The sequence below is a fragment of the Novosphingobium sp. BL-S-21 genome (genome assembly GCF_055521655.1).
The window spans coordinates 398,251-453,577 of record NZ_CM145496.1 but is presented as its reverse complement, the minus strand read 5'-3'; the positions used below and the strand labels follow the sequence as shown (position 1 = coordinate 453,577).

Below are 55,327 nucleotides of genomic sequence, written 5' to 3'. Positions count from 1 at the left end.
GAGAAAGGCCGCGGCTTCGACCGAACCCTTCCAGTCCTTGCGCACACTCAGCCGCCTGCCATCCGCCAGCACGAACCCCGAAATGTCGATGGCATTGCCGGTGGCATGTTCGCTCCAGTTACCCTTGGTGCCGTTGCCTATGCGGCGGCAGTTATACGTGCCGAGTTGCTCGATCCTGACCACCCTGCTGCCAAAAATCGCCTCCGCCTGCGGCTGGACGCCGTGTCGCAGCCACCAGGCCAGACCGGCATCGACGGCACAAGTGGCCTCTGGGCGGGACGGAGAGAGCCGGATCTCGGCCGCTGCGGGGGCGGCCAGCACCTTGCGATCGTCGCGCCGGCAACTGTCGCTGCCAGTGGGCGCCAAGGCCGTCTTGTCGATACCACTGCGATCGAGAAACGCACGGCACAAGCCCCGGTCCGCGCGCAGGGCTGAGAGTTTTCGCGGGGTGGCCCAACCCGGTTGTTCCTCCAGGCTCAGGGGCGTCCAGGGGTCGTAGCCGGGATGTTCGCGCAGCCACGCCCGCCCGGCGAGCACCAGGCAGGCCAACAGAAGTGCAGCGACGATGAAACGGTCGAATGGGAAGGACATTCCTCGCCCAACGCATGGGAGGGGCGCTTGCTCCGGCCGGGCCTCAGTCCATCAGTGCGAAGAGCGCCCAGGCCAGCGCCGTTGCACCGCAGAAGAGCGGCCAGGACCAGTAGAGTTCGTGGCCCTGGTAGAAGGTATGGGTGATCGCAAGCATGCCGCCGCGCGATCCCTGGGATCCGATGACGAGAGAAACGACCCAGGTGAGCAGGAACCCTGGAATCAACGCCTTGATGGCCGACATGGATGGTGTCCGGTTTTTGAATAAGCCTGTCGGGATTTTGGCAGCGACAGGTAAATTTCCTCCTACTGGGCGGCATGGAGGCGCTGTGGACAATTCCGGCAAAACCGGTGCATGGCCGGTGGATAATGGGCGGAAAACCTGTGTGATGCGCACAAAAAAGGGGAGCCGGTCTGGCTCCCCTTTTTCTTTTTCAGTTGCCGCGGCCTCCGCTCAGACCGGCGGCACCGGCTGGGGCGGCGCGTCGCTGTCGACCTCGTGGGTTTCGATCAGCCCGCGTCCGACATGGCTGCGCGAACGGCTATAGCCGTAATAGACCAGAAGTCCGAGCATGGCCCAACCGACGAACAGCGCGATGGTCTGCACCGAGAGGCTGAAGAACAGGTAGATGCAGCCGATGATGGCCAGCGGCGCCGTCACCATGATGGCCGGGGTCCGGAACGGGCGCTTGCGTGCGCCGTCGGTCTTGCGCAGCACCATGACCGCGATCGAAACCGCTGCGAAGGCGAAGAGCGTGCCGGAGTTCGACACGTCTGCCAGCAGGCCGACCGGGAAGAAGGCTGCAAACAGCGTCACGAACAGGCCGGTCAGCAGCGTGATGACGTGCGGCGTGTGGAAGCGCGGGTGCACCTTCGAGAAGAACTCGGGGAGCAGGCCGTCGCGGCTCATCACGAAGAAGATGCGGGTCTGGCCGAACATCATCATCAGGATGACCGAGGGCAACGCGATGATCGCGGCGGCGCCCACCAGCCAGCCCACGAAGGGATAGCCGACCTGGCGCAGGGTCCAGGCCAGCGCTTCCTTGGAGCAGACCACGGCATTTTCATGGATTGCCGCACAGGCTTGCGAAAGCTCGGGCGTTCCCGGCGACAGCGCCTGGCCATTGGCGCCGAACACCGGCTGCGCGCCGACGGTACCGATCACGCCCGACGCCACCAGCATGTAGAAGATGGTGCAGATCGCAAGGCTGCCGATCAGGCCGATCGGCATGTTGCGTTGCGGGTTGGTGGTTTCCTCCGCGGCCGTCGAGACGGCGTCGAAGCCGACATAGGCGAAGAAGATCGAGGCTGCGGCGCTGGAAATGCCGGTGAAGCCAAGCGGCGCGAAAGGCGTGAAGTGACCCGAGCGGATGATCGGGATCGTCAGGGCCACGAACAGGGTAAGCGCCAGGATCTTGATGCCCACGAGCACCGCATTGACCGTGGCGCTTTCCTTGGTGCCCTTGATGAGCAGCGCCGTCACCGCCGCCGCGATCAGCATCGCCGGCACGTTGATGATGCCGCCGTCGAACGGCCCCCGCACGAAATCGTACGGAATATGCATGCCGAAGCTGCTGTTGAGCCACCCGATGAAATAGCCCGACCAACCGACCGAAACGGCGCCGGCGGCAATGGCATATTCCAGAATGAGTGCCCAACCGACCATCCAGGCGACCAGCTCGCCCATCACGGCATAGCTATAGGTATAGGCGGAGCCGGATACCGGCACCATGGCTGCCATCTCGGCGTAACAAAGCGCGGCCACACCGCAGACGAAGCCCGCGATGACGAACGAGAACATCATGCCCGGGCCAGCCTTCTGCGCGGCTTCCGCCGTCAGAACGAAAATGCCCGTGCCGATGACGGCGCCGATGCCAAGCATCGTCAGCTGGAACGCGCCCAGCGTCCTGTGAAGTGATTTCTTTTCCGCTGTCGCCAGAATGGCGTCGAGCGGCTTTACGCGTCCGAACATTGCGGTCGACCCCCGAATTTCTATATGCGCCGACGCTAGCGGGCTGCGGCGGCATGGCAAGCCTTAACGCTATCGGCTCCCCAGCTTTACCGAGATTGTTCCGCTTTGGCCGCAGTCTGGCCATGACCATCGCCTTGTTCCGATGCGCCGCAACGAAAATGCGCTTTTGCGCATCATCCAACCCGCGCTAGAAGCGAATCCATGTCTACGACCTTCCAGCTCGACACCGCGACCAGTCGCGCCAACCCCACGCCCGCGCCCATGAAGCGCCTGACCGTACCTGCCATCCAGCGCCGCAAGGTGGAAGGCAAGACCGTGGAGCCGCTGGTGATGCTCACCGCCTATACGGCGCGCCAGGCCCAGCTTCTCGACGAACATTGCGACGTGCTGCTGGTGGGCGATTCCCTGGCCCAGGTGATCTACGGGCTTCCCTCCACCCTTCCCGTCACTCTCGACATGATGATCGCTCACGGCGCCGCCGTCGTGCGCGGCAGCTACCATTCGCTCGTCGTCGTCGACATGCCCTTCGGCTCCTATGAGGAAAGCCCGCAGCAGGCCTTCGCTTCCGCGGCAAGGATCATGGCCGAAACCGGCTGTGCGGCCGTCAAGCTGGAGGGCGGCGTCGCCATGGCCGAAACCATCGCGTTCCTCACGCAGCGTGGCATCCCGGTGATGGCGCATATCGGGCTGACTCCGCAGGCGGTCAACGCACTGGGCGGTTACGGCGCGCGTGGACGCAGCCAGGAAGAGCACGCCAAGATCATCACGGACGGCAAGGCCGTAGCGGACGCCGGCGCCTTCTCGGTCGTGGTGGAGGGCGTTCTCGAGCCGATCGCCATCTCGCTCACCCATAGCCTCGACATTCCGGTCATCGGCATCGGCGCTTCGGCCCAGTGCGACGGACAGGTCCTGGTGGCCGAAGACATGCTGGGCATGTTCGACCGCGTGCCCCGTTTCGTGAAGCGCTATGCCGACATGGCCGGGCTCGTTTCCGAGGCTGCCGCGAAATATGCCGAGGAAGTGCGCGCACGCAGCTTCCCCGGTCCGGAACAGACCTATCAACCGAAGTAAGCCGGCCCCCAGAACGGAACCGGCCTGACCCCGGCCGGCACTGACGCCGGCGATCAGTTCTGCAGGTCGTACTGCTTGAGCAGATCGTAGAGCGTCGGCCGGCTGATCCCCAGCATCTTGGCCGTGCTGGAAATATTGCCTTCGCTGCGCGCGAGTGCATGGCGGATGACCTTGCGGTCTGCCTGCTCGCGCGCGGTCTTGAGGTTGAGCGCGTTGATCACTTGCTCGTCGGGAGCGGCCAGGTCGAGATCGGCGGCGCCCACCAGCTTTTCGTCCGCCATGATGACGGCGCGCTTCACCCGATTCTCCAGTTCGCGTACGTTGCCCGGCCAGTGCCAGGCGTCGATCGCCGCCAGCGCATCGGCAGCGAAACCGCGCACGCTGGGGTTCATTTCCTTGGCGTATCGGTGGAGGAAAGCCTTGGCGAGCAGCGTGGCATCGCCGGGCCGCTCCGCTAGGCCGGGAATGCGCACCACGATCTCGGCCAGGCGGTAGAACAGGTCCTCTCGGAAGCGCCCTTCCCCGATCATGGCTTCGAGGTCCTGATGCGTGGCGCAGACGATGCGCGTGTCGACCGGGATCGATTCGCGCGAGCCGACCCGCTCGATCACGCGCTCCTGCAGGAAGCGCAGCAGCTTCACCTGCAACTGGAGCGGGATATCGCCCACTTCGTCCAGGAACAATGTCCCCCCCGCCGCCTGCTCGATCTTGCCCGGCGTGGTCTTGACCGCCCCGGTGAAAGCGCCTTTCTCGTGGCCGAACAATTCGCTTTCGAGCAGGTTCTCCGGGATCGCGGCGCAGTTGATGGCCACGAACTCGCGCTTGGCACGTCCGCTGGCCTCATGGAGCCCGCGCGCCAGCAGTTCCTTGCCGGTGCCGCTCGCGCCGAGCAGCATGACCGAGACATTGGTGTTCGCCACCCGCTCGATGGTCCGCCCCACGCGGACCATTTCGGGCGCTGCGGTGATCAGCCTCCCGAGCACTTTCTCGTCCTTCTCGACCCGCGAGGCGAGGCGGCGGTTTTCCTCCTCGAGCCGGTGAAGCTGAAGGGCGCGGCGCACGATCAGGCCAAGGGCGTCGATGTCGACCGGCTTCTGATAGAAGTCGTATGCGCCGCGCGCGATCGCCTGAAGCGCGGATTCGCGCGCGCCATGGCCGGATGCGACGATCACCTTGGTGTCGGGCTTCAGCGCCATGATCTCGTCGAGCACGGCAAAGCCTTCGGTCGTGCCGTCGGGATCTGGAGGCAGGCCGAGGTCCAGCGTCACCACGTCGGGCGTCTCGGCGCGCAGGAGCGCCAGCGCCGAGGGCCGGTCGCCGGCAACGACCACGTCGAAATCCTCATAGGCCCACTTGAGCTGCGCCTGAAGACCGGCATCGTCCTCGACGACGAGGAGCTTGGGTCGGGTCTCGGTCATTCTCAGGCTACCTTCTGGTCCTTGTCAGTGCGGTTGAGATACATGTCGGTGGCTGCGGCCAGCGGTATGCGAACAATGAAGCGCGATCCCAGCCCTTCCCGCGATTCCACGTCGAGCCGGCCCTTCATCGCCTTCACCAGCTCGCGCGCCTCGAAGGCGCCGATGCCGAAGCCGCCACTCTTGGTGGAAACGAAGGGCTTGAACAGCCGGTTGCGGACGAATTCGGCCGACATTCCGGTGCCGGAATCGGCCACTTCGAAGCGGGCGCTGAGGCCGTCCGCGCGGATGGACAGGATGACCGGGCTCTCGGGCCGGCTGGCGTCCAGTCCATTCTGCACCAGATGGACCAGAACCTGTTCGAGCGAATGGGCGTTGGCCGTGGCGACAAGGTCCTGGACTTCGCCCAGCACGACTTGCCGGTGGCCGTTGAAGCGGGCGACCACGCTGCGGGCGACATCCGCGGCGCCCACATCGTGCAGCCGGTCCACGCCGCCGGCCCCATAGCGCGAGAGGCGGGCCAGCAGGGCATTGAGCTTGTCCGAGGAATTGCGCAGCGTGACAAGCATGTCGGCGCGAAACTCGGGCTTGTCGGCATGAAGTTCGGCATTGCGCGCGAGCAGGCTGAACTGGCTGGCCAGGTTCTTGATGTCGTGCATGACGAAGGCGATGCGGCGGTGGAAATCCTCGAACCGGCTCGATTCCGCCAGGGCTTCCTGGCTGGCGTGCTCGGCCAGATAGCTGGCGAGCTGCTGGCCGATCACCCGCAGCAGATCGAAATCCTCCCAGTCGAACTTGCGCGCCATCGCCGGGCGCGCCAGCACGACCATGCCGACGAGCCTTTCGTAATGCACCAGCGGAACCAACGCCCAGGCACGGCGCTCGGCAAGCAGCCAGTCGGGGGCGGCTATCTCAAAACCTTCGGCGACGACGCCTGCGCGCACCTCGTCGAGATCGGCGATATAGCAGGTCTGCTCGAACGGTCCGAGGGCGGCGAGCGGGTAGGCCAGGGCCGGCACATCCACTTCGGGCCAGTTCCAGCGGGCAGCGAGCATGAGATCGCCCTGCTCGTCCGGGCACAGCAGCAGGCCGGCAGGGCTGTAGGTGATATCCGCCAGGGACTGCACCACGCGCTCGCTGAGCGGAAGGGTCTCGTCGTCGTTCTTGCCGATGGTCCGGGTGAAGCGCAGCCATTCCTCGCGGTAGTCGTAGCGATGCTGGAAGAAATGCTTGGCGAGAATGACTTTGAGCCAGCTGCGCACGCGCCGCGAAGGCAGCACCACGAGGGCTATCGCGCTGGCGAACGTGAGGAAAGCCATCTCGATCAGCCGCGCAAAATCGCCGCCCGCATAGGACAGCCACTGCGCGACCGACACCATGGCGACCAGATAGACGCCGATGACGAGCAGCGAGAAAGTCTGGAACGTGACCGCGCGCGAGGGTTTGAGCCGCAATTCGTCGCGGTTGCGCGATGCGGTCAGGGCAAAGCAGCCCGCCAGCACGATTGCCGCGATGCCGCGCAGCGCCGCGATCTCGCTCGGCCAGCTTCGCGCGAGATAGGCCACGGTGTAGAGGTTGAGGTCGAAGGACCAGAGGACCGCCAGCCCGATTGCGGGCCAGCGCAAGGCCGGTCGCACTTCACGCGGTGCGCCCGCGTAGAGGTTGTGTACCAGCACCAGCCCGCCCACGGTGACGAGCAGGCGCAGCATGACCTCGATCTCGAACCCCAGATTGGCGAGACCGCCCTTCACCGAGAGGTAAGTCAGGGCCAGCGTCATGCTGAGGTGCAACGTCTCGACGAAAGCCAGTGCGAAGATCACCGGCCGAATCGGCGCAAGGCTGGAATGACGCCCATCGCCCGCGAAAAGCCGGTAGATCGCCACCAGCCATGCGAGATTGCGGATGCTCTCCGCAAAGGAGGCAAACATGGGAACTTCGGCAGTGAGGCCCACGGCCGCCGCGATGCACCAGCCCGCCGTCACCAAAAGCGCTGCGACGACCGCGCCTCCGGCTCCCGCCAGGCGCCCGCGACGAGGCCAGAGCCAGAGCGCCAGGCTGGCGACGGCAATGGCGCCGGTCAGGTCGAATGCGATCCCTGCGGTCGTCCAAAAATCCAGGCTGCGGGCCGCGCTCATCGCGCGCCTTCGCTCCACAGGACCACGCGCAGCGTCTGGAGAATGATCAGCAGGTCCAGAAAGGGTGTGTAGTTCTTGGCGTAATAGAGATCGTATTCCAGCTTGTGCCGGGAATCCTCTATGGAAGCGCCGTAAGGATAGTTGATCTGCGCCCAGCCCGTGATGCCCGGCTTCACCATGTGCCGCTCCGCATAATAGCGCAGCGCATCCTCGAGTTCCGCGACGAACTGCGGGCGTTCGGGACGCGGGCCGACGAAACTCATCTCGCCCTTGAGTACGGTCCAGGCCTGGGGCAGCTCATCGATGCGGACCTTGCGAATGAAACGCCCGACGCGGGTAACGCGCGGGTCGTCCTTGGAAGCCCACTGGGCCCCGGCCACTTCGGCATCGGTTCGCATCGAACGCAGTTTGATGACGTCGAAATTCTCACCGAACAGACCCACCCGCTGCTGGCGGTAGAATGCCGGACCGCGGCTGTCGATCTTCACCAACAGCGCGAACAGCAGGATGATCGGCGCCGTCACGCATAGCGCCACGGCGCTGGCGACGATGTCGAACAGACGCTTGGCGACGCTGGAGATCATCCGTCCCGAAGAGAAGCCGTCGGAAAAGATCAGCCAGCTCGGATTGACGGTGTCCAGATCGACGCGCCCGGTTTCGCGTTCGAGGAAGCTGGAGAACTCGTTGACATGCACCCCCGTGGTCTTGATCCGCAGCAGGTCCTTCAGCGGCAGCGCGTTGCGGCGCTCCTCCAGCGCGAGGACAACTTCGGTAACGCCCAGATTGTCCACGAATCGGGTGAGATTGTGGATGGCGCCGCGCGAGATGGCTTCCTCCACCACCGGCGCGCCATCGCTCATGGCCACATAGCCGACGATGACGAAGCCGCTTTCAGGCCGCTCCGCCAGGTCGCGCAGACGCTGTGCGCGATCGCCCGCCCCCAGGACGAGCACGCGGCGGCGGAAGGCCGAAGTGCCGAGAAATCCGCCCAGAACGAGGCGATTGGCTGTCAGCAGCACGATGGCGAACGCCATCGAATAGGCGAGCGTGGAGCGCCAGAAGTTCTGCGCGGCGAACAGGAAATCGACGAAGGAAAGCGCGATCACGCCCAGCGAAATCGCCACGAGCAGTCGCGCGGCCGCGAAGCGCATGGAACGCAGGGCCTCCGCGCCGTAGACGCCCACGGCCACCATGGACAGCGAGATGACGACCGCGAAGCCGGCGTGAAGCCCGATCCGGTCGACGAGACTGCCCAGCGCCATCCCGATCTGCCCGGCGCGCAGCCGCCAGGAAAGCTCGTTCGCCCCCAGCAGCAGGAACATGTCTGCCAGCCACAGCAGGGCCACGGCATGCGGGATGTAGTGTTTGAACAGACGAATCATCGTCGTGGGGCGCCATTTTCCGAGCCGAATCCGGCAATGAGGCCAGACTTATCCGAAAGGGGTAAACTGTCGGTGAATCTGACAGCCGTGAAACCGGCGGAAGCCGCCCTCTTTCGAGAAAGCCCACGAATTCCGGCCGGCGCTGTCGGTGCTCCTTACACGCATTGCACCGGGCACGAGCGCAATCAGCGCTTGGGCATGAGGCGCAGCGCCGTCAGCGTCAGGGCTTCGCTGCCCGAAGCAATGACCTTGTCGGCCTGGGGCGCCCAGAACGGGCTGTGCAGCGAAGGCAGGGCCGGCCCGCCCGCCTTGGCCGCGGCGATCTTCTGCGGATCGGCGCCGCCTACCCAAAAGATCACGGACTTGATGTGGTCCTCGTCCGCGCGCCGGAATTCGCCGAAATCTTCTCCGCCCATGACCGAGGGCGTGATCACCACATTGCCGTCACCCATCCTGGTCTTGAGATCGGCGACGGCCTCCTGCGTGAACTCGGGTGAGTTCCAGGTGGCGCGTGTATAGGGATCCTTGACCGAGACTTCCGGCATCAGGTTGTCCGGCAGGCCGGAAGCGATCGCCTCGCCCCGCGCGATGCGCTTGATGCCTTCGAGCAGGTGAGCGCGGGTCTCGTCCGAGTAACTGCGAACGGTCAATTCCAGCTTTGCCTGGTCGGAAATGATGTTGTGCTTGGCGCCCGCGTGGAATGAACCCACCGTCACCACTGCCGGGTCCAGCGGGCTCATCTCCCGGCTGACAAGGGTCTGCAGCTTCATGACGATCGCGCTGGCCAGCACGATCGGGTCCTTGGTCGCCTGCGGGTAGGCGCCGTGGCCGCCCAGTCCCTTCACGAGAATGTCCACGCTATCGACATTGGCGAGCGCCCAACCCACGGCCGCGCCGACCTGGCCGGCCGGAAGGTCAGCCGAATCGTGGAAAGCCAGCGTGTAGTCCGGCTTGGGGAAGCGGCTATAGAGCCCGTCCTGCAACATGCTGACCGCACCCGTGCCCACTTCCTCGGCCGGCTGGCCGATCATGACGAGCGTTCCGGCCCACTCCGCCTTGCGCTTCGCCATGAGCCGCGCCGTCTCGATCCAGGCGGTCATGTGCGTGTCGTGCCCGCAGGCATGCATGATGCCGCTCTCTACCCCGGCCGTCGAAACGCCGCGCTTCTTCGAGGCGAAGGCAAGGCCCGTCTGCTCGACCACGGGCAGACCGTCCATGTCGGCACGGATCAGCACGGTCGGCCCCTCGCCGTTCCTGAGCACCGCGACCACGCCGGTCTGGCCGACTTTCTCGGTCACGGTGAAGCCTGCCTCCCGCGCCGCCTTGGCCATCACGCCAGCACTGCGCACTTCCTGGTAGCTCAGCTCCGGATTGGCGTGCAGATCGCGGTAGATCGTCATCAGGCCCGGCAGGTCGCGCGCGATGCTATCGGGAACCGGCTCGGCGCGTACCGCCGTTGCGGAAGCGATCAGACCAAGGGCGACAAGGCCGAGTGCGGAGCGGGTGCGAAGGGCGTTCATGCCGGAAAGAGTATGAAGATGCGTGGCTTGCGGCAATAGGGATCCTCGTCCGGCCTGCGCGCATCAGCGCCCTAGCGCGTCAGCAGGCCCTGCGCCTCCAGCGGCTCGGCAGCGAAGTCCGGAATGCGCAGCTGGCGAACGACCTCCCGCCGGTCCTTGGATACGCCGGGATAGGCCCGCGCCGCTTCTTCCAGCACCCGGCGCGCCTCGGCGCCCTTGCCCGCCTGCGCGTAAGCGGAAGCCAGCAGATAGCGCGACATCAACCCACCATCCGCGGCGCCGAGCCGGGCATAGCGAAGGGCCTCGTCCGCCTCATCGCGATAGAGCGCGTCCAGCGCCAATCCCGACCAGTACCAGGGTGGATGCCCCGGATTGAGTTGGATCGCCTTGCGCGCCAGGGTGGGTGCAATCTCGTGTTCGCCGAGCGCGCCGAGCACCCGGCCCGCATTGGCCAGGACTTCGGAATGGTTAGGGCTGATCTCCAGCGCCTTTCCGATCGCCTCGCGCGCGGCGTCGTCCTCTCCGTGCCGGTAGAGCGCGAGCGCCAGATATTCGTAACCGATCGCATTGGTGGCATTGGCGGCCACCGCACGCTTCGCCGCCTCGAGCGCCTCAGGCGAATCGCCGACACCGTGCGCCTGCGCCTCGTAGAGGTGCATCCACGACAGCAGCGCCCAGGCGTCCGAATAATTGGGCTTGTCGTAGACGGCCCGCTCCAGGCATTCCTTTACGCGTCCGAGCTGCCCCTCGCGGCGCGAACGCATGAACTCGTAGGCTTCCAACTCGCAAAAATAGCGCTCCATGCCGAGATCGCGGTGGTTTTCCAGATCCTGCCGCATGGTCTCGTGGATCACGCCATAAGGCTGGCCGAGGCGCGAGGCGACGCCGAGCGCGATCTTCGACTGCACCTTGAGTATCTGGGCAGGGTCATAGTCGATGGAAGCGCTGCGCCCGGACCAGACGACCACCCCGCCCGGCATGCGCACGAGGCTGGAGTTGATGCGCAGCGTGGACCCCGCGCCGTCTATCGACCCCTGAAGCACGAAGGCCGGGCGCAACCCCTTGCGGCTCGGCTGCGTCCCCAATGCGCCTCCAGCGCCGAGCTGCCGCTCGCCCTTCGCGGTCCGTTCGTCGAGCGAAAGAACCGCCAGGTTCGGCAATTGGGCGAGATAGTTGATCAGGTCGAACTGCAACCCATCGCGCACCCGCGCGATGGCGGGATCCGATCCGGTGATCGCATAAGGCGCGACATAGACCACCGGCCCGTCCGGCATTTCGCCCGCGCGCACCAGCACGGCATCGCGCTCCCCGCCGGGCCAGTAGATGATCAGGAGCGAGGCGGCCAAGGCCAGCGCCGCCAGCAGCCCCCAGGAACGACGGCGTAAATTCAGGGCGCTCGACGACCGGACGATGTCCTCCCCCTGCTGCGCACGCGGCGAGGTGGAGGTATCAACCGGCGCTTCGGGTGACGGCTCCTGACGAGCCTCCTGGCCCCGTTCCGCGGCCGGTTCGAGCATGGGCGCATAAGACCCGCGGGGGACGACGAGACGGAAGGGATCGCCTGCTCCCTCCCCCGCATAGTACTCGCCCAGTGCCCGGCGCAGCCGGGTCATCTGCACGCGGACGATCGAATCCGACGAGGCATCGAAATCCTCGTCTCGCCCGAAGACATCGAGCGCGATGGGATAGCCCTTCAGCCGATCGCCATGACCGGCCAGCTTTTGCTCGACAAGATAGGACAGAAGTTCCGCCAGCTTCGGCGAAGACCGGAAAGTAGCGGCGGCGACGACGCGCGAGAGGGCGTCGCGATATTCGTCGGCACTGGGTTCCATGTCGTCCCCCTCCGGCGCAAAGTAGTCCGGAGGGGGCGATTTGGCAAACGCGCTTCTTGATGCGACCCGAAGCGGCTCTCCAAAAACTCTGTTATCGGCGCCTGCTCATGCCCGGCACCTGTTCCTCGTCATCCGTTCATCGCCAGGCCTTTGGCCGGCGCCCGGGCCGGGAACTGCTGGAAGCGCCGGCGATACAATGCCGCCGGTGTCCCGGAACCTCGTTTCCTCGACTCGGAACAGGCTTCCAGCAGACCTCGATATCGATCGCGGCCCGAGGGACGAAAGACATGCCACTGCGGCTGGGCAGTGGGATTTCAAGGTTATTACCAATGTAGAAAAATTGCCGCGCGAAACATGCGTGTTTCACCGTTAAATCGCGTCCATTCCCGAGGATAAAGGCCGGCGTCCCGTGCATTAGCGATTGTCCCGGTGAAGCCGTGGACGACATGCGCGCTCCCCGCACCCCGGCCATGAATACGAAAAAGCCGCGAGACCCTGGCTGGGTTCGCGGCTTTTCGTGTGGTGCCCCTGGCCCGACTCGAACGGGCACGCCTTTCGACAAACGATTTTGAGTCGTTCGCGTCTACCATTCCGCCACAGGGGCACGATCACGTGCTGCCGGTTGTCTTCGAACAGGAGTCGTCAGACGAACCGGCATCGGCGCGGGTGACTTAGCCGCGCCTTGGCTTCGGCTCAAGTCACTTGAGCGCGTTTGCCAGAATCTTGTGGAGACGCGAGTGCAATGCGTCGTTGCCCGCAAGGATTTCCTTGTCGTGGAACGGCTGCGAACGGCCCTTCCAGTCGGAAACGAAGCCGCCGGCCTCGCGAACGAGCAGACAGCCTGCCGCCGTGTCCCACGGCTTGAGGTCGGCTTCCCAGAAACCTTCGTAACGGCCCGCGGCAACCCATGCGAGGTCGAGCGCCGCCGAACCGAACCGGCGGATACCGGCAACCTGCGGGGCCAGGGCGTGATAGATTCGGGTCCATTCGCCCGCATCGCCGTGCCCGGCAAAGGGAATGCCGGTCGCGATCACGCTCTCGTCGAGATGGCGGCGCGACGACACGCGCAGGCGCTTGTCCTGCAGCCAGGCGCCACGGGCCTTCTCGGCCCAGTAGCTCTCGTCGGTCACGGGGTTGTAGATCAGGCCGGCGGTGACTTCACCCCAGCCCTTCCCGTCCAGGCGCGGTTCCTGCACGGCGATGGAAATCGCGAAGTGCGGAATGCCGTGGAGGAAGTTGGTCGTGCCGTCGAGCGGATCGACGATGAAGCGCGGCTTGTCGGGATCGCCTTCGATCTCGCCCGCTTCCTCGAACAGGTAGCCCCATTCGGGACGCGCTGCGCGCAGTTCGTCCCAGATGGTGCGCTCCGAGGCCTGATCCGCCTTGGAGACGAAATCCGCCGGTCCCTTGCGCGAGACCTGGAGGTGCTCGATTTCGCCGAAGTCGCGGCGCAGACGGCTACCCGCCTTGCGGGCGGCCTTTTCCATGACGCGAATGAGACCGGAGATGGCCATAAAACTTACCTTGTCCTTCGAGTACCGGCACGACGGCCAGTATGATTATCGGCCCTGCGGCGCGGGTTGTTGCGGGGCGGCGCCGGCAGCGGCCGTGGGCTTGTAGCCGCAGATCGCCACCATGGCGCTCAGCAGCTCGCTGGGGTTGTCGCGGTGGATCTTGCCGGCATTCTCGGCAATCACCTTGTCCATCGATTCGCTGATCTTCTGCAGCGAATTGTTGTAGATGCAGCCGACGAGCGCGCCCTTTACCGGGGGCTCGACCTTGTCGGACTGGAGGCCGCTGATCAGCACCTTCAGGTAGAGCATCGCGCTCTCCACTTCGGGCGACGGAGCATGCGCTCCGGCAGCCGGTGCCGGAGCGGCAGCCTTGGCCGGCGCCTTCTTCGGCGCGGCAGCCTGAGCGGGAGCGGAAAGCCCTGCGACCAGAGCAGCCGCGGCGACGAGCGAGGCCAGGGTCCGCATCAGTCGGCCTTCCTGACGTAGGCCTTCTCGTACACGTCGACGACGATGCGCGTGCCGCTTTCGATGTGCGGCGGCACCATCACGCGCACGCCGTTGTCGAGCACGGCAGGCTTGTAGCTGGACGAGGCGGTCTGCCCCTTCACCACGGCGTCGGCCTCGACGATGTTGGCTTCGACCTGTTCGGGAAGCTGAACCGAGATCGGACGTTCTTCCCAAAGCTCCAGGAGAACCTGCATGCCGTCCTGGAGGAAGGCAGCGGCATCGCCCAGGAGATCGGCGGGAAGCTGGATCTGTTCGTAGGTTTCGATGTCCATGAAGACGAGCTGGTCGCCCTCGACGTAGAGGAACTGGAAGTCCTTGGTATCGAGACGGACCTTTTCGACCGTGTCGGCGCTGCGGAAGCGCACGTTGGTCTTGCGGCCATCGATCAGGTTCTTCATCTCGACCTGCATGAAGGCGCCGCCCTTGCCCGGCTGGGTGTGCTGCGTCTTGGCAACTTTCCAGATGCCCTTTTCGTATTCGAGGATATTGCCGGGACGAATGTCGACGCCGCTGATCTTCATGGGATGAACCTTAAGATGGGAAAGAGCCGCTGTACGGGAAAGCATGCGCCCTTAGCCGAGGAGACTGGCTGTGGCAATTGCTTCGCGTGGATGCTAGCGGTTCATCATGATGCGCGCCCTTCATAACGCTCCTTTCGTCGCTTTCCTTCTCGCCGCCGGCTTCGTATCGGTGCCGCTGGCCGCCAGCCCGGCACCGCCCTCGGTGCCCGGCGGGCCGATCGGCACGCTGGCAGTCGGCCAATACAACTGCGAGCGGGACGGCTCGGCCGGTGGCCCTGTCGGCATCCGCCTGCCACAATACGATTTTCGCGCCGTCACGGGATCGAACTACAAGACGCCCGATGGCGTGCGTGGCAGCTATCTCATGACCGGTGACCAGGTCATCATGACCGGCGGCGCGCTCAAGGGCATGAAGATGCACCAAACCTCCAAGGGTTTCCTGCGCCATGTCGGTGCGGACGGCACCGACAACGACATTCGGTGCGTCCTCACCAAGGGTAGCCGCGGCCAGTTCGACGCGGCCGACAGCGTGAACGAGCCGGAGACCTGATCGCCTCGGCGGTTTGCCCCGCCTGAGGATCCGTCCTAGCCCCTTCCCACCACGATGGGACGAAGGCGAGCGGCGGCATGAATCTCGATCTTTCCGGCAGGCTTGCCGTCATAACCGGCGCCACGGCCAACATCGGCCGGGCCATAGCGCTCGAATTCGCAGCGGAAGGCGCTGATCTGGTGCTCGTGGGTCGCGATGAGGAAGCGGGCGCGGGACTGGTGGAGGCATGCCTTTCCAGCGGCGCCGGGCACGCGGTGTTCGTCGCGGCGGACATGCGCGATCCTGCGTCCCCATCGAAAGTCTGCGCAGCCGCCGCGCCAATCGGGCCAGTCGACGTGCTCGTGAACAATGTCGGCGGGAATGTGGACCAGGGGCTGTTCACTGATTCCGACCCGGACCTGTGGATGGCGGACATCGACCTCAATTTCGGCACCGTCCTGCGCATGACGCACGCCGTGCTGCCCGGAATGATCGCCCGCAAGGCCGGCGCGATCGTCAATGTCGGCTCCACCGCAGCTCTGGTTGGGGACTATATGCTGCCGGTCTATTCGGCCGCCAAAGGCGCGGTTCACAGCTTCACGGCCGTGCTGGCTAAGGAAGTGGGCCGGCACGGCATCCGCGTCAACGCCATCGCGCCTTATGCCACGATAGCTTCCGATCCCGCCGCCTTCAGCCGTGGCAGCCGTTTCCATCCCGAATCCGGACTGTTCAGCCGAGGCGGGGAAGCCCTGTCGGAGGAGGACAAGGCGCTCCGCCTGCGCCGAACCGTGGTCGGCCGTCCTTTCGCCGTGCCGGAAGAAATGGCGGGCATGGTCGCCTTCCTCGCCAGCGACCGGGCCAGTTTCATCACCGGGCAGGTCTATCCGATCGACGGCGGCGCCCTGCTCTAGAAAGGTAACATGCCATGGCGATCGATGAGACGGCCCTGCAGGTCCTGCTCGACAAGGAGGCGATCCGCGAACTGGTACTGCTCTATTCGCGCGCCATCGACCGGCAGGATATCGAGCTGCTGCGCGATCTCTACGCGCCCGAGGCCACGGATACCCATGGAGACAGCTTCGATGGCAGCGCCGAAGACTACTGCGCCTTCATCGCCAGAGCCTTCCCTCACATGCCCTACAGCGGCCACCACGTCTGCAACCACCTGATCGCCGTGGAGGGCGAGCGGGCAAGCGGCGAAGTCTACGCTCTCGCCTGGCATCTCATCCCGGGACGGGGCGGGGACAGCGAAGAGGACTTCATGGCCGTTCGCTACATCGACAATTATCGTCGCTGCGCGGACGGCAAATGGCGTTTTGCCAAGCGCGTCGTCACCTACGATTTCAAGCTGCGGCGTCCTTTCTCGGGCGGCGGCACGCTGGGGCAAGGCACGGCGGATCCCAGCTATGCCCTATGCCCCCCATCCCTCTTCGCGCGCGGCAAACGCGCCTAGGACGGACGCCTCCGCAGCATCGTGCAGCCTTTTCCCGTCTGATCCATTGTCTGCCGCAATGGAAAGCAGCCGCGGGACTTGGAGCTGAAGATGGCAGGCGTGACGGTGGGCATACTCAACGACATGGCCGACCCGGCACCTGGCCCCGGCGACATCGGGGAATGGCTGGAACGTGAGGTTCAGGCGCTCCAAAACGCCGGCCGGATCGATTTTCCGGTCAATTTCGCTTTCGCCTACGGCCTGGGGCTGCCTTCCGGTACCTCGGAGGCCGTGGAGACGGCCTATCGCCAACTGGTCGACGCAGGCGCAGGGATGATCGTGGGACCGGCGATCGGCGACAACGCCCTTGTCATCACGCCCCTTGCCGAACAACTGCGGGTGCCGACGATCAACTGGGCCGGCGCCGAACGCGCCCGCGGGCGCTGGATGTTCCAGCTCCAGGTCGGCAGCCATGAAGACGAATCGCTGCTTATCGCCCGCCATCTCGCAGCGATCGGCGCCACCGGAATTGGTGTCATCCACGACCGTTCCGCCATTGGCACCCGGCATTTCAAGTGTCTCCAGGACGAAGCGCGCGTGTTGGGTCTGGAGATCGTCGCAGCGGAAGGCATCTCCCCCCTGGGCGAAGACGCCGGCGTTCTCACCCAAACCGTGCTCAAGAGCCGCCCCGAAGCGTTCGTCTATCTGGGTCTCGGATTGTCTGCCCCGGCCGCTGCCGCCGTCCTGACAGAGGCGGGCTGGACCGGACCGAAGATCATGAACACGGCCGGCCTGCGCGGCTATCACGGCGATTTCGCACAGGCCCTGGATGGCTGGCTCTATCTCGACCTGGTATCCGACGATAACCGCACCCTGCACCGGCTGCTGGCCGAGACCGCGATGGATAGGACGCAAGCCCCGGCCGTAGCCCGAGGCCACGACCTCGGCCGCGTGATCGCCGAAGCGCTTGCCCGGGCTCCGGACAGAAGCCGAGACGGGCTTCGGCTCGGGCTGGAGCGGGTCAAGTGGCTCCCCGCGGCGCAAGGCCGCGAGGGTACTCTGCTCGGCTTCGGGGTCTGCGACCGCGGGGCGCTTCACGGCCGCTACCTCGTCATGCGGCAATGGCAGGACGGCGTGAGCCGTGAAATCGCCGGCAACCTTCACATGGACGGCGCGTAACCCCCGTTGAGAGGATAAGTCTGGCCCGTGATCCATTCCGCTGCATCGGAGCACAGGAAGGTCACCAGGCCGGCAACGTCGCTGGACTTGCCGTAGCGGCGGATCGTGTAGCGGGACATCATGGTCTTGGCATGGTCGCCCTGCATGATTTCGGCGAGTTGCTCCTCGGGCATGTCCGGCATCAGCGCCGAGAGCGAAACCGCGTTGCAGGTCACGTTGTAGCGTCCCAGTTCCTTGGCGATCGACCGCACGAAGCCCTGGGCGCCGGCCTTGGCGGACGCATAGACCGCCAGCCTCGGCTCGCCGATGCGGCCGGAATCGGAAACGATGGTCACGATCCGTCCGCGCTTCGCCTCGACCATGTTCGGGATGAAGGCGAAGCAGCAGTTGTAGACGCCATAGAGATTGGTGCGCAGGTAGCGGTCCCAGTTCGCGGGGTCTTCTTCCCAGAAGGTCTGGCTGGGCCGGATCGTGGCATTGGGACCGGCCATGCCGGCATTGTTGACCAGGATCGTCGCCGGGCCGAGATTCGCGGTTACGGCGGCACTGGCGGCGCGGATCGCGTCGAGGTCGCCCACGTCGAAGGGCACGGCAAGCGCAGGCACGCCCAGCGCGCGGATTTCCTCGGCCACGGCTTCCGCCCGTTCGGGCACGAAGTCGTTGACGGCGATACCCCCGGCATTGTGACGCGCCAGTTGCAGCGCCGTTGCCCGGCCCGCGTTCTGTCCCGCTCCCGTTACGATCGCGACTTGCCCGTCCAGATCGATGAGATCCTGTGTCTTCATGGCATCCTCCACCTGATTTCGTTGTCAGGAGAAGACTTCGCATAGGGCATGGCACGGCGCGATGGACCGAGCGCCAATCCGTGCCCGATATCGCAGCGACGGTTCGCCCATCGCTGCGAGGCTATTCGCCCCAGAGCGCCTCCGCCGCGGCCAGGCCTTGCTCTCCGCGACCGCCCAGTTCCGAGGTGAGCAGCTTGAGGCGATACGTCCACAAATGCAGCGGATGCTCCAGCGTCATGCCCATGCCGCCCAGGAACTGATGGTAATCGTAGCACACCCGACGTGCCGCCTCCTGCGCGTGGAGCAGCGCCATCGCGGCATCTGCGGCCTCGCCCGTGGCTGCGGCGCGCATGGCCAGCCAATAGGCGCAGTTCGTGAGAACTTGCGCCTCTGCCAGCCGGTGGCGCATGGCCTGGAACGTCGCCAGCGGGCGGCCGAACTGCTTGCGCTCGGACACATAGGTCACCGTGCTGGCCAGGGCAGCTCCCAGCAGTCCGGCCGCCTCCGCCGCCATGGCCACCCGCCATGCGCGCGTGATCTCCGCTGGGTCGGCGGCATGCAGGGTCATCGTCTCGGGCATGTCGGCAAGGAACGCGACCGGATAGGCGTAGAGCGTATCCTCCTGCGCCGGCGCAATCTGCTCCTCGCGAGCGGTGAAGCTGCGCACGCCGGACGCGCCGACAACGACCACGGTGGCACCGGGCCGGAGGAAGCGCACCGGCGTGCGGGTCCGTCCTTCTTCCAACAGGCAGATCGGCCGCGGCAAGTCGGGATCGATCAGCGGACGGACGAGCGCTGAAAACGCCGCCTCCACTGCGAAAGGCAGGCGCGCCAGTTTCTCGACCACGAGGGCCGCCGTCACCGGGCCGAGTTCTTCCACGGCCTGGACATCGAGAAAGCCATTCTCCACCAGCGCTGCATCAAGCTCGGCGCTTTCCAGTGCCAGTCCGGCATCGTGCAAGGGGGCGGATGCGAAAGGCCGAGCCAGTGCCTCGACGAAATCGAGCACCTGCCTCTGGTCTTCATTGAGGGCAAGCTGCATCAGCGTGGCTCCCGCGGCAGTTCCAGCACATCGCTGGCAATGATGTTGAGCTGGATCTCTGCCGAACCGGCCGCGATCCCCGCAACGATCCCGCGCTGATGGTGCATCTTCAGATAGGGCGAACCGCCGGCGAGCGCCTCGGGCAGGAACTCGACCACGAAATCGCAGACCGCCCGCTCGGCCATGACGGTAGCGTATCGGGCGGAACTCGACTCCGCGCCGATCGCCAATCCCTCCGTCCGCTTCTGCACGACGGCATAGTTGGCCGTACCCGCCCCTTCGCAGAGCGCAGCGCAGCGCGCAGCTTCGATCCGAACGTGCTCGCGGGCGAAGTCTCCGCGATCCTGCAGCATGGCCACGGCCCGGTCGAGCGCGGCGCGGGCCAGCACGAACCGCGGAATGCCCAGACGTTCGTTGCGCAGCGAATAGGCAACGATCTCCCAAGCCTGCCCCTCCTCACCGAAGCGGGCGGTTTCGGGCACGGTCACGTCGTCGAAGAAGACCTCGTGAATATCGCCCTCGCCGATCAGCGAAGGGATCTGCCGCACGGTAATGCCCGGCGTGTCCATCGGCACGAGGACGATCGTAATCCCCTTCTTCCGGTCGTCACTGGTGCGGGTGAGCAGGAAGCAGGTGTCGGCCAGCCCGGCGTAAGAGGTCCAGATCTTCTGGCCGTTGATGACGTAATGGCCGTCGGTCAGCACCGCGCGGGTGCGCAGCGAGGCCAGGTCCGATCCGGCGTCCGGCTCTGAAAAGCCCTGGCACCACAGCGATTCCCCCTGCGTGATCGGTTCGAGGTAACGCGCCTTCTGTTCGGCAGTGCCGTACTTCTGCAGCGTCGGGCCGATCCAGTTGACGTTCATGTACTGGCCGCCGCGCGGTTCTCCGGCGATCCACATTTCCTCGGAAAGGATCTGCTGCTCCCACGGTCCCAGCCCCTCTCCGCCCATGTCCTGCGGCCAATGCGGAAAGAGCAGGCCCGCCTCCGCAAGTTTGACGCAGAAGCCGCGCGCGAAAGCGGTCAGCGCGGGCGAAGCAGGGCCATGCTCGGAGAACTTCTCCCAGTCATCCGGGAGATTGGCATGCAGGAACTCCCGAATCTTGTGCCGGAACGAATCCTGTTCCTCGGTCCATTCGAACTGCATGGCATCCTTCGTTTTTGCTTTCCCTGGAGTTACCGAGCGCCATCCCCGCTCACAAGCACGGGTCCAACGCCCCGGCGAAAACCGCCCGGGTATGGCGCGCAAGCGCACGGGAAGCGCTCCGGCACGCAGTCTGTGCTTGTCAGACCGCTTAATCGCGGCGGCGGCTTGCCCATGAAAGCAGCCTCACGGTAAGGCTTCCTGTTCAGGCCCCCTGCCCTGTTCGTGTGCGCCAGCGGGAGCCCAAAGAGAAACGGGATGACGATGACCGAGAAGAACTTCGTGGCCGTGGCGACATTGGACGAAGTGCCGCCCGGCACGAAGCGGGTGGTGGACGTGAACGGGCTCAGCCTCCTGCTGTGCAACACGCTCGACCGCCTGTTCGCGGTGCGCAACTTGTGCAGCCACGCTTACGAGACGCTGGAATGCGGGCGGATGCGGGGTGGCTGGATCTCCTGCCCGGTCCACGGCGCGCGCTTCGACCTTGAAACGGGCGCGCCGATCAATCCGCCTGCCACCATGCCGATCGAGACTTACGAAGTGCGGGTCATCGGCGACAGCATCGAAGTCGCAGTCTAGAGCGCGAACGGGGACTGACACGCCTCGATATCGCCGCGGCGACCCGCCCCTGTCTGGACGCCCCCACGGCCGGGCGGCAAGGACAGGGGATGACCGATACTGCCGATCTAGAAGCCCTGCGAATCGAAGTCCGCGGCTTCCTCCAAGCCGAAGCGCCCACCGGCTGGCGCGATGCCAGCCGCACGCAGGACGATTTCGTCCGCACCCAGCGCGACTGGTTCGGCAAGCTCGTCCGCGCCGGCTATGCGATCCCGCACTGGCCCGCCGAATATCCCGGCGGCGGCCGCAGCCTGGCCGAGCAGAAAGTGATCTACGAGGAACTGGCCGGCGCCGATTGCCCCCGCCTGTTGCTCTCGTTCGTGTCCACCTACCACGCCTTCGCCACGCTGCACGAATGCGGAAATGCCGAGCAGAAGGCGCGCTATCTGCCCAAGATCCTCGAAGGCGAGACGTGGTGCCAGGGCTTCTCCGAACCCGGCGCCGGATCGGACCTTGCCGCGATCAAGACGCGGGCCGAACGGAAAGGCGACGTCTACGTCATCAACGGCCAGAAAGTCTGGTCGACGATGGCGCAGTTCGCCGACAAGTGCCTGCTGCTGGCGCGCACTTCGTCTGACGGAGTGAAGCAGGCGGGCATCACCTACCTGCTGATGGACATGAAGGCGCCCGGCGTCACCGTCCGCCCGATCCACCAGATCCAGGGCGACGAGGAATTTGCCGAGATCTTCCTCGATAACGTGGAGATTCCCGTCTCCGAACGCGTGGGCGAGGAAGGCAAAGGCTGGGCCGTGGCGCAGGCGACGCTCGCCTCCGAGCGCGGTTTGACGCTGATGGAACTGTCCTACCGCATGCGCGGGGCTTTGGGCCGGGTCGCGAAACTGATCCGCGAGCATGGGCACGAGGACGATCGCGGGGTGCTGCGCGATTTCGGCACGCTCGTCACGCAAGTCGACGCCGTCTGCGCGATTGCCGACCAGTTCCTCGACAACCGCATCAACGGGATCGAGCGCATGGGCGACGCCTCCATCGTCAAGAACGCCTATAGCCGGGCCCTGCGCGCCTATTCTGCGCTGGGCCTGCGACTGGGCGGAATGGCCGAGCAATATATGGCGCCGATCACGTTCGGCGATCTCAACACCGGCAACTGGATGGCCGATTTCATGAATTCCTATGCCTGGACCATCGCCGGCGGCAGCGAGGAAGTGCAGCGCAACATCATCGCCGAACGCATGCTGGACATGCCGCGCGAGCCGAAGGGGTGGGTGCTGTGATCGAACTGAACGAACTCACCGACGCCGCGCAGAAGGCGTTCCCGGCGGAAAAGCTCTCCCCCTCGCGCGATGAAAGCTGGCAACTGGCCGCCGAAATGGGCTGGCTGATGGTACGCCTGCCCGAAGAAGACGGCGGCCTTGGCTTCACGCGGGAGGCTTCGACCGCGCTGCACCTCGAAATGGGGCGCGTGCTTTCCGCGATGCCGCTGATCCCGGCGCAGCTTGGCCTTCAGGCGATAGCCTCGAGCGAGAGTTTTGCCGAACGTGCGGACTGGCTGGAGCGAATGGCCGGCGGTGATTATGCGCCGCTGCCGATGCTTTCCGCCAGGCTGATCGAAGGATCGGACGGCACCGTTTCCGGCACGATCTCGGGCGTGTTCGAGGCGGACATGGCCGTCGCCGTGGTCGCGCAACTGCCCACTGGCTACGCGCTGGTGCCGCTCGACGCACCCGGCGTCTCGCTGATGGAGCGCGCGATCTGGGATCCCAGCCGCCGCCTGTTCGACGTGGTACTGGATGGGTATGCGCCCACGCTGATGCTCACCGACGCAGCGGGCGCCAAGACCCTGCACGACCGACTTTCCGGCGAAGCCCAACTCGCCCTCGCCGCCGATTGCATCGGTGCTGCTGGCGCGGCGCTGGAAATGACGATCGAGTATATGAAGGTCCGCCGCCAGTTCGACCGTCCAATCGCGCTGTTCCAGGCCCTGAAGCACCGCGCCGCCGACATGAAGACGCGCATCGTCGTGGCCGAGGCCCTGCTGTGGAAGCGCGCGCGCGACGAGCAAGCCAACGTCACCGAACTCGCCGCAGCCAAAGTCCTCGCCGCCGAAGCGTTCCGCTTCGTGACCGAGGAGATGGTGCAACTCCACGGCGGAATCGGCCTTACCGACGAACATCCCTGCCACCTGTTCCTCAAGCGCGCGCTGCTGAACCTGCAACTCTGCGGCAATGCCGACCTGTGGAACGAGCGCGTGGGACGTCAGGCGCTGGGCTAAATCGACAGCCCTTGCGCAACCTCGCACGGGCGGTGACAGTTGGGACTCTTCGAAGTCCTGCGAGGAACCGCCCCACGATGAGCGAGACAGGCAGCGTAGCTGCGCATTTCAAGGCCAATATCGTGCTCTACGGCGCGCTGGCGGCCAATCTGGGCATTGCCGTCGCCAAGTTCGTAGCCGCCGGGATCAGCGGTTCGTCCTCCATGCTGACGGAGGGCGTGCACTCGCTGGTGGACAGCGGCAATCAGGTCTTGCTGCTCTACGGCCAGAAGCGCGCCAGCCGAAAGCCGGACCCAACGCACCCGTTCGGCTATGGGCGCGAGCTGTATTTCTGGGCTTTCGTGGTCGCCATCCTGATCTTCGCGATCGGCGCGGGCGTGTCGATCTACGAAGGCTTCGTCCACATACAACAACCACACGCGATCGAAGATCCGACGCTCAATTACATCGTTCTGGGCATCGCATTCCTGATGGAAGGCGCCTCATGGGCCCTCGCCGTGCGCGAATTCGATCGCGGGCGCGGCGATCAGACCTGGTGGCAGGCGATCCGCCGCAGCAAGGATCCGCCCGGCTTCATCGTGCTGTTCGAGGACAGCGCGGCGCTGATCGGCCTCGTCATAGCGGCGGTCGGCGTCTGGGCCTCGATCCACTTTGCCGATCCGCGGATCGATGGCGTCGCTTCCGTCCTGATCGGCTGCGTGCTGGCGGGCGTGGCAATGCTGCTGGCCCGCGAATCCAAGGAATTGCTGATCGGCGAAGCGGCAGACCCGGTTCTCATCGCGCAAATTCGGGAGGTGCTGAACGGCCACCCTCGCATCGACGCGGTCAATCACATCCGCACGGTCCACACCAGCCCGCAGGCCATCTTCGTCGCCATCAGCGCGGACTTCGATGACAGTCTGATGATGGGCGAAGCCGAAACCCTGATCGAGGAACTGGAGTGCCGGATGAAAGCACTCTCCCCGTGGATTACGTCGATCTACATTCGCCCGGAAAGGCGGGCAGACGCGATGGTGTGGTGATCCGCCGCGGCGCGGCTTGACGGATTTTCGAAGGGCATCGCGTTTCGGGCGCTGCTGCGTTCTCATTCCCAAGCTCTTGCATATGCGCCCCCTCCCGCACTGCTCACAATCTCGTCGCCCCCGCGAAGACGGAGATGACGAGGCCAGAGGGGGGCTTAAGTCGAGCCAGTTCAAATCACGTCGGCATTGCTTGGAGGAAGCCGTCCCCGGCGATCTCTGCTTCAACACCGTCCCGGCAAGTTCCCTACGTCTAGCCCAGCCAGAAGTGCTCCATCGCCCTATAACGCAAAAAGGCCCCCGCATCGCTGCGGAGGCCCTTCCGTTTGAGTGAATGGCGGTGCCGTTCAGCCCATCGCGACGAGGCGCTGGGCTTCGGCAATGATCTCGGGCGGCTGCACGAGGAAAGCGTCTTCCAGCTTCTTCGCGAAGGGCACCGAGCAATAGGGCGCGCCAAGGCGGCCGACCGGGGCCTTCAGCTTGCCGAACAGCGTTTCCTGCACGGTGGCGGCGATTTCCGCGCCGGGGCCGAAATTACGGCCGGCTTCGTGGACCACCAGCAGGCGACCGGTCTTCTCGGCCGAGGCCAGAACAGTTTCCTTGTCCCACGGAGAGATCGTGCGCAGGTCGATCACTTCTACCGAGACACCCGCCTTGGTCAGTTCCTCATAGGCCTGCATGACGGTGAACATCATCTGGCCATAGGAGACGATGGTGATGTCCGAACCGGGTGCAACGACATTCGCCTTGCCCAGCGGGATCGGGCCCTGATTGACCGGCACGTCCATCGGCACGAACAGCGTCTTGCCGCTTTCGACGATGATGACCGGGTCCGGGTCCTGGATCGCCGAGAGGTAGAGGCCCTTGAAATCCGCCGGGGTCCAGGGGATCACCACCTTGATGCCGGCAGTGTGGCAGAACCACGCCTCATAGAAGTCGGCATGCTGGCCGGCAGTCTGGTTGCCCGCGCCGGTCAGCGTGCGGATCACCATCGGCACCTGGCTCTGACCGCCCGACATGAAGCGCAGCTTGGCCGCGTGGTTCACGATCATGTCCATCGCGACCGCCGTGAAGTTCATCAGCATGATTTCGGCAACGGGCTTGTAACCGCCCATGGCCGCGCCGATGGCCGCGCCGATGATCGCCTGTTCGGAGATCGGCGTGGAGCGCACGCGCATCGTGCCGAACTTGGTGGAAAGCCCGCGGGTAACGCCAACGACGCCGCCGCCTTCGTTATCCGCAATGTCCTCGCCCAGCACGAGGACCTTGGGATCGGCCTCCATCGCCTCCATCAGCGCAGCATTGATTGCCTGAAGGCCGTTCATCTTCACCGTTTCCACGGCGGGGGCTTCGAGAGTTTCAGTGCTCATGCCGGAATCTCCTCGGCAAAGACGTCGCGGCGCAGTTCGTCGTCGGACGGGTATTCGCAGGCCATCGCGAATTCGATGGCGTCGTTCACTTCGGCCTCGATCTTCGCGGTCAGCGCGTCGAGCTGCGCCGCAGTGGCAATGCCGTCGTCGATCAGCTTCTGGCGATAGATCGGCAGCGGATCCTTGGCGATGGCTGCCGCCTTCTCTTCCTTGGTCATGTAGCCGTCGGCGTCGCCGAAGACGTGGCCCATGAAGCGGAAGGTCTTGCATTCCAGCAAGGTCGGCCCCTCGCCCGCACGCGCACGCTCGATGGCGGCGTGGGCGTGGGCATAGACGTCGACGGGGTCGTTGCCGTCCACGGTGTAGCCCGGCATGCCGTAGCCGATCGCGCGCTTCGATATCTGGTCGACCGAAGTGCCGTTCTCGTAACGGGTATGCTCGGCAAAGCCGTTGTTCTGGCAGACGAAGATCACCGGCAGCTTCCAGACGGAGGCCAGGTTCAGCGCTTCGTGGAACGCGCCGATGTTGCTGGCGCCGTCACCGAAATAGGCCACGGTCACCTGCTTGGTGCCGTCCAGCAGGGCCGCCCACCCGAAGCCGTTGGCGATCGGCATGGACGATCCGACGATGCCCGTCGTCACCATCACGCCGGTTTCCGGGTGAGTGAGGTGCATCGGGCCGCCCTTGCCCTTGCAGGTGCCGTCAACGCGGCCGCAGATTTCTGCCCAGAGCGGGCGGAGCGGCATGTCCTTGGCGACCATGTCGTGGATGCCGCGATAGATCGTGCAGATCTTGTCGTCGTTGTTCAGCAGCACCGAGATGGCTGAGGGAATGCATTCCTGCCCACGCGCCGAATAGTACGGCGCGGTAATGCGGCCGCGACGGATCTGGGTGCGGGTGGCGTCATCGTTGCGCTCGATCCGGATCATCCGGCGGTAAATGTCGAGCTGCGTCTTGGCATCCGGGGATGCCCTGTTCTCCAGTGTCTGGCTCATGTGTCCTCTCTCGAGCAGCCTCTCCGCCCATAGGTGAACCTTGCGGGCTGAACTCAAGTTCAGTACCGCAAGGGCAAGTGTGCGCAAGGGGAGGCCAGACCGCCGCAGCGTTATCGACCAACCGTCGCACCGGCGATGCCTCTCGACCGGCGCTTGACCGCCGACTTCACGCCGCTGTCAGACCTGGTTGCCCAAGCCTGCCGCATGCCTGGCGGCAATCCAGCCGAAGGTCATCGAAGGACCGACACTGGCCCCGGCGCCGGGATAGACGCGGCCCATCGGCGAGGCCGTGCTCACACCGCAGGCATAGAGCCCCTCGATAGGCGAGCCGTCAGCCCTGAGCACGCGCGAGTCGCTGTCGCAGACGACGCCGCCGTAAGTGCCGACATCGCCGGGAACCACCGGGATCGCATAGAACGGGCCCTGCTCGATGGTGCCCATGCAGGCATTGGGACCGTCCTTGAAGAAGGGATCGCCCAGCCAGTTGTCGTATGCCCGGTCGCCGCGATGAAAGTCCTCGTCCCGCCCGCCCCGGACGAAACCGTTCCAGCGCTCGACAGTGGCCTTGAGGGCCTGCTCCGGCACTGCAATCTGCCCTGCCAGCGCCTCGATGCTGTCTGCCTTGCGCATCCAGCCCGACGTCAGCCAGGCGGTCATGTTCTTCTTCGCCATGCCTTTGCCGGCAACCGCATATTCGTCCATGTACTGCTGATCCATGATCGCCCAACTCGGGATCGCGGGGACCGTGCGGTTGCGCAGCAGCATGTTTTCGCAGAACTCTTCGTAGGAGCCGCCCTCGTTCATATAGCGAACGCCGGTCTGATCGACCTGGATGGCATGCGGCTTGCCGGTGGTGCTCTGGGTACCCGGCTTGACGTAGTCCGTATCCCAGCCCGGGGCTTCCGACATTTGGAACCCGACCATCTGGTCCATCTGGGCGAGCACAGCGCCCTGGCGCTCAAGTTCGGCATGCATGTCGCCCGTGTCGCTTTCGATGCCGTTCGACCACGCGGCGCGCGTTCCGGGCATATACTTGTCGCGCATCGCCTGGTTCTGCGAGAAGCCGCCGGCATTCATCAACACGCCCAGCCGCGCGCCGATCCGCCAGGGCCTGCCGTCCTTGACCGTCACCACGCCCAGCGCGCGGCCATCCTCGACCACCGTTTCCGTGACCGGGCTGTCGGTGCGGATCTCCGCCGCCTGCCGGTCCAGCACGGCCTTGAGCATCCGCCCCTGCAAGGCGGCGCCCGCCGTCACCCAGTGCTTGCCGGTCAGCTTGCCGGCGATGATCTTCACCGCGGTCTTGAGGAGGATCTTCTTGATCGCCCAGGAATGCTTGGCGAAAGGCAGCTTCATACCATCGTCGAGACGGATGGGCGCCTCGGCAAAGCCCTGGCGCAGCTTGCCGGCCCATGACTTGCCCAGCGCGTTCTTGTCGAAAGGCACGGCGGTGACCGTGCGACTGGTCTTCATGCCCCCGGGCAGATCGTCATAATAGTCGGGCCAGAAGCGCGAGCCACGCTCCATCGCCACGCCCTGGGACACGATGAAGTCCAGCATCCGGGGCGCCTCCCGCGCATAAGCGCGGCGGCGTTCGGGGCTGGTCCCGGGGCTGTCGTCACCATCGGGAACGACCGCGTCAAGGTATTGGCAAGCCTGCTCGAAGCTGTCCTCGCCCGGGTCCATGAAGCGGTTGTTGGGGATCCACATGACCCCGCCCGACTTGGCCGTCGTCCCGCCCACCCACGGCGACTTCTCCAAGATGAGCACCGACTTGCCGGCCTGCTTCATCAGCAGCGCCGAGGCCATGGAACCGGCTCCGCTGCCGACGACCACCCAATCGAAGCTCTCGTCGAACTGCGCCATTTACGCTTCCTCTTCCATGACCCGCAGCTGGTGCCGTTCAGGCGTTCAGCGAGGTAGAACGGAACCGCCCGGCCTTGGCAAGGCGAAGAGGCCGACAAAGGCTTGCAAGAGCGAAGGTTTCGCCGGGGCGAAAGGTGATCGCGAAATGGGATTGCCCCTGCCTTCGCTGAACGGAGCGGTCTATCACCGCCAGGACGACAGCAAGAACCATTGGGAGACCTGACGAACATGAGCGCCATTCCGCCGCTGCCGAACCTGGCCACTATCGCCATGGCCCGCGAGGAACGCCTGCTGCGGATCACGCTCAACCGGCCGGAAGCGATGAATGCGGTCAACCTCCAGCTTCACGACGATCTGGCAGAAGCGCTGTGGTTCGCCCAGGGCGATCCGGGCTCCGACCTCGTGCTGCTGACCGGCGCCGGCCGTGCCTTCTCCGCCGGGGGCGACCTCGACCACATCGAGCATAATGCCCGCAACCCCCACTTCTTCGACCATGAGGCCCGCGTGGCGAAGCGCATCGTCTCGACCCTGCTGGATATCGACAAGCCCGTCGTCTGCCGGATGAACGGCCATGCCGTGGGCCTCGGCGCCACGCTGGCACTGCTCTGCGACGTGATTTTCGCTGCCGAAGGCGCGAAGATCGGCGATCCCCATGTCGGCCTTGGCCTGGTGGCGGGCGATGGCGGCGCGGTGATCTGGGCGCAGCGAATCGGCCTAACGAGAGCGAAGGAATACCTCCTCACCGGCGAACTGCTGACGGCTGCCAGGGCGGCCGAAATCGGGCTGATCAATCACTGCGTTCCGGCCGAGGAACTCGACGCCCGGGTGGATGCCTTCTGCGCGAAGTTGCTGGCCGGCGCGATGGTGGCGATCCGGGCGACGAAAGTCCTGACCAATCTCGAACTCAAGCGGCTGGCGGCGGCATTGATGGATGCCGGGATCGCCTATGAAAGCGTCTCCGTCCGCAGTGCCGACCATCTCGAAGGGATCGCCGCCCTGAAAGAAAAACGGCCGCCCCGCTTCAGCGGCCGCTGACACGCCTCGCGGCCGGGTGCCGCGAGGCTGCGGCAGTCACGCGGCAGGGGTTACCCGGTCGCCCCTTTCGGTGAACAGTGCGGTGTAGCAAGTGCCCATGTCCTGCGCGTCGCTCTGCGTGAGCTGGCCGGCAGCCGTGGCCTTGCCGATCGCGCCCAGCAGCGCCATCGGATCGTCTGTCTCGATGTCGTAGATCGCGAGATAGGGGTTGCTGTCGTTGCCGACGAGCCGGGCGACCAGTTCGTAACGCTGGGCACCGGTCATGCCGAAGGTGTTCACCAATTCCGGCAGGTGATTGTTGTCGTACCAGTGGTGATAGTCCTCCTCACGCCCTGCCTTGGGGGTCGTGAGGGCGATCAGCTTGTACTTGGGCATTGTCGTGCTCTCCCGTAGATCCGATTGCATCGGTATGCCGCCAGCTTCGACTACGGACATGACGAGGCGCAAGCGCAGCGACGTCCCTTGCGCATAGATCGCTCTGGCGTTTGCGCGGCTATTGAAGGAGCAGGCTGGCGCGCGGCAGGCCTGCAAATGGCTCGTTCACCGAACGTGCCGCGGCAGGAGCTGGCAAAGCAGCCACACCGCCGCCCTCGCCGCGATATTCTCGGGGGTTCAATCCGAACACGCGCTTGAACATGCGGCTGAAATGCGCCGGGCTCTTGAAGCCTACGCCATAGGCAATCTCGCTGATCGAAATGTCCCGCGGATCGCTCTTGCCCAGCCAGTCCTTCGCCTTTGCCAGCCTCTGCTCCCAGACCAGTTCCGAGAACGAGGTTTCGCGCAGGCGCAGCAGGAACGAGAGGTAGCGCGGCGAAATCCCGCAACCCCTGGCCACCATCGCCGTGGAAAGCTGCGGGTCCGAAAGGTGCACCTCGATGAAGCGCAGGACTTCCTCCAGACGGCGGTCGGCAATCGACTGGCGAGAGGGTTGCAAGGCACATAGGGCGCGCATGGCATTGGCGACCAGACCGATCGCGGTATCCATCAGCAGGCGCGCCGAACTCTCGCCCAGACGCCCTTCATCGGCGAAGACCTCGCCCAGCATCCGCTCGGCCATGGCCAGTTCCGGCCGGCCACCCGCCACCACCAACCCCGCGCCAAGGTCCTGCGCGATAGAGGAGCGCAGCACATGGGTGGGCATGGTGACGTGGAGGCTCTCGTGGCTGTCCTCGTCCTTGCGGCATTCGATGAGAAACGGCGTCATCGAACGCGTCACCAACAAGTCTCCCGGCCGCGCCAGCTTGCCGCCGAACTGGTCGGAATAGGACAGCGCCCCCCTTCGCACGAACCACAGGATCGAAAGATCGGTCGCATCTTCTCGGATATGCTGGCGGGACCGCCGGAAGAACAGGTTGCTGGCCGAGCGCTGGCGAATGATCGACATGGCCCCCACGGCCTTGCGCTCCGATCGGACATCGACAGTGCCCACATCCTCCACCCAGAAATCGCCGCTATAGTATTCCTGTTCGCGGGCGCCCCTGAACACCTGCTGGCAATCGCGGTAGTTGCGCCCGTCGAGCGCAAACAAGGTTTCCGTCATGACCCTCTCCCCGGGTATGAACGCCGGATCGAGCCCGGCCTGCGCCCCGCCGGTTCGAACCGGTCTGTGGGCGCGGATGAAATTATCATCAACCGGCTCGATCAATTCCGCTTTTCGTACGCCAAGGCCCGGCGTCCCTGCACATATCGCCCCCGCGCAAAATCTCGCACAGGGCTTGCAGGCGAGCAGGAACGCCGGATCGAGCCTGCGATCAGGCCTCCTGTTTCTGCATCCGGGCCGTGCGGTCGGTATCCTCATGCCGCATGAACATCTTCATGATGTCGCCCGAGGTGACCGGACGGGTATCGCCTTCCTCCACCGGACGCTCACCTGCAGATGACTTCGGACCGGTATCCACGCCCGCCGCCTTCGCCTTCTCGCGCAGCGCACCGACCGTCAGTTCCGCGCGCGTGAAGTGCTGGAACGGATCGAAGCGGAACCAGCGCATGGCATTCCCGTGCGTGATCTTGTCGATCTGCGCGTCGGTCAGATGGTTGATCGAGGGCCAGAGGTTTTCGGGCACTTCCGGCCAGAGCGTGTCGGAGTGCGGATAGTCGCATTCATAGGCGATGTTGTCCTCGCCGATGAACTGGATGTTCTGCAGGCCGAAGGCATCGTCGATGAAGCAGTTCAGGAAGTGCCGCCGGAACATCTCGCTGGGCTTCATCTTCTGGAAACGAGAGTTGGTCCAGGCCTTGTGCCGCCAGTTCGAGAAGTCCGCCCGCTCGGTGAAGTAGGGCACCCAACCGATCGAGCCTTCCGAAAGCGCGATGCGCATGTCGGGATAGTGATGCAGCGCCTCAAGCTGGAGCCAGTCCGAGGCGGCATAGGCGATCGACATCGGCATGGTCGAGATCCACGCCTCGATCGGCGTTTCCATCGAGGCATGGGGCGCCGGATTGCCGCCGCCGATGTGGATGCAGATCGTCATGTCGAGATCGTTGATCGCCTTGTAGAACGGATCCCAATAGGCGTTGTGGATGCTCGGCAGGCCCTGACAGGTGGGGTTCTCGCTGATCGAGACGGTGTGGCAGCCCTTGGCCGACACGCGCTTCATCTCGGCGATGGTGGCGTCCATGTCCCAGGTCGGAAGGATCGCGCAGGGGATGAAACGCCCCGGATAGGCGCCGCACCACTCGTCGATATGCCAGTCGTTATAAGCGCTTACATGGACTTTCGCGAGTTCGCGATCGGGCACGCGGTGGAGGCGGCCGCCGGCAAAGTCGAACACCGAACCGAAGTTGAGCGACGAGGCGACGCCGTTGACGTCCATGTCCTTGATGCGTTCGTGCACGTCATAGCAACCGGCGCGAAGCTGATCGAGCGAGGTCGGCTCCATGCCGTATTCCTCGAAGGGCCGGCCGACCACGGCATTCAAGCCAACCGAGGGGAACTTCATCCCCTGATAGACCCACAAGTCCTTGCCGTTCTCGTCCTGGATCAGCTTCGGCGCCGAGTCGAGCGCGGCGCCGGAAAGGTGGTTCTGGAACAGATCCGGCGGCTCGCTGATATGATCGTCGACGCTGATCAGCACCATGTCGTTCATTTGCATGACGGCACTCCCAAAGTTGCCGGGCCGGATCGGCTGCCGGCGGGCGCATCTTTAACGGCGCCTTGACCGGGGAAGCTACGCCTCCCCTCCCCAGGCGGCCAGCACGCGTTTCCAGCTATCGCGCCCGCGATTGCGTGGGCCGGGCGATTGAACGGGGCGACGAGGTATGATGTTGACGAGGAAACACGAAAACCAAAAGCCCCGGGAAAAGCCTGAAATGAACTTCGACCTCACCGACGAACAGGGCATGATGCGCGACACGTTCGCGCGCTTCCTCGACGAGCATTCCAGTTCCACGCGCGTGCGCAAGGCGCAGGAATCCGGCGGCTTCGATCCCGAAATGTGGTCGGGCCTTGCCGAACTCGGCGCTTTTGCGATGCGCGTGCCTGAAGAGGCGGACGGCATGGGCCTCGGCCTGTTCGACGCCGGTCTGCTAATGGAAGAGGCGGGCCGCACGCTCGCCTCCGGTCCGCTGGCCGAAGCTCTGGTGGCAACGCGCGTGCTGGGCCTGCTGGGCGGCCAGGAAGACCTTCTGGCAAACGCAGTCGGCGGCGAAGCGGTGGTCACCATCGCCATGCAGGATATCGCACAGTTCCCCAGGCAATGGGTCGCTGGCGGTCTGGTTGCCGACGCTGTCGTGGCCCGCAAGGGTGACGAGATCGTACTCGTCACGGTGCCCGCCGATGCACGCATGGCCGAGCCGACTCTGGCCTCCACGGCTATCGCCGACCTCGATCTCTCCGCCCTGCCCGTAACCGTGCTTGGCAGCGGGGACCCGGCGCTCGCGACTTTCGCCGCCGGTCTCGAGGAATGGAAAATCCTGATCGCACTCGCGCTCTCCGGCCTCAGCCGGGCGGCGCTGACGATGGCGGCGGAATATGCCGGCGAGCGCAAGGCATTCGGCGTGTTCATCGGCACTTTCCAGGCCTTGTCCCATCCGATGGCGGACCTGATCTGCGAGATCGATTCCGCCAAGTTCCTCGCCTGGAAAGCCATGCGCTCGATCGCCGACGGCGAGGCGGCCGCCGGCGCGCAGGTCTCGCTGGCCGCGTGGTACGCCTCCGGCGCGGCGGGCCGCACCGTGCGCCATGCCGTGCAGACCTTCGGCGGCATCGGCCTCACCACCGAGCATGACGTCCACCTCTACAACTTGCGCGCCAAGGCGTGGCCGCTGGTCGCGGGCGATCCCGAGGACTGGCTGGCAGAGGCCGGCCGCCGCCTCTACGCCGACGAAAAAGCCAGCCTTCCCGATGTGGGCGAAGTTCCGGTCGAGTTCGATCTGGGCGAGGATGCCCGTGCGATCCAGCAGGAAATCCGCACCTTCTTCGCCAGCAACGTCACTGACGAACAGCGCGAGAAGTTTCACTTCTCATGGGAAGGCCACAACCCGGTCATCCACAAGCAGCTGGTCGAGGCGAACCTTGCCTATCTCCAGCTTCCCAAAGATGTCGGCGGACGCGGCCTCAGCCCTTATGCAGTGACCGGCGCCCGCGAGGCTTTCGAGGAAGAGGGCTGGAACAATCCTGTCGCCAATGTCGCGCAGATGGTGGCGCTCATCATGTACCGCTTCGGCACCGAGGACCTGAAGCGCGACGTGCTGTCCAAGGTCATGGCGGGCGATGCGATCTGCTCGCTCGGCTACTCCGAACCGGGATGCGGCTCGGACGTCTTCGCCGCGCAGTGCAAGGCCACCCGGCTTGAGGACGGCTCCTGGCGGATCGATGGCACCAAGATGTGGACGAGCGGCGCCAACCTTACCGATTATGTGCTGATGCTCTGCCGCACCGATCCCGACGCGCCGAAGCACAAGGGGCTGACGATGTTCATCGTGCCGCTCAAGGCCGAAGGCGTCACGATCCAGGCCGTCCATACGTTCATGGACGAGCGCACCAATATCACGTTCTACGACAACGTCAGGATCCCGGACACCTGGCGCCTGGGAGAGATCAACGCCGGAGGCCGCACCATGGCGGCCAGCCTCGAACTCGAACATGGCGGCGGCTTTGCCAAAGTGCAGCGCGCGATGCTCGAAAACGCGGTCGAACTCTGCGAGGAAATCCCGGTGGCGGGCGGCGGCAAGCTGATCGATACGCCCAAGGCCCAGATGCGACTGGCCCGCACGTATGCCCATGTCATCGCCTCCGAAATGATCGCCTATCGCGCCAACTGGACGCAAGTCCACGGCAAGGGCAACGGCGCCTATGGGCCGATGGCGAAGATGTTCTCGTCCGAACTCTTCATCACCGACTCGCGCGATCTGCTCGATCTGACGGCGCCCTATTCGCTGGCCAAGCGGAAGGGCGCGGCCAATGCGCTCAATCTCGCCTATCGCCATGCCCATGGGACGACCATTTACGGCGGCACCAGCCAGGTGCACCGTTCGATGATCGCTGAAAAGGGCCTCGGCCTGCCGCGGTCGCGTAATTGAGGAGGTGGAAACCATGACCGACGAAGCACCGCACCTGCTCACCGAAGACGTGGACGGCATCCTGATCGCCACGCTCAACCGGCCCGATAAGCTCAACGCCATCAGCCGGCAGATGATGGACCTCCTGACCGAGGCCGTGCTGCGCTTTCGCGAAACGCCCGAGCTGAAAGTCATGCTCATCCGCTCGGCCGGGCGCTATTTCAGCTCCGGCGCGGACTTGCGCGGCGGCAATCAGAACATCGTCTCGCCCGTCTCCACCGGCGGCAGCGCGCGCGGTATTCGCGAGAACCACCGGCTCAATCTCAACAACATGCAGCAGCTCTGGGATGAGATCGAGCATATCGAGAAGCCCTTCGTCGTCGCACATCACGCGATGTGCGTCGGTGGCGGGCTGGAGATGAGCCTCTCGTGCGATTTCCGCCTTGCCGCGAAGAGTGCAGCCTATGCCTTCCCGGAAGGCCTGTTCGGCGTACTTCCGGCCTCGGGGGGTGTCTCGCGCCTCACCCGCATCTGCGGCCCGCACTGGGCGCGCTGGCTGATCATGGCGAACAAGCCCGCACCCGCCGACATGGCTCTCACCATGGGGCTGGTCCATCAGGTCTATGAAGACGAGACGTTCGAGGCGGATGTCATGGAATTCTGCCGCCACCTGGCCAGGCAGAACCCCGAGCAAATGGGCGCCGCCAAGGTCGCCATCGAACTCAGCGCCGAAGTCGGCCGCGACAGCGCGCGCCACATCGAGCGCATGGCCAACAGCGCGCTGATGCTCAACCCCGATTACATCCGGGGCATGGAAGAATATCTGAAGGGCGTCGGCGGCAAAGCGAAAGCCTGACGCCCAGCGAGCCTATCAGCGGGGACCTTGGGCCATGGCGAACCATGGCCCATCGATCCGGAAGCCTCAGGCCCCGACCATCCCGCGAATGGCGCTTTCGAACAGCGCGCGGCCGTCGGTGCCGCCGTGGATGCTTTCGATCGCGCGCTCGGGGTGCGGCATCATGCCCAGCACGTTGCCGGCCGCATTGAGCACGCCGGCGATCTGGCGCGCCGAACCGTTGACGTCTTCGGCGTAGCGGAAGGCCACGCGGCCCTCGCCTTCAAGGCGGTCCAGCGTTTCCTCGTCGGCATGGTAGTTGCCGTCGTGATGCGCCACCGGCACGCGAATGTGCTGACCCGCTTCGTATCCCGAAGTGAACAGCGACTGGGCGTTCTCGACCTTGAGCGAGACTTCGCGGCAGACGAAGCGAATGCCCGAATTGCGCAGCAGGGCGCCCGGCAGAAGACCGCTTTCGGTCAACACCTGGAAGCCGTTGCAGACGCCGAACACCGGCACGCCGCGATTGGCAGCCGCGACGACGGCCTGCATCACCGGCGAACGCGACGCGATCGCGCCGCAGCGCAAGTAGTCGCCGTAGGAAAAACCGCCGGGCAGGCCGATGAAATCGAGGTTTTCCGGCAGTTCGGCATCGCCGTGCCAGACGCGGATGCATTCGGTCCCCGAAATCTTCTCCAACGCCACCGCCAGGTCGCGGTCGCAGTTGGAGCCCGGGAACGTGACGACAGCGGAGCGGAAGGCCATCAGGCGACCTTCTCGATGCGGTAGTTCTCGATCACCATGTTGGCGAGGAGCTTCTTGCACATGTCGTCGATGGCTTCGTCGCTGACCGTGTCTGCAACGTCCAGCTCGAAGAGACGGCCGGCACGCACGTCATTGACGCCGGAGAAGCCCAGGCCTTCGAGCGAGTGGTGGATCGCCCGGCCCTGCGGGTCGAGGACACCAGGCTTGAGGCTGACGTGGACGCGGACTTTCATCGCAGGGCCTTTCGCTTATCGGCGCAGATTCGTTTCACAGCGCCTATGGCCCCGGACACGCGCCGGGGCAAGGTTTGAGAGTCGTCCCCGCGAATGCGGCGCCGAGACGCCTTCCACCATGCATTTGGCCATCATGCACTTGGCCACGAAAGTCGCGATTGATGCGCCTCGCGCAACCTGCCATTTCTTTCTCCATGCAGGAATTCATCTCTTTCGCCGGCCAGGTCGCCGTGGTCACCGGTGCCGGTCACGGGCTTGGTCGCGCTTATGCACTGGAACTAGCGCGGCGCGGCGCGAGAGTGGTCGTGAACGATCTCGGCACCGATCGCGGCGGCGCGGGCCATTCCGAGGCCGCCCTTGCCGTGGTCGATGAGATCAAAGCTCTGGGCGGAGAGGCCATGGCCGATGGCGGCGACGTTTCCGACTTCGCCCAGATGGAGGCCCTGGCCGCTCGTACCCGCGAAAACTGGGGCGGCATCCATATCCTCATCAACAACGCCGGCATCCTGCGAGACCGCACTTTTGCGAAGATGGACATGGCCGACTTCGAACGCGTGGTGCGGGTCAACCTGCTCGGCAGCGCCTTTGCCACGAAAGCCGTGTGGGAGATCATGCGGGAGCAGAACTACGGCCGCGTGTTGATGACCACCAGCTCCAGCGGCCTCGGCGGCAATTTCGGCCAGGCGAATTACGGCGCCGCCAAACTCGGCGTGCTCGGCCTGGCGCGGACCTTGCGGATGGAAGGCGCGAAATACGACATCCGGGTCAATTCGCTGGCACCCACTGCCGGCACGCGCATGACGGCCGATATCTTCCCCGATGAAGCCTATCACGCGTTCCGGCCGGAAGCCGTCGTCCCGGCCGCGCTGTTCCTCGTTTCCAGGGACGCACCCAACGATGCCATCGTTGGCGCCGGCGGCGGCGTGTGCCAGAGCGCCTTCGTGACCATGAACGACGGCGTTCTGCTGCCATCGGAACAGCTGACCGTGGAGTCGTTCGCCCAGGCCTGGCCCCGCATAGCCGACCGGCGCGGAGACCGAATCCTCGAAACGGGAATGGATCAGGCTCATCATGCCTTGTCGATGCTTCTGAAATCGCAGAATTAAATCCGCGAAAGTCGGTTGACCGCGGGACTGCCTCTTGTACGGCCACCCCTCTGGATATTCGGGGGGACGAAGCCATGCAGGAAGACGAGCTTGAAAGAGGACTGATCTCGCTGCGGAGACGGGAAACCGGCCTGCGCTTCGTCATCGGTGCTTATCTGGCCTGCACCGCGGCGACCCTCATCCTGTGGGGATCCGTCATCGGCCGAGGTCTTGACCAGGAGGGAGACCATCCGCTCGTTCTGGCAGCCGGCTTCTCCGGACTGGCCTATGCGCTGTGCTTCGTCGCCAGTGTGATCGCTGTCTGCCTCTGGGTCCACCGCGCCCATGCCAACCTCTTCGCCGCCGGGATCGAAGGGCTGGAGTTCAAGCCGAACATGGCGGTGGGCTGGTACTTCATTCCCTTCGCGTTCTGGTTCAAGCCGTTCCAGGCCATGCGCGAACTGTGGAACGCCAGCCATCTCGCGAACGAAAACCAGCCTGCCAGGACCGAGCGGATGCTGATCGCCTGGTGGTCCTGCTGGGTCCTGGGGAATCTGATCGCCAACGGCAGCACCACCATCGGCGACATCACCAGCCCCATCACCGTACTCGATCTGACAGGCTATGGGTTCCATCTCGTGGCCGGGGCCACGCTGCTGCTGATCGCCAATGCCATCACGAAAGCACAGGCTTCCGAGATGAGCGTGCATCACGCCTTCGCCTGACCCTCAGCAGCGCAAGATCGTTCGAAGGCTCAGTCTTCCACGATCTTGAGCAGCTTGCGCTCCAGCGGGCTGAGAATGCCGGCCAGTTCATGACCGCGCTTGAGCACCTGGCCGGCTTCTCCGAACAGCGTCCACATGCCCTGCTTGCTGCGCAGGGACGGCCGCTTTTCGACCCGGGCCTGAGGCCTTTCCGCAGCGCGGCGGAAGGCTGAAAAATTCGCCGCTTCCTTGCCGAAATCCATGGCGTAGTCGCGCCAGATCCCGGCGGCGACCATGCGGCCGTAAAGATCGAGGATACGTTGCAGCTCCAGTCGGTCGAACCCCACCTGAAGCGGGATGCGTCCCGGAAAAGCGACGACGCTTCCGGTCCCGGTAATGGAAGACATCCGCCCGTCAGACACCCTTCACGGCCGGTTCGACTTGCTTTTCCTCTTCGAGGCGGTGCAGCAGCGTGTCCACTTGCGCCCGGAGCGCCGCGACCTGCTCTTCCAGTTCGTCCACTCGCTGGCTGCCCACCGGCTCGCACGGCTCCTTGCAGGGCGTGCCGTAAGGCATGAATTCCTTGGCGTAAGTCTCCGCCTTGACGAGCGTGGAGCGTGCCTTGACGCCGATCATGGTCGCACCTTCCGGCACGTCTTCGGTAACGACAGCGCTGGCACCCACGCGGGCACGCTTGCCCACCGTGACCGGACCGATGATCTGTGCGCCGGAGCCGACGATCACATTGTCCAGCAAGGTCGGATGCCGCTTGCCGCCCTTGCCGTTGGTCGGGTTCGAGCCGCCGAGCGTCACGCACTGGTAGATCGTCACATTGTCGCCGATGATGGCGGTTTCCCCGATCACGGTGAAACCGTGATCGATGAAAAAGTTACGGCCGATCGTGGCACCGGGGTGAATGTCGATGGCGGTCAGGAACCGCGATATGTGGTTCACCACGCGGGCCAGGAAAAACAGGTCCGCCCGGAACAGACGGTGCGCGATCTTGTGGAAGAACAGCGCCCATACGCCCGGATAGAGCAGGACTTCCCAACGCGATCGCGGCGCGGGATCACGCGCGACCACAGAGTCCAGATAGCGGACCAGATTACCCAGCATCGCGCGAATCTCCCATCAATCGGCCCGCAAAGCAAGCCATGAGGTCATGAGGCTTTCGGCTCGTCGCCGTTGAGGTCCATCGTCCACTTCAACTCGGAAAGCGCTTCACGCCAGATCGCCAGGGTCGGCGGCTGCTTGCGCTCCAGACTGAGACGGTCGATGGCGGCGACCAGTTTTTCGACGCCCACATGGCTACGTTCGCAACGCGGTACAAGATAGTCGGTTGCAGAAGGATCCAGAGACAGCCCGCGCATCTGGGCATGGACGTCGATCAATTCGCCCAGCATTTCCGCATCGGGCGCTCCAATTTCCAGTTCAAGCGCCGCGCCGAGCCGCGATCCGAGGTCCGGCAAAGTCACCTGCCAGCGATCCTCGCCCGACCCGCGCCGCCGACTGGAAATGATCAGCAGCGGCCGCGCGCGTTCCTGGGCGCGATTCCAGCTGTGAAAGACGATGTCCTCATCCAGGCGGTCGGCGTCGTCGAGGGCATCGCCATGGCCCGATTCGACGAACCAGCGCGCCAGCAGCGATTTGCCCGAACGCGGGGGGCCGGACAGGATGGCGCTGTGAAACGGCCAGGTGCCCGGCTCCAACAGCGCATCGATCGCCTGTGCGTTGGCATTGCCGACGACAATGCGCGGCGGGCTGTCGCTCGCGGCCGACAGCGGAAGTGCGATCTGCTTCATCACCGGGAGGACCTAGCGCGTGATCCTCAGCGCGCCGCCGCCGCTCGTCACCTTCCAGCCCTGCCCGCGCAGAGCCGAAGCGAGCCGCTCGCCGCCGCCTTCGACGGTCACGCGCATCACTGAAGTGCCGCCGACGGCCAGGCTGACCGTGGCTGCGCCGCGCACACCCGGCACACCCCGAACCGCCGCGAGCGCCGCATCGACAGCCGCCGCGTCAGGCGAGGCGAACTGTACCGAAACGGTCTCGACCGGGGCCGTGGGCACCAGCGACGGCACCGCGGCGGGCGCCTCCGTCTGCGAGGGAAGAGGCAGCGGCGCGAAAGCGTCTCCGCCCTTGGGCATCAGCTTCTGCCGCAGTTCGGCGAAGGCGCGGTCAAGCACCTGCCCGCTGGTCGTCAGCGTGGCATCGGGCCGCAATTCACCCCCGGAAAGCGCATCGCGATAGAGGCCATCCATACGCTGGACCGCCTTGTCCAGCATGGCCGGCAGTTCCTGCTCGCTGGCAGCATCGAGTTCGAACGTGCCGAGGAACGTATTGTCGGGGCCGTAGCGCGCCGTGAAGGTGCCGTGGATCGGACCACCGGGCCATTGCCGTTCGAGCCGGGCATAGGGCACCAGCACATCGGCAGCGTCGAACTGGTTGAGAACATTGCGCCACCACAGACGGCTGCGGCGCGATGCCTGCCCGGCCGTGAGGATCAGCGATTCTCCGCCCGCGCCCACCGGGCGGACATAATCGATGGGGCTCTGCGAAGCCTGGAATTCGGCCCAGGCACGCTGCCAGGGGCCGCGCACCTCGAATACCTGCTGCACGCCGCCCGAATAGAGCACGGGAAGCACCAGCATCGGCGCCGAACGGATCGTCGCCCCGCCGGCGCCGACATATTGTCCTGCGCGCGCCTTGCTGAAGATGACGCCCAGCGTCGCGATGTAGCGCCGCGGGCCGACCTGTTCCTGGCCGATGACGACCGAGGAAACCATGGCGTCGATCGATTCGACCGGCATGTCCGGTCCGCCGAGCTTCTTCCAGGCTTCCTTCTCGGCCTGCTTCCAGCCTTCCAGGCGCGCATCCGCACCGGTCTTGGCGGTAACGTCGACCTTGATGCCGTTGACCTGGATGTCTTCGGAGTTGGCGAGCGGAGCGATGCCGCGATCGCCCTCCACTTGCGCCACGAGTCGATAGCCGCCCACCGCTCCCGCAGCGAGAATCGCGGCACCGCCGGCCATGAGGGCCATACGGCGCACCGAACCGTCGCCGGAGCCGCGCGAACGGGTCAAGGCCAGGCCCCAGGTGAGGCCCTTGCCGGCCACGCGCCGGATATTATGGGAAAACGCTATCGCCATCATCAAACCGATGGGCCTTTTGCCCAAACCGATCCGGAAAACCAAGTCGTAATCCGAAGGCTCGCACAGTTGTATTGCCGAGCGATGCGCAAATTGGCGGAAGCCTGCCGACAAAGGCCGTCAAAGAATGCGGGAGACAAAGTTTCCGCCCGATTTGTTGCCCGGATTCGCGCCTCGGGCGTGACAGCAAGGCGTTTGCGCACTATGCGCGCGCAATGTCCGACGATAACACCCCGAAGAGCTATTCCTACGAGCAGGCCGGCGTCTCCATCGCCGCCGGCAACGCGCTGGTGAAGGCCATCGCCCCGCTCGCGAAATCCACCGCGCGCCCCGGCGCCGATGCGGAGCTGGGAGGCTTCGGCGGTTTCTTCGATCCGCGCGCGGCCGGCTACAAGGACCCGCTGCTGGTCGCCGCCAACGACGGCGTGGGCACCAAGGTCAAGCTCGCCATCGATCATGATCGCCATGACCACATCGGTATCGACCTTGTCGCCATGTGCGTGAACGACCTTATCGTCCAGGGCGCGGAGCCCCTGTTCTTCCTCGATTACTTCGCCACCGGAAAGCTGGAGAACGGCGTCGCCGAGCGTGTCGTGGCCGGTATTGCCGACGGTTGCCGCATCTCCGGCTGCGCCCTGATCGGCGGCGAGACCGCGGAAATGCCGGGCATGTATGCCGCCGGCGACTACGATCTTGCCGGCTTCTGCGTCGGCGCCGTGGAGCGCGGCGAGCAGCTGACCGGAGACAAGGTAGCCGATGGCGACGTGCTGCTGGGCCTGGCTTCGTCGGGCGTGCACTCGAACGGTTACTCGCTGGTCCGCCGCCTGGCCGAGGACAAGGGCTGGAAGCTCGACCGTCCGGCGCTGTTCGATTCGGACACGCTGCTGATCGACGCGCTGATCGCGCCTACGCGCATCTACGTTAAGAGCCTGCTGCCCTTCATTCGCTCGGGCCGCATCAACGCCCTTGCCCACATCACCGGCGGCGGCCTGCTTGAGAACATCCCGCGCGTCCTGCCCAAGGGTCTCCACGCCCGCATCGATGCCGGTGCCTGGGAACAGCCGCGCCTGATGGCCTTCCTCCAGGCCCAGGGCCATATCGAGCCGGCAGAAATGGCTCGCACCTTCAACTGCGGCATCGGCATGGTTCTGGCCGTGCCGGCCGAAGAAGCCGCCGCGCTCAAGACCGAGCTGGAAGCCGCCGGCGAAACCGTTTTCGTCATCGGCATCATCGAGGAAGGCGACAAGGGCTGCACCGTGCAGGGCGCCGCCGAAGTCTGGTCCGCGCGCGAGGACTGGGAGGCCGTCCATCTTGCCTGAGAAGGCAAAGGTCGCCGTCCTGATATCGGGCAGCGGCACCAATATGGCCGCCCTGCTCTATGCCAGCCGCGCCGAGGACTGTCCCTACGAGATCGTCCTCGTCGCCAGCAACAGGCCGGATGCGGGCGGCCTCGCCCTGGCAGCGGCCGAGGGCGTCGCCACTTTCGCGCTGAGCCACAAGGGTCTCGGCCGCGACGAGCATGACGCAGCGATGGACGCGGCGATCCGCGAATCCGGCGCCCAATGGGTCGCACTCGCGGGCTACATGCGGATCCTCACCGAGGGATTCGTGGGCCGGTGGAGCGGCCGGATGGTCAATATCCACCCGTCGCTCCTGCCGAAATACACCGGCCTCCACACCCACCAGCGCGCCATCGAGGCGGGGGACAGCCATGGCGGAGTCAGCGTCCACCTGGTCATTCCCGAGCTGGACGAAGGCCCGATCCTGGGCCAGATCCCGGTCGCGATCGTTCCGGGCGACACGGCAGAGGCGCTCGCCTCCCGTGTGCTGATCGCGGAACACCAACTCTACTCGCGTTGCCTGGCCGCTCTGGTCGTGCGCGAATCGAGCCCGGAATGGCTGCTCGAACGCATTCGCGAACGCGCTATGGCCCTGCCCGAAGCCGATGAGATCCAGAGCCATGGCATGCCCTGCTTCGGCGTGATCAAGGGCAAGAAGTTCGCTTACTTCACGTCGAATCACCACGCCGACGGGCGCACGGCGCTGCTGGTGAAGATCAGCGGTCCCGACGAACAGGCGATGCTGATCGAGGGGGATGAAGACCGCTATTTCCGCCCGGCCTATTTCGGCGACGGCTGGATCGGCATCCGCCTGGACCTTGGCCAGAACGACTGGGATGCCATCGGCGGATGGCTGGCGCGTTCCTGGCGGGCGATCGCACCGAAGAAGCTAACCGCCCTGATCGACGCGGCCGACCAGTTCTGATCCTTCGAAGGCTCCGGCAGGAGCCGCTGCGACCTGAACTCAGGCGCCCACCGCCCCTGCATCGCGGATCATCCGGCCAAGCTGGTCGAGCAGACAGAGGCGCTCCTTCTTGAGTTCCTCCAGCCGCATGTCCGACGCGGCCTCGATCTCCGATTCGACGCGCTGGATCGCGCCGTTCACTTCGTCATAGCGGTCGGCAAGCACAGCAAAGTGCCCGCGCGTCGCCTTGAGATGGCGCAGGATCTCGAGATCGTCCGGAAACTCGGAGGCAAGATCGTGGGGCTTGTGACCATGGACCTGTGACATCGGCTCTCCTCTTGATTCGAAACGAATGAAGGCGTGTTCCTGAGCTAGTCTCTCTCGTCCGAACCCGCCTTGCGCCAGATCAAGGCAGCGGCGGCCCCTCGGAATTCGGGTTCATCAGATTTCGGAATAGTCGACTTGCGGCCGGCTTTCGCGCGTGCCCCGGTAACGCTTCTCGGGTTCCTGAGGATCCCCCGCGATCAGAACATAATCGTCATGGACTTCGATCAGCGTGCCGACGAAAGGAAACCCTTCGAGACTGCCGCCCACGCGGTAGCTCACGGTGTCGCCCACCTTGAAGGTCTTCTCGTCGAAATTGAACTCGAACGGACAGACTTCGCCCGTATCGCCCATGCCCTGCATGTCTGCTCTCCTCTTCCGGGCGGCAATCTAGCGCAGAAGCGGAATAGGCCAAATCGAAAAGCACAAACCTCCGCCGCTGGTACGATTGCGACCGGGGACGTTGGTTTTGGGCGGTTCGGCAAGCCCGAAACAAAAAGGCCGCCCTTTGGGGGCGGCCTTTTCAATGTCAATCGAAGCGCGTGCTTCAGCCGACGAGTTCTTCCGGCTTGAAGAAATAGGCGATCTCGATCGCGGCGTTCTCGTCCGAGTCCGAACCGTGGACCGAATTGGCTTCGATCGATTCGGCGAAGGTCTTGCGGATGGTGCCCTCGGCAGCGTCGGCCGGGTTGGTGGCGCCCATCACGTCGCGGTTGCGCTTCACGGCGTCTTCGCCTTCGAGCGCCTGCACGACCACGGGACCCGAGATCATGAACGAGACGAGGTCGTTGAAGAAGGGACGTTCCTTGTGAACGGCGTAGAAGCCTTCAGCCTGTTCCTGCGTCATCTGGATGCGCTTGGAGGCGACGACGCGCAGGCCGGCTTCCTCGAGCATCTTGGTCACGCCGCCGGTCAGGTTGCGGCGAGTGGCGTCGGGCTTGATGATCGAAAAGGTGCGGGTAACCGCCATGGGATGTTCCTTGCAAACTGTAGGGCGAAAAGGGTTATGGTTCTTGCGCGCGCCACTAGCCGGGAACCGGCTTCATCGCAAGGCGCAGGCGATTAACTTACGGTCGTTCCGGATCAACTTCGGCGCGAGAGCCTATCGGCTCGGGATCACCCCGCCTGGACCCAGCGGCCGCCGTCCTGCTTCCAGTAATGATGCTCGACGCCTTCTCTGCCGCGCAGTGCGCGCCAGGTGTCGCGCGCGTGCTGGAGCGTCGATTCGTCGAACAGGAAGAAGGTACGCTCGAAAGCCTCTTCCCCTTCCCGCCACTGGCCATCGGCAATGGCCATGAACCTGGCGCCGTTGGCCGGTTCGGGCGCGTCGGAAATGAGGATCGGCTGCCGATCCTCGCTGCCGTCGCCCGCGAAGCCACTGGCCAGGAAACTCTCCGGCCCGGCCGACCAGAGCGCCTGGCAGATCCGCTGGCGCTGGCCGAGGTCGGCGGAGACGACGAGCAGACGCTCGCCATTCCCCGCCACCTTGCCGGCGATCAGCGCAAGCGCGCTTTCGGCGGGGTCACGACTGAGCTGGTAGAAATCCACGCGCATCGCCGTGTCCCCGCCTTTGCCTTACGCTTCGCCTTTGCCTTACGCTTCGAGGGTGTCGCGAACGAAACGGTCGAGCAGGCGTACGCCGAAGCCCGAAGCGCCCTTGTCCCAGGTCGCGCCCGGCTTGTCGGTCCAGACGGTGCCGGCAATGTCGAGGTGGGCCCAGGGGGTGTCGTTCTCGATGAAGCGCAGCAGGAACTGCGCCGCCGTGATCGAGCCGCCGAAGCGCGGGCCGACGTTCTTGATGTCGGCGATCGGGCTGTCGATCATCTTGTCGTAGTTCGGGCCCATCGGCATGCGCCACAGGCGGTCACCCGAAGCGTCGCCCGCTGCGTTGAGCTGGCCGGCGAGTTCGTCGTTGTTCGAGAACAGGCCCGCATATTCATGCGCCAGCGACAGGATGATGGCGCCGGTCAGCGTGGCGAGATCGACGACCTTGGCCGGCTTGTATTCGCGCTGCACCCAGGTGAGCGCATCGCAGAGAACCAGGCGGCCCTCGGCGTCGGTGTTGATCACTTCGATGGTCTGGCCCGAGAGCGAGGTGACGACGTCACCGGGGCGCTGGGCATTGCCGTCGGGCATGTTTTCCACAAGGCCGCAGACGCCGACCACATTGGCCTTGGCCTTGCGCAGCGCGAGCGCGAGCATGGTGCCGGCCACCGCACCGGCGCCGCCCATGTCCCACTTCATGTCTTCCATGCCGGCTGCCGGCTTGATCGAGATGCCGCCGGTGTCGAACGTCACGCCCTTGCCGACGAAAGCCACGGGTGCTTCACCCGCGGTTCCGCCCAGCCACTCCAGCACGAGCAGGCGCGCGGGACGCACCGAGCCCTGGGCCACGCCGAGCAGCGAACCCATGCCGAGGTCGGCCATTTCCTTCTCGTCGAGCACGCGGACCTTGAGGCCGCTGCCTGCATACTTCGCCTCGCAGCGCGCGACGAAGGATTCGGGATAGATCACGTTGGCGGGCTCGGTCACCAGTTCGCGCGTGAACGACACGCCGGCGACGATCGCCTGCTCGACCGCCCAGACCGCCTCGGTGCCTTCCGGCGCACCGATCACGGCGATGTCCACGAGGCTGGGCTTGGCATCGTCGGCCAGCTTGGTGCGGTAGGTGTCGAGACGCCATCCGCGCAGCACCGCGCCAAGCAGCGCACCGGCAGCTTCTTCGGCCGAAAGGCCCGCGCCGGTCAGGTCCAGGGTCAGCGCCGTCTCGCCCGAGGTCAGGTACTTGCCGACGACAGCCGCACCGGCGCGCTCCACGGCGCCCTTGCGGTCTTTCGCATCGGCCGCGCCGATACCGGCCAGCACCGCGCGCACGACTTTGCCGTCACGCTCTACGAAGCCTTCGAACACCTGTCCGGCCTTGCCGGCGAAACGCGATGCCTTGGCGCCTTCGGCAAGGACCTGCTCGATGTCGGCGGGAATCGAATCCTGATTCACGAAGCGGGCGACGAGACGCGCCGGGGCGGCTGCAGCAGCGTCAAGGAACTGGATATTCATGGGATCTCCTGAATCACGTGGGCGAGCGCCGATGTTGTGCGCTTCGCCGCAACAGCGGATTGCAGTTAGGCACAGGCGGTGCGATAGGCAAGTGATGCTCCCTGCCGTGCCGACCCTGCTGCAAGCCCCCATTCGCCGCTTGCGACCCGTTTCGCTGAGCGTCATGGCCCTCGGAATCGCCGCCTTCGGCCTGCCTTCGCTCGCCTGGGCGCAGGACGTTTCGCGCCCCGTCGACACCGGGCCGATCGAAGGCGCCCCTGCCGCGCCCCCGGCGTCGACGGACGACAACGTGCCGATCGCCTTCGAGGCGGACACCGTCGAATACGACCAGAACGACGAATTCGTGACGGCGACAGGCAATGTCGTGCTGCGCAAGGACCGGCAGTCCGTTCGCGCCGACAAAGTCACCTGGAACCGCAAGACCGGCCAGATCATCGGCAACGGCAACGTCCGCATGGTCGATCAGGACGGCAACCAGCTCTATACCGAAAGCGTCGAGCTGACCGACGAGCTCAAGACCGGCATGATGGAGAACCTGCTGCTGGTCATGCGCCAGGGTGGCCGCCTCGCCGCCAGCAAGGGCGAGCGCATTGCCAACGGCGACGTCGTCCTCCAGCATGCGGCCTATACCGGCTGCGCCGTCGAGAACGACGAAGGCTGCCCCAAGAAACCGACATGGCGCGTGGTCGCCAAGACGGTGGTCTATAGCGAGACCCAGAATCGCGTCCGCTTCAGCGATGCCCGGCTCGAACTGTTCGGCCTCGTCCAGCTTCCGCTGCTGGGCCTTTCTGTCAGCACCAACGGCGGCGCCGTCTCGGGCTTCCTGGTGCCCGACTTGCGGTCGAGCCCGTCGAACGGCATCGAAGTCGCGCAGTCCTATTACTGGAAACTTGCGGAAAACCGCGATCTCACCGGCTCGCTCCACGCCTATACCAAGGCGGCGCCGATGGCCTCGTTCCAGTACCGCGCGCTGACCGACATCGGCGCCTACCAGATCACCGGCTATGCGACTTCCAGCAATCGCATTCCGATCAACAGCAGCAATCCGGATCCCAACCGCGAACGCGCCTTCCGCGGCTATATCTTTGCCAACGGTAAGTTCCAGCTCGACGAGAACTGGAGCATCACCGCCTCGATCCGCCGCGCCACCGACCGCACATTTGTGCGCCGCTACGACATCTCGCGCGACGACCGCCTGCGCTCCTCGATCGAGGTCGAGCGGATCGACCAGGACAGCTACTTCTCGTTCTCGGGCTATGCGACGCAGACCCTGCAGTCTAGCCGCGACCAGGGGCAGATCCCGGTCGCCTTCCCGGTGCTCGACTATCGCCATCGCTTCGACGAATCGCTGCTGGGCGGCAAGATCGAAACCCAGGTCAACACCCTGGGGATCACCCGCGTCGACGGACAGGACACCCAGCGCGCCTTCGCCAGCACCCAGTGGTCGCTGCGCAAGCTGACGGGCATGGGCCAGGAAGTGACCTTGACCGGGCTCGTGCGCGGCGACGTCTACCACTCGGACGAAAACGAACTGTCCACCACCGCGCTCTACCGCGGCCAATCGGGTTGGGAAGGCCGCGGCATCGCGCTGGCGGCGGTCGACGTGAAATGGCCGCTGGTCGGGCAGGTCTTCGGCGGCAGCCAGGTGCTGACCCCCCGCGTCCAGCTCGTCGCCACGCCCAGGATCAAGAACCTCGCGATCCCGAACGAGGATTCGCGGGCGATCGAACTGGAAGATTCCAACCTCTTCGCGCTCAATCGCTTCCCCGGCTACGATCGGTTCGAGGACGGCGTGCGCTTCACCTACGGTTTCGACTGGATGTTCGAGCGCCCGCGCTGGCGCATCAAGTCCACGATCGGCCAGTCGATCCGCCTCAGCAACAAGCCCTCGATCCTGCCCGACGGCACCGGCCTTGCCAGCAAGACCTCGGACATCGTCGGCCGCACCGAAGTGCGCTATCGCAATTTCTTCAACATCATCCACCGCTACCGTGTCGACAAGGACACGCTAGCGGTACGCCGCAACGAGTTCGACATCTCTCTGGGCAACAACCAGACCTACCTCGAACTCGGCTATACCAAGCTGAACCGCGACATCTCGATGGACATCGAGGATTTGAAGGATCGCGAGGAAGTGCGCGCGGCCGGACGCGTGGCCTTTGCCAATTACTGGTCCGTGTTCGGGTCGGCTTCGGTCAACCTGACCGACCAGAACGAGGATCCTATCTACGGTTCGGACGGGTTCCAGCCCCTGCGCTCGCGCCTGGGCATGGCCTACGAAGACGACTGCCTCCAGATTTCGTTCACCTGGCGGCGGGACTACGTGACCTTCGGCGATGCGCGGAAGGGCAACTCATTCCAGCTGGGCTTCGCGCTCAAGAACATCGGCGCCTGGTAAAATCGGTCATGGCTGAGGAGCACAGGCGCGGGCGTTGGCACCGCGGACCAAAGCGGCTATCGGACGTGCTCAGTTTCGGTTAAGCCGCGTGCCGACATAGGGCCGGGAAGCTCCCTCGGCGAATTCTCCATCGAGCGGCATCGGCCGGACGGGTCGAATACGGGATACAGGTCAAGGTGAAAGCAATCCAACGCAACAAGTTCATCAAGCGCGCGGCTCTTGCCTGCGGCGCCGTGGCGGCGACGCTTTCGGCCCACGCTGCTTTCGCCCAGTCCGCCCCCCAGGGCGAGATCGTCATTCCTGACGACGTGAAGATCTTCGGTAACGACAATCCCAACCTGCGCCGCGCGACGGCGGTGGTAAACGGCTCGGTCATCACCGGTACCGACGTCGACCAGCGCCTCGCCCTGATCCTTGCCGCCAACCAGGGCAAGATCAGCGAGGAAGAACAGAAGCGCCTGCGCCTTCAGGTGCTGCGCAACCTGATCGACGAAACGCTCCAGATCCAGGAAGCCAAGGCTGTCGAAGTCTCGGTGGACGATGCCGAGGTAGACCAGTCCTACGCCCGCGTCGCTTCGCAGAACTTCAATCAGAACACCCAGGCGATGGACGCCTATCTCAAGCGCGTCGGCTCCTCGCCGGATTCGCTGAAGCGCCAGATCCGCGGCGAACTTTCGTGGCAGCGCCTGCTTCAGCGCAATGTGCAACCGTTCATCAACGTCTCCGACGATGAAGTGAACGAAGTGATCGACCGCCTCAAGGCGTCGAAGGGCACCGAGGAATACCGTCTGGGCGAGATCTACCTCGCCGCCACGCCGGAATCGCAGCAGCAGGTGGCAACCAACGCCAACCAGATCATGCAGCAGCTGCGCCAGGGCGGCAGCTTCGTGGCCTATGCCCGCCAGTACTCGCAGGCATCGACCGCTTCGGTCGGCGGCGATCTCGGCTGGGTGCGCCTCGGCCAGCTTCCGGGCGAAGTCTCGGAAGCGGTGCGCGACATGCAGGCGGGCCAGCTTGCCGGTCCGATCGAGATTCCGGGCGGCTTCGACATCGTCTACCTGATCGACAAGCGCCAGGTCCTCACCGCCGATCCGCGCGACGCCGTGCTGGCGCTCAAGCAGATCTCGCTGGAATTCCCCAAGGGTATCAGCGAAGCGCAGGCCAATGCCAAGGCCGAGAATTTCGCCAAAACCATCAAGACGGCCAAAGGCTGCGGCGATGTGGAAAAGGTTGCCGCCACCATCGGCGCGCAAGTCGTTGCCAACGACCAGGTGAAGGCCCGCGATCTGCCCGGCCCGATCCAGTCCTCGATCCTGACCCTGTCGCCCGGCGAGACCCTGCCGCCCTTCGGCTCGCTTGCCGAGGGCGTGCGCATCCTGATGCTCTGCGGCCGCGACGATCCGCAAGTCGAATCCGGCCCGAACTTCGAGCAGGTCATGGCGCAGATGGAAGACGACCGCGTCAACAAGCGCGCGCAGATGTACTTGCGCGACCTTCGCCGCGATGCGGTGATCGAATACAACTGACGAACAAGGGGGCGGCACCGATGGCGGCCAATACCAACGGCGCGCCGCCCCTCGCGGTTTCGCTGGGAGACCCGGCAGGAGTCGGACCGGAGCTTTTTGCCCAGGCCTGGGCGGATCGGCACGAAGCAGGATTGTCGCCGTTCTTCGCGGTCGGCGGCGCCGAAGTGCTCAAGGCGGCCGCGCGGAGCCGGGGCTTCGAACTGCCCATAGCCCGCATTGCCAGCGCCGACGAAGCCGCCGCCGTGTTCGGTGCTGCATTGCCGGTTCTGGGCGACGAGGATACGGCCGCCGTGTTCGGCCAGCCCGATCGAAGCGGTGCCGCCCTCGCCCTCCATTCATTGACCCGCGCCACGCAGCTCGCCCTTGCAGGCGAGGCCGGCGCCGTCGTCACGGGGCCTATCGCCAAGTCGAAACTTGCGGAAATCGGCTTTTCGCAGCCCGGCCAAACCGAATTTCTCGCCGATGCCTGCGGCGTTGCCCATGGCGATGCCGTGATGATGTTGGCCGGCCCGAACTTGCGCACCGTGCCGCTGACCGTGCACGTCGCCCTTTCGCAGGTGCCCGCGCTGGTCACGCGCGCCTTGATCGAGAGCAAGGCCCGCATCGTCGCGCAGGCGCTTCGCCGCGACTTCGGGCTATCGCCGGCCCGCCTCGCCATCACCGGTCTCAATCCCCACGCCGGGGAAGACGGCCGCATGGGCCGGGAAGAAATCGAGACGATTGCCCCCGCCATCGCCGCGCTCGCCGCCGAGGGACTGGCCGTAACCGGCCCGCACCCCGCCGACGCCCTGTTCGCTGCGCATGAGCGCGGCAAATTCGACGTGGCGCTCTGCATGTATCACGACCAGGCCCTGGTGCCGATCAAGACGCTGGACTTCGATGCCGGCGTCAATGTTACGCTGGGCCTGCCGATCGTACGAACCTCACCCGATCACGGGACGGCCTTCGGCATCGCCGGGCAGGCCGTGGCCAGTGCCGGAGCCACTATCGCCGCCCTTCGCATGGCCGGGGAATGCGCCGCGCGCAGGCGCCTGCCGGAGACCACTGCATGACTGCCGAACTGCCTCCCCTGCGCGAGGTCATCGCCAAGCACGGCCTTTCGGCCTCCAAGGCGCTCGGCCAGAATTTCCTGTTCGACGAGCAGTTGCTCGATCGGATCGCCGCCATTCCCGGCGGCCTTGAGGGGCAAAAAGTCCTGGAAGTCGGCCCCGGCCCCGGCGGCCTGACGCGCGCCCTGCTGCGCGCCGGCGCTGAAGTGACCGCGATCGAAATGGACCGTCGCTGCCTTCCCGCCCTGGCGGAAGTGGAAGCGGCCTTCCCGGGCAAACTGAAGGTCATAGAGGGCGACGCCATGAAGTTCGCGCCCGCCGACTTGTTCGACGGGCCTTATGCGGTGGTGGCCAACCTGCCCTACAATGTCGGCACCGCGCTGTTCATCGGCTGGCTTTCAGGTCAGGCCTGGCCGCCTCAGTGGTCCTCGCTGACTCTGATGTTCCAGGAAGAAGTCGCCCGCCGCATCGTCGCGGAGCCGGATACTTCGGCTTATGGGCGGCTGGCCGTCCTGGCGCAGTGGCGCGCGAAACCGAAGCTGGCGATGAAAGTTCATCGCAGCGCTTTCACGCCGCCGCCCAAGGTGATGTCCGCCATCGTCCATGTCGTTCCCGGCGAGGCGCCCGAGGGCGTTTCGATGCGGGTGCTGGAGCGCGTCACGGAAGCCGCATTCGGCCAGCGCCGCAAGATGCTGCGTCAGAGCCTGAAAGGCGTGATCGGCGCGCTGGATGCCCTGGAGCGACTCGGTATCGATCCGCAACGGCGTGCCGAGACTTTATCGGTGGCGGAATTCGTCAGCATAGCGCGGGAACTGACGCCGAACTGATCTAGCGTTCGGCGTCGCTCAAACCGGGGTTCGCCGTTTTGGAGAGAACCGCACCCGCCTGCGCTGGTTCGGGCTCGGCGGCGCCGAGACCCGGCTTCACAAGCTGGGCTGCCACCCAGATCGCAACAGCCGCACCAAGCGTCATCAGCATCAGCTGAACGAGGCGACCTGCCAGTCTTCCATCGGACGCCAGCGCCCCGGCCAAGCCCTGATCGCGCGGAAAGCGCAGGGCTTCGACCGCCAGCGCCACCGGCAAGGGTTCATCGTTGCCATTGGCATGGGATGCCGAACGTGCGGCTTCCCGCCCAGCGCGCGCTGCGTCGAGATGCACGACGCTGGATGGGTCGCTCGGTCCGGCGGTGTTACCTTCAGCCGGCACACCGCTTGACGGTGTGCCGGGTATGGCGTGCCCGTGGGCACGGTCGATTCTATGTCTCTTCAACGCCGGGCCCCCCTAGCGAACAATCCTTTGAATAGTGCTTTGGGGCCGATAGATCAAATTAAAGTTAATGCGAGAGTCAGACTTCTGCAAAAAGTTGCAGGCGGACGGCGTCCTTCTTTTTACGGCGCCAGGCATGGAGCAAGGGCTCGGTATAGCCGTTGGGCTGCTCCACGCCCTTGAACACCAGATCGCAGGCCGCGAGGAAGGCGAATGAGCCTTCCCAGTTGCCGGCCATGGGCTCGTAGAGCGGGTCGCCCGCATTCTGGGCGTCGACCTTGGCCGCCATGCGGCGCAGCGAATCCATCACTTGCTCGGCCGAGCAGACGCCGTGAAACAACCAGTTCGCCATGTGCTGGCTGGATATGCGCAACGTGGCGCGGTCCTCCATCAGCCCGACATCGTCGAGGTCGGGAACCTTGGAGCAGCCCACGCCCTGGTCGATCCAGCGAACGACATAGCCGAGCAGACCCTGGGCATTGTTGTCCAGTTCGTCCCGCACTTCCTCTTCGGACCAGTTGGCGCCGTCCGCGAGTGGAACCTGGAGCAGCAGGTCAAGGCTCGGGATCGCGGCCCCTGCCATCTCCTCGCGCAAGCCGAAGACGTCGACCTCGTGATAGTGCATGGCATGAAGCGTCGCAGCCGTGGGGGACGGAACCCAGGCCGTGTTCGCGCCCGTCCGGGGATGGGCGATCTTCTGCTCCAGCATGTCGCGCATCCGGTCCGGCGCAGCCCACATGCCCTTGCCGATCTGGGCAATGCCGGAAAGGCCATGCCGCAGACCGATGGCGACATTGCGCCGTTCATAAGCCGCAATCCACTCGGAGCCCTTGATCGCATTCTTGCGGATCATCGGCCCTGCCCGCATCGAGGTGTGGATCTCGTCCCCGGTGCGATCGAGGAAGCCGGTATTGATGAAGACGATGCGATCCTTCACAGCCTCGATGCAGGCCGCCAGATTGGCGGAAGTGCGCCGTTCCTCATCCATCACGCCGACTTTCACCGTGTAGCGCGGCAGGTCCAGCAAGTCTTCGACGGCATCGAACAGGTCGTTGGTGAAGGCGCATTCCTCCGGGCCGTGCATCTTCGGTTTGACGATGTAGATCGACCGCTCGCGGCTATTGCCGAAGCGCGTCAAACCCTTGACGTCCTGCGCCGAGATCGCGCTGGTCAGGACGGCATCCATGATCCCTTCCGGTATCTCCGAACCGTCCGGCAGCAGGATCGCCGGGTTGGTCATGAGATGGCCGACATTGCGGACGAACAGCAGGCTGCGCCCCGGCAATGCCAGCACTTCGCCGGAAGGCGTGGTGACGGTCCGGTCTCCGGCGAGTTCGCGGGTGCGGGTTTCGCCGCTCTTCTCGAACGTTTCCGTCAGGTCGCCGCGAATCACGCCGAGCCAGTTCGTGTAAGCGGCGAGCTTATCCTCCGCGTCCACTGCGGCGACGGAATCTTCCAGATCGACGATCGTGGTCAATGCCGCTTCCAGCACGATAT

At 65.0% G+C, this 55,327-nt stretch carries 53 protein-coding genes and 1 tRNA gene (2 of these 54 running past the window's edge); 20 read left to right on the top strand and 34 right to left on the bottom strand.

Annotated features, from left to right (window positions below; all coding sequences use genetic code 11):
- From ACZ1J6_RS10515 to ACZ1J6_RS10505, 3 genes are all read right to left on the bottom strand, one after another.
- Positions 1-591 carry the 5' portion of an extensin-like domain-containing protein gene (locus ACZ1J6_RS10515; protein ID WP_431566594.1) on the bottom strand. Its footprint begins 129 nt before the window's first position, so the window shows 591 of its 720 coding nt (coding positions 1-591); it begins with the start codon at positions 589-591; its stop codon lies beyond the left edge, outside the window.
- 43 nt (positions 592-634) lie between these two features.
- Complete coding sequence (locus ACZ1J6_RS10510; protein ID WP_132262541.1) at positions 635-832, bottom strand: hypothetical protein; 198 nt, start codon at positions 830-832, stop codon at positions 635-637.
- Between the two features lie 210 nt (positions 833-1,042).
- Entirely contained in the window at positions 1,043-2,560 is a 1,518-nt protein-coding gene (locus ACZ1J6_RS10505) for an amino acid permease (RefSeq protein WP_132262539.1), read from the bottom strand.
- 201 nt (positions 2,561-2,761) lie between these two features.
- Here ACZ1J6_RS10505 and panB point away from each other — a divergent pair, with 201 nt between their 5' ends.
- The gene (gene panB, locus ACZ1J6_RS10500; protein WP_132262537.1) at positions 2,762-3,631 is read left to right on the top strand and encodes a 3-methyl-2-oxobutanoate hydroxymethyltransferase; all 870 of its coding nucleotides are present in this window, start codon (positions 2,762-2,764) and stop codon (positions 3,629-3,631) included.
- Positions 3,632-3,684: 53 nt separating this feature from the next.
- Here the strand turns inward: panB and prsR are convergent, their stop codons facing one another.
- The 9 genes from prsR to efp all read right to left on the bottom strand — a co-directional run bounded on the left by prsR (position 3,685) and on the right by efp (position 14,457).
- Positions 3,685-5,049 carry a PEP-CTERM-box response regulator transcription factor gene (prsR, locus tag ACZ1J6_RS10495; RefSeq protein WP_132262535.1) on the bottom strand — a complete coding sequence of 455 codons (1,365 nt, stop codon included), beginning with the start codon at positions 5,047-5,049 and terminating at the stop codon, positions 3,685-3,687.
- Between the two features lie 2 nt (positions 5,050-5,051).
- Positions 5,052-7,181 (bottom strand): XrtA/PEP-CTERM system histidine kinase PrsK, encoded by a 2,130-nt coding sequence (gene prsK, locus ACZ1J6_RS10490; protein ID WP_431566593.1) that lies wholly within the window; start codon positions 7,179-7,181, stop codon positions 5,052-5,054.
- Positions 7,178-8,563 (bottom strand): TIGR03013 family XrtA/PEP-CTERM system glycosyltransferase, encoded by a 1,386-nt coding sequence (locus ACZ1J6_RS10485; protein ID WP_132262531.1) that lies wholly within the window; start codon positions 8,561-8,563, stop codon positions 7,178-7,180. Before ACZ1J6_RS10485 ends, prsK begins: the two co-directional genes overlap by 4 nt.
- 185 nt (positions 8,564-8,748) lie before the next feature.
- Complete coding sequence (locus ACZ1J6_RS10480; RefSeq protein WP_431566592.1) at positions 8,749-10,083, bottom strand: amidohydrolase; 1,335 nt, start codon at positions 10,081-10,083, stop codon at positions 8,749-8,751.
- 71 nt (positions 10,084-10,154) lie between these two features.
- Positions 10,155-11,915: a hypothetical protein gene (locus ACZ1J6_RS10475; protein WP_431566591.1), complete on the bottom strand. Its 1,761-nt coding sequence runs from the start codon at positions 11,913-11,915 to the stop codon at positions 10,155-10,157.
- Between the two features lie 520 nt (positions 11,916-12,435).
- Positions 12,436-12,519, bottom strand: a tRNA-Leu gene (locus ACZ1J6_RS10470).
- A gap of 94 nt (positions 12,520-12,613) precedes the next feature.
- Positions 12,614-13,429 carry an inositol monophosphatase family protein gene (locus ACZ1J6_RS10465; RefSeq protein WP_132262501.1) on the bottom strand — a complete coding sequence of 272 codons (816 nt, stop codon included), beginning with the start codon at positions 13,427-13,429 and terminating at the stop codon, positions 12,614-12,616.
- 45 nt (positions 13,430-13,474) lie between these two features.
- On the bottom strand, positions 13,475-13,894 hold the full coding sequence (locus tag ACZ1J6_RS10460) for a hypothetical protein (protein WP_132262499.1): 420 nt from the start codon (positions 13,892-13,894) through the stop codon (positions 13,475-13,477).
- Complete coding sequence (gene efp / locus ACZ1J6_RS10455) at positions 13,894-14,457, bottom strand: elongation factor P (protein WP_132262497.1); 564 nt, start codon at positions 14,455-14,457, stop codon at positions 13,894-13,896. Before efp ends, ACZ1J6_RS10460 begins: the two co-directional genes overlap by 1 nt.
- Before the next feature lie 106 nt (positions 14,458-14,563).
- Here efp and ACZ1J6_RS10450 point away from each other — a divergent pair, with 106 nt between their 5' ends.
- The 4 genes from ACZ1J6_RS10450 (at position 14,564) to ACZ1J6_RS10435 (ending at position 17,597) form a co-directional block, all read left to right on the top strand.
- Positions 14,564-15,007 (top strand): hypothetical protein, encoded by a 444-nt coding sequence (locus tag ACZ1J6_RS10450; RefSeq protein ID WP_431566590.1) that lies wholly within the window; start codon positions 14,564-14,566, stop codon positions 15,005-15,007.
- Between the two features lie 77 nt (positions 15,008-15,084).
- Positions 15,085-15,897: an SDR family NAD(P)-dependent oxidoreductase gene (locus ACZ1J6_RS10445; RefSeq protein ID WP_431566589.1), complete on the top strand. Its 813-nt coding sequence runs from the start codon at positions 15,085-15,087 to the stop codon at positions 15,895-15,897.
- A gap of 14 nt (positions 15,898-15,911) precedes the next feature.
- A complete protein-coding gene (locus ACZ1J6_RS10440) occupies positions 15,912-16,439 on the top strand; it encodes a nuclear transport factor 2 family protein (protein WP_431566588.1) in 528 nt (175 codons plus the stop codon).
- A 90-nt stretch (positions 16,440-16,529) separates the two neighbouring features.
- On the top strand, positions 16,530-17,597 hold the full coding sequence (locus tag ACZ1J6_RS10435; RefSeq protein WP_431566587.1) for an ABC transporter substrate-binding protein: 1,068 nt from the start codon (positions 16,530-16,532) through the stop codon (positions 17,595-17,597).
- Here ACZ1J6_RS10435 and ACZ1J6_RS10430 read toward each other — a convergent pair.
- The 3 genes from ACZ1J6_RS10430 to ACZ1J6_RS10420 form a co-directional block, all read right to left on the bottom strand.
- Positions 17,579-18,382 carry an SDR family NAD(P)-dependent oxidoreductase gene (locus ACZ1J6_RS10430; RefSeq protein ID WP_134092808.1) on the bottom strand — a complete coding sequence of 268 codons (804 nt, stop codon included), beginning with the start codon at positions 18,380-18,382 and terminating at the stop codon, positions 17,579-17,581. The genes ACZ1J6_RS10435 and ACZ1J6_RS10430 overlap by 19 nt on opposite strands.
- 121 nt (positions 18,383-18,503) lie before the next feature.
- A complete protein-coding gene (locus ACZ1J6_RS10425) occupies positions 18,504-19,424 on the bottom strand; it encodes an acyl-CoA dehydrogenase family protein (RefSeq protein WP_431566586.1) in 921 nt (306 codons plus the stop codon).
- A complete protein-coding gene (locus ACZ1J6_RS10420; protein WP_431566585.1) occupies positions 19,424-20,569 on the bottom strand; it encodes an acyl-CoA dehydrogenase family protein in 1,146 nt (381 codons plus the stop codon). Before ACZ1J6_RS10420 ends, ACZ1J6_RS10425 begins: the two co-directional genes overlap by 1 nt.
- Positions 20,570-20,830: 261 nt before the next feature.
- Between ACZ1J6_RS10420 and ACZ1J6_RS10415 the strand changes: the two genes are divergently transcribed.
- From ACZ1J6_RS10415 to ACZ1J6_RS10400, 4 genes are all read left to right on the top strand, one after another.
- Complete coding sequence (locus tag ACZ1J6_RS10415; RefSeq protein WP_431566632.1) at positions 20,831-21,145, top strand: Rieske (2Fe-2S) protein; 315 nt, start codon at positions 20,831-20,833, stop codon at positions 21,143-21,145.
- Between the two features lie 89 nt (positions 21,146-21,234).
- Entirely contained in the window at positions 21,235-22,416 is a 1,182-nt protein-coding gene (locus ACZ1J6_RS10410) for an acyl-CoA dehydrogenase family protein (protein ID WP_431566584.1), read from the top strand.
- On the top strand, positions 22,413-23,414 hold the full coding sequence (locus tag ACZ1J6_RS10405; RefSeq protein ID WP_465128081.1) for an acyl-CoA dehydrogenase family protein: 1,002 nt from the start codon (positions 22,413-22,415) through the stop codon (positions 23,412-23,414). Before ACZ1J6_RS10410 ends, ACZ1J6_RS10405 begins: the two co-directional genes overlap by 4 nt.
- A 77-nt stretch (positions 23,415-23,491) precedes the next feature.
- Positions 23,492-24,436 (top strand): cation diffusion facilitator family transporter, encoded by a 945-nt coding sequence (locus tag ACZ1J6_RS10400; RefSeq protein WP_431566582.1) that lies wholly within the window; start codon positions 23,492-23,494, stop codon positions 24,434-24,436.
- Positions 24,437-24,780: 344 nt separating this feature from the next.
- On the opposite strand, the gene ACZ1J6_RS10395 is transcribed toward ACZ1J6_RS10400, so the two are convergent.
- The 3 genes from ACZ1J6_RS10395 to ACZ1J6_RS10385 form a co-directional block, all read right to left on the bottom strand.
- Entirely contained in the window at positions 24,781-25,803 is a 1,023-nt protein-coding gene (locus ACZ1J6_RS10395) for an alpha-ketoacid dehydrogenase subunit beta (protein WP_207912805.1), read from the bottom strand.
- Positions 25,800-26,798, bottom strand: a complete 999-nt coding sequence (locus tag ACZ1J6_RS10390; RefSeq protein WP_314468014.1) for a thiamine pyrophosphate-dependent dehydrogenase E1 component subunit alpha — start codon at positions 26,796-26,798, stop codon at positions 25,800-25,802. The genes ACZ1J6_RS10395 and ACZ1J6_RS10390 overlap by 4 nt, the downstream gene beginning before the upstream one ends.
- A 177-nt stretch (positions 26,799-26,975) precedes the next feature.
- Complete coding sequence (locus ACZ1J6_RS10385; protein WP_431566581.1) at positions 26,976-28,664, bottom strand: FAD-binding protein; 1,689 nt, start codon at positions 28,662-28,664, stop codon at positions 26,976-26,978.
- Between the two features lie 228 nt (positions 28,665-28,892).
- Between ACZ1J6_RS10385 and ACZ1J6_RS10380 the strand changes: the two genes are divergently transcribed.
- A complete protein-coding gene (locus tag ACZ1J6_RS10380) occupies positions 28,893-29,699 on the top strand; it encodes an enoyl-CoA hydratase/isomerase family protein (RefSeq protein WP_465128080.1) in 807 nt (268 codons plus the stop codon).
- 36 nt (positions 29,700-29,735) lie between these two features.
- On the opposite strand, the gene ACZ1J6_RS10375 is transcribed toward ACZ1J6_RS10380, so the two are convergent.
- The 3 genes from ACZ1J6_RS10375 to ACZ1J6_RS10365 all read right to left on the bottom strand — a co-directional run bounded on the left by ACZ1J6_RS10375 (position 29,736) and on the right by ACZ1J6_RS10365 (position 32,791).
- Positions 29,736-30,074, bottom strand: coding sequence for a DUF4286 family protein (locus ACZ1J6_RS10375; protein WP_314468019.1), 339 nt, complete (start codon positions 30,072-30,074; stop codon positions 29,736-29,738).
- Between the two features lie 118 nt (positions 30,075-30,192).
- Positions 30,193-31,239 carry a helix-turn-helix domain-containing protein gene (locus ACZ1J6_RS10370; RefSeq protein ID WP_431566580.1) on the bottom strand — a complete coding sequence of 349 codons (1,047 nt, stop codon included), beginning with the start codon at positions 31,237-31,239 and terminating at the stop codon, positions 30,193-30,195.
- Between the two features lie 211 nt (positions 31,240-31,450).
- A complete protein-coding gene (locus tag ACZ1J6_RS10365; RefSeq protein WP_431566579.1) occupies positions 31,451-32,791 on the bottom strand; it encodes an amidohydrolase family protein in 1,341 nt (446 codons plus the stop codon).
- Positions 32,792-33,008: 217 nt separating this feature from the next.
- On the opposite strand from ACZ1J6_RS10365, the gene ACZ1J6_RS10360 reads away from it, so the two are divergent.
- Both ACZ1J6_RS10360 and ACZ1J6_RS10355 read left to right on the top strand, forming a co-directional pair.
- The gene (locus ACZ1J6_RS10360; RefSeq protein WP_431566578.1) at positions 33,009-35,219 is read left to right on the top strand and encodes an acyl-CoA dehydrogenase family protein; all 2,211 of its coding nucleotides are present in this window, start codon (positions 33,009-33,011) and stop codon (positions 35,217-35,219) included.
- 13 nt (positions 35,220-35,232) lie between these two features.
- Positions 35,233-36,054, top strand: coding sequence for an enoyl-CoA hydratase/isomerase family protein (locus tag ACZ1J6_RS10355; RefSeq protein ID WP_132262465.1), 822 nt, complete (start codon positions 35,233-35,235; stop codon positions 36,052-36,054).
- A 66-nt stretch (positions 36,055-36,120) separates the two neighbouring features.
- Here ACZ1J6_RS10355 and purQ read toward each other — a convergent pair whose 3' ends face one another.
- Together purQ and purS are read right to left on the bottom strand one after the other, a co-directional pair.
- Positions 36,121-36,798, bottom strand: a complete 678-nt coding sequence (gene purQ / locus ACZ1J6_RS10350; RefSeq protein ID WP_132262463.1) for a phosphoribosylformylglycinamidine synthase subunit PurQ — start codon at positions 36,796-36,798, stop codon at positions 36,121-36,123.
- A complete protein-coding gene (gene purS, locus ACZ1J6_RS10345; RefSeq protein WP_132262461.1) occupies positions 36,798-37,031 on the bottom strand; it encodes a phosphoribosylformylglycinamidine synthase subunit PurS in 234 nt (77 codons plus the stop codon). Before purS ends, purQ begins: the two co-directional genes overlap by 1 nt.
- Before the next feature lie 194 nt (positions 37,032-37,225).
- On the opposite strand from purS, the gene ACZ1J6_RS10340 reads away from it, so the two are divergent.
- A complete protein-coding gene (locus tag ACZ1J6_RS10340; protein WP_431566577.1) occupies positions 37,226-38,137 on the top strand; it encodes an SDR family NAD(P)-dependent oxidoreductase in 912 nt (303 codons plus the stop codon).
- Positions 38,138-38,211: 74 nt separating this feature from the next.
- Positions 38,212-38,841 (top strand): DUF4328 domain-containing protein, encoded by a 630-nt coding sequence (locus ACZ1J6_RS10335; RefSeq protein WP_431566576.1) that lies wholly within the window; start codon positions 38,212-38,214, stop codon positions 38,839-38,841.
- A gap of 29 nt (positions 38,842-38,870) precedes the next feature.
- On the opposite strand, the gene ACZ1J6_RS10330 is transcribed toward ACZ1J6_RS10335, so the two are convergent.
- Genes ACZ1J6_RS10330 through ACZ1J6_RS10315 form a run of 4 tightly spaced genes read right to left on the bottom strand, consistent with a single transcriptional unit; the run spans position 38,871 to position 41,966 of the window.
- The gene (locus tag ACZ1J6_RS10330; RefSeq protein WP_132262455.1) at positions 38,871-39,227 is read right to left on the bottom strand and encodes a DUF2794 domain-containing protein; all 357 of its coding nucleotides are present in this window, start codon (positions 39,225-39,227) and stop codon (positions 38,871-38,873) included.
- Between the two features lie 7 nt (positions 39,228-39,234).
- Complete coding sequence (gene epsC, locus ACZ1J6_RS10325; protein WP_132262453.1) at positions 39,235-39,936, bottom strand: serine O-acetyltransferase EpsC; 702 nt, start codon at positions 39,934-39,936, stop codon at positions 39,235-39,237.
- A gap of 44 nt (positions 39,937-39,980) precedes the next feature.
- The gene (locus tag ACZ1J6_RS10320) at positions 39,981-40,622 is read right to left on the bottom strand and encodes a P-loop NTPase family protein (RefSeq protein WP_132262451.1); all 642 of its coding nucleotides are present in this window, start codon (positions 40,620-40,622) and stop codon (positions 39,981-39,983) included.
- A gap of 12 nt (positions 40,623-40,634) precedes the next feature.
- Positions 40,635-41,966 carry a heavy-metal-associated domain-containing protein gene (locus ACZ1J6_RS10315; RefSeq protein ID WP_134092791.1) on the bottom strand — a complete coding sequence of 444 codons (1,332 nt, stop codon included), beginning with the start codon at positions 41,964-41,966 and terminating at the stop codon, positions 40,635-40,637.
- A 215-nt stretch (positions 41,967-42,181) separates the two neighbouring features.
- On the opposite strand from ACZ1J6_RS10315, the gene purM reads away from it, so the two are divergent.
- Together purM and purN are read left to right on the top strand one after the other, a co-directional pair.
- Positions 42,182-43,285 (top strand): phosphoribosylformylglycinamidine cyclo-ligase, encoded by a 1,104-nt coding sequence (gene purM, locus ACZ1J6_RS10310; RefSeq protein WP_134092790.1) that lies wholly within the window; start codon positions 42,182-42,184, stop codon positions 43,283-43,285.
- A 43-nt stretch (positions 43,286-43,328) separates the two neighbouring features.
- Positions 43,329-44,231 carry a phosphoribosylglycinamide formyltransferase gene (purN, locus tag ACZ1J6_RS10305; RefSeq protein WP_465128242.1) on the top strand — a complete coding sequence of 301 codons (903 nt, stop codon included), beginning with the start codon at positions 43,329-43,331 and terminating at the stop codon, positions 44,229-44,231.
- A gap of 39 nt (positions 44,232-44,270) precedes the next feature.
- Here the strand turns inward: purN and ACZ1J6_RS10300 are convergent, their stop codons facing one another.
- The 5 genes from ACZ1J6_RS10300 to ACZ1J6_RS10280 all read right to left on the bottom strand — a co-directional run bounded on the left by ACZ1J6_RS10300 (position 44,271) and on the right by ACZ1J6_RS10280 (position 47,591).
- Positions 44,271-44,537 carry a YdcH family protein gene (locus tag ACZ1J6_RS10300; protein WP_431566574.1) on the bottom strand — a complete coding sequence of 89 codons (267 nt, stop codon included), beginning with the start codon at positions 44,535-44,537 and terminating at the stop codon, positions 44,271-44,273.
- 114 nt (positions 44,538-44,651) lie between these two features.
- Complete coding sequence (locus ACZ1J6_RS10295; protein ID WP_132262443.1) at positions 44,652-44,897, bottom strand: hypothetical protein; 246 nt, start codon at positions 44,895-44,897, stop codon at positions 44,652-44,654.
- A gap of 184 nt (positions 44,898-45,081) precedes the next feature.
- Entirely contained in the window at positions 45,082-45,504 is a 423-nt protein-coding gene (gene ndk, locus ACZ1J6_RS10290) for a nucleoside-diphosphate kinase (protein WP_132262441.1), read from the bottom strand.
- A 146-nt stretch (positions 45,505-45,650) separates the two neighbouring features.
- Positions 45,651-46,088, bottom strand: coding sequence for a DNA polymerase III subunit chi (locus ACZ1J6_RS10285; protein ID WP_431566573.1), 438 nt, complete (start codon positions 46,086-46,088; stop codon positions 45,651-45,653).
- A 39-nt stretch (positions 46,089-46,127) separates the two neighbouring features.
- On the bottom strand, positions 46,128-47,591 hold the full coding sequence (locus ACZ1J6_RS10280; protein WP_132262437.1) for a leucyl aminopeptidase: 1,464 nt from the start codon (positions 47,589-47,591) through the stop codon (positions 46,128-46,130).
- A 94-nt stretch (positions 47,592-47,685) separates the two neighbouring features.
- On the opposite strand from ACZ1J6_RS10280, the gene ACZ1J6_RS10275 reads away from it, so the two are divergent.
- The 4 genes from ACZ1J6_RS10275 (at position 47,686) to rsmA (ending at position 53,391) form a co-directional block, all read left to right on the top strand.
- Positions 47,686-49,989 carry an LPS-assembly protein LptD gene (locus ACZ1J6_RS10275; RefSeq protein WP_134092785.1) on the top strand — a complete coding sequence of 768 codons (2,304 nt, stop codon included), beginning with the start codon at positions 47,686-47,688 and terminating at the stop codon, positions 49,987-49,989.
- Positions 49,990-50,165: 176 nt separating this feature from the next.
- Positions 50,166-51,515, top strand: a complete 1,350-nt coding sequence (locus tag ACZ1J6_RS10270; protein ID WP_431566572.1) for a peptidylprolyl isomerase — start codon at positions 50,166-50,168, stop codon at positions 51,513-51,515.
- A gap of 20 nt (positions 51,516-51,535) precedes the next feature.
- Positions 51,536-52,567, top strand: a complete 1,032-nt coding sequence (gene pdxA, locus ACZ1J6_RS10265) for a 4-hydroxythreonine-4-phosphate dehydrogenase PdxA (RefSeq protein WP_431566571.1) — start codon at positions 51,536-51,538, stop codon at positions 52,565-52,567.
- Entirely contained in the window at positions 52,564-53,391 is an 828-nt protein-coding gene (rsmA, locus tag ACZ1J6_RS10260) for a 16S rRNA (adenine(1518)-N(6)/adenine(1519)-N(6))-dimethyltransferase RsmA (protein WP_314468047.1), read from the top strand. Before pdxA ends, rsmA begins: the two co-directional genes overlap by 4 nt.
- Position 53,392: 1 nt before the next feature.
- Here rsmA and ACZ1J6_RS10255 read toward each other — a convergent pair whose 3' ends face one another.
- Positions 53,393-53,833, bottom strand: coding sequence for a hypothetical protein (locus tag ACZ1J6_RS10255; RefSeq protein WP_465128079.1), 441 nt, complete (start codon positions 53,831-53,833; stop codon positions 53,393-53,395).
- Between the two features lie 76 nt (positions 53,834-53,909).
- Positions 53,910-55,327, bottom strand: partial view of a malate synthase G gene (locus ACZ1J6_RS10250; protein WP_431566569.1) — the 3' portion only. Its footprint extends 712 nt past the window's final position; only the last 1,418 of its 2,130 coding nucleotides appear in the window; its start codon lies off the right edge, out of view; its stop codon occupies positions 53,910-53,912.

Coding starts and splice junctions, on each gene's coding strand:
- ACZ1J6_RS10510 (WP_132262541.1), bottom strand. CDS start 832: ATGTCGGCCATCAAGGCGTTGATTCCAGGGTTCCTGCTCACCTGGGTC.
- ACZ1J6_RS10505 (WP_132262539.1), bottom strand. CDS start 2,560: ATGTTCGGACGCGTAAAGCCGCTCGACGCCATTCTGGCGACAGCGGAA.
- panB (WP_132262537.1), top strand. CDS start 2,762: ATGTCTACGACCTTCCAGCTCGACACCGCGACCAGTCGCGCCAACCCC.
- prsR (WP_132262535.1), bottom strand. CDS start 5,049: ATGACCGAGACCCGACCCAAGCTCCTCGTCGTCGAGGACGATGCCGGT.
- prsK (WP_431566593.1), bottom strand. CDS start 7,181: ATGAGCGCGGCCCGCAGCCTGGATTTTTGGACGACCGCAGGGATCGCA.
- ACZ1J6_RS10485 (WP_132262531.1), bottom strand. CDS start 8,563: ATGATTCGTCTGTTCAAACACTACATCCCGCATGCCGTGGCCCTGCTG.
- ACZ1J6_RS10480 (WP_431566592.1), bottom strand. CDS start 10,083: ATGAACGCCCTTCGCACCCGCTCCGCACTCGGCCTTGTCGCCCTTGGT.
- ACZ1J6_RS10475 (WP_431566591.1), bottom strand. CDS start 11,915: ATGGAACCCAGTGCCGACGAATATCGCGACGCCCTCTCGCGCGTCGTC.
- ACZ1J6_RS10465 (WP_132262501.1), bottom strand. CDS start 13,429: ATGGCCATCTCCGGTCTCATTCGCGTCATGGAAAAGGCCGCCCGCAAG.
- ACZ1J6_RS10460 (WP_132262499.1), bottom strand. CDS start 13,894: ATGCGGACCCTGGCCTCGCTCGTCGCCGCGGCTGCTCTGGTCGCAGGG.
- efp (WP_132262497.1), bottom strand. CDS start 14,457: ATGAAGATCAGCGGCGTCGACATTCGTCCCGGCAATATCCTCGAATAC.
- ACZ1J6_RS10450 (WP_431566590.1), top strand. CDS start 14,564: ATGATGCGCGCCCTTCATAACGCTCCTTTCGTCGCTTTCCTTCTCGCC.
- ACZ1J6_RS10445 (WP_431566589.1), top strand. CDS start 15,085: ATGAATCTCGATCTTTCCGGCAGGCTTGCCGTCATAACCGGCGCCACG.
- ACZ1J6_RS10440 (WP_431566588.1), top strand. CDS start 15,912: ATGGCGATCGATGAGACGGCCCTGCAGGTCCTGCTCGACAAGGAGGCG.
- ACZ1J6_RS10435 (WP_431566587.1), top strand. CDS start 16,530: ATGGCAGGCGTGACGGTGGGCATACTCAACGACATGGCCGACCCGGCA.
- ACZ1J6_RS10430 (WP_134092808.1), bottom strand. CDS start 18,382: ATGAAGACACAGGATCTCATCGATCTGGACGGGCAAGTCGCGATCGTA.
- ACZ1J6_RS10425 (WP_431566586.1), bottom strand. CDS start 19,424: ATGCAGCTTGCCCTCAATGAAGACCAGAGGCAGGTGCTCGATTTCGTC.
- ACZ1J6_RS10420 (WP_431566585.1), bottom strand. CDS start 20,569: ATGCAGTTCGAATGGACCGAGGAACAGGATTCGTTCCGGCACAAGATT.
- ACZ1J6_RS10415 (WP_431566632.1), top strand. CDS start 20,831: ATGACCGAGAAGAACTTCGTGGCCGTGGCGACATTGGACGAAGTGCCG.
- ACZ1J6_RS10410 (WP_431566584.1), top strand. CDS start 21,235: ATGACCGATACTGCCGATCTAGAAGCCCTGCGAATCGAAGTCCGCGGC.
- ACZ1J6_RS10400 (WP_431566582.1), top strand. CDS start 23,492: ATGAGCGAGACAGGCAGCGTAGCTGCGCATTTCAAGGCCAATATCGTG.
- ACZ1J6_RS10395 (WP_207912805.1), bottom strand. CDS start 25,803: ATGAGCACTGAAACTCTCGAAGCCCCCGCCGTGGAAACGGTGAAGATG.
- ACZ1J6_RS10390 (WP_314468014.1), bottom strand. CDS start 26,798: ATGAGCCAGACACTGGAGAACAGGGCATCCCCGGATGCCAAGACGCAG.
- ACZ1J6_RS10385 (WP_431566581.1), bottom strand. CDS start 28,664: ATGGCGCAGTTCGACGAGAGCTTCGATTGGGTGGTCGTCGGCAGCGGA.
- ACZ1J6_RS10380 (WP_465128080.1), top strand. CDS start 28,893: ATGAGCGCCATTCCGCCGCTGCCGAACCTGGCCACTATCGCCATGGCC.
- ACZ1J6_RS10375 (WP_314468019.1), bottom strand. CDS start 30,074: ATGCCCAAGTACAAGCTGATCGCCCTCACGACCCCCAAGGCAGGGCGT.
- ACZ1J6_RS10370 (WP_431566580.1), bottom strand. CDS start 31,239: ATGACGGAAACCTTGTTTGCGCTCGACGGGCGCAACTACCGCGATTGC.
- ACZ1J6_RS10365 (WP_431566579.1), bottom strand. CDS start 32,791: ATGCAAATGAACGACATGGTGCTGATCAGCGTCGACGATCATATCAGC.
- ACZ1J6_RS10360 (WP_431566578.1), top strand. CDS start 33,009: ATGAACTTCGACCTCACCGACGAACAGGGCATGATGCGCGACACGTTC.
- ACZ1J6_RS10355 (WP_132262465.1), top strand. CDS start 35,233: ATGACCGACGAAGCACCGCACCTGCTCACCGAAGACGTGGACGGCATC.
- purQ (WP_132262463.1), bottom strand. CDS start 36,798: ATGGCCTTCCGCTCCGCTGTCGTCACGTTCCCGGGCTCCAACTGCGAC.
- purS (WP_132262461.1), bottom strand. CDS start 37,031: ATGAAAGTCCGCGTCCACGTCAGCCTCAAGCCTGGTGTCCTCGACCCG.
- ACZ1J6_RS10340 (WP_431566577.1), top strand. CDS start 37,226: ATGCAGGAATTCATCTCTTTCGCCGGCCAGGTCGCCGTGGTCACCGGT.
- ACZ1J6_RS10335 (WP_431566576.1), top strand. CDS start 38,212: ATGCAGGAAGACGAGCTTGAAAGAGGACTGATCTCGCTGCGGAGACGG.
- ACZ1J6_RS10330 (WP_132262455.1), bottom strand. CDS start 39,227: ATGTCTTCCATTACCGGGACCGGAAGCGTCGTCGCTTTTCCGGGACGC.
- epsC (WP_132262453.1), bottom strand. CDS start 39,936: ATGCTGGGTAATCTGGTCCGCTATCTGGACTCTGTGGTCGCGCGTGAT.
- ACZ1J6_RS10320 (WP_132262451.1), bottom strand. CDS start 40,622: ATGAAGCAGATCGCACTTCCGCTGTCGGCCGCGAGCGACAGCCCGCCG.
- ACZ1J6_RS10315 (WP_134092791.1), bottom strand. CDS start 41,966: ATGGCGATAGCGTTTTCCCATAATATCCGGCGCGTGGCCGGCAAGGGC.
- purM (WP_134092790.1), top strand. CDS start 42,182: ATGTCCGACGATAACACCCCGAAGAGCTATTCCTACGAGCAGGCCGGC.
- purN (WP_465128242.1), top strand. CDS start 43,329: ATGGCCGCCCTGCTCTATGCCAGCCGCGCCGAGGACTGTCCCTACGAG.
- ACZ1J6_RS10300 (WP_431566574.1), bottom strand. CDS start 44,537: ATGTCACAGGTCCATGGTCACAAGCCCCACGATCTTGCCTCCGAGTTT.
- ACZ1J6_RS10295 (WP_132262443.1), bottom strand. CDS start 44,897: ATGCAGGGCATGGGCGATACGGGCGAAGTCTGTCCGTTCGAGTTCAAT.
- ndk (WP_132262441.1), bottom strand. CDS start 45,504: ATGGCGGTTACCCGCACCTTTTCGATCATCAAGCCCGACGCCACTCGC.
- ACZ1J6_RS10285 (WP_431566573.1), bottom strand. CDS start 46,088: ATGCGCGTGGATTTCTACCAGCTCAGTCGTGACCCCGCCGAAAGCGCG.
- ACZ1J6_RS10280 (WP_132262437.1), bottom strand. CDS start 47,591: ATGAATATCCAGTTCCTTGACGCTGCTGCAGCCGCCCCGGCGCGTCTC.
- ACZ1J6_RS10275 (WP_134092785.1), top strand. CDS start 47,686: ATGCTCCCTGCCGTGCCGACCCTGCTGCAAGCCCCCATTCGCCGCTTG.
- pdxA (WP_431566571.1), top strand. CDS start 51,536: ATGGCGGCCAATACCAACGGCGCGCCGCCCCTCGCGGTTTCGCTGGGA.
- rsmA (WP_314468047.1), top strand. CDS start 52,564: ATGACTGCCGAACTGCCTCCCCTGCGCGAGGTCATCGCCAAGCACGGC.